Annotated in this window: 57 protein-coding genes (1 of these 57 running past the window's edge); 27 read left to right on the top strand and 30 right to left on the bottom strand. The window is 32.8% G+C overall.

Annotated features, from left to right (window positions below; translation table 11 throughout):
* Both ITJ86_RS15265 and ITJ86_RS15260 read left to right on the top strand, forming a co-directional pair.
* Positions 1-1,361: the 3' portion of a DUF1800 domain-containing protein gene (locus ITJ86_RS15265; protein WP_195872521.1), read on the top strand. Its footprint begins 1 nt before the window's first position; 1,361 of the gene's 1,362 nt are visible here — the last part of the coding sequence; its start codon straddles the left edge of the window (only 2 of its three bases are visible, at positions 1-2); it ends in the stop codon at positions 1,359-1,361.
* 2 nt (positions 1,362-1,363) lie between these two features.
* Entirely contained in the window at positions 1,364-2,551 is a 1,188-nt protein-coding gene (locus tag ITJ86_RS15260; RefSeq protein ID WP_195872520.1) for a DUF1501 domain-containing protein, read from the top strand.
* Between the two features lie 279 nt (positions 2,552-2,830).
* On the opposite strand, the gene ITJ86_RS15255 is transcribed toward ITJ86_RS15260, so the two are convergent.
* The 5 genes from ITJ86_RS15255 to ITJ86_RS15235 all read right to left on the bottom strand — a co-directional run bounded on the left by ITJ86_RS15255 (position 2,831) and on the right by ITJ86_RS15235 (position 6,846).
* Entirely contained in the window at positions 2,831-3,265 is a 435-nt protein-coding gene (locus ITJ86_RS15255; RefSeq protein ID WP_195872519.1) for a lipocalin-like domain-containing protein, read from the bottom strand.
* A 253-nt stretch (positions 3,266-3,518) separates the two neighbouring features.
* Positions 3,519-4,652, bottom strand: coding sequence for an ATP-binding protein (locus ITJ86_RS15250; RefSeq protein WP_195872518.1), 1,134 nt, complete (start codon positions 4,650-4,652; stop codon positions 3,519-3,521).
* A gap of 40 nt (positions 4,653-4,692) precedes the next feature.
* Positions 4,693-5,082, bottom strand: a complete 390-nt coding sequence (locus ITJ86_RS15245; protein WP_195872517.1) for a four helix bundle protein — start codon at positions 5,080-5,082, stop codon at positions 4,693-4,695.
* Between the two features lie 58 nt (positions 5,083-5,140).
* A complete protein-coding gene (locus tag ITJ86_RS15240) occupies positions 5,141-5,893 on the bottom strand; it encodes an SDR family NAD(P)-dependent oxidoreductase (protein ID WP_195872516.1) in 753 nt (250 codons plus the stop codon).
* Positions 5,894-5,982: 89 nt separating this feature from the next.
* Positions 5,983-6,846 (bottom strand): aldo/keto reductase, encoded by an 864-nt coding sequence (locus tag ITJ86_RS15235; RefSeq protein WP_317190640.1) that lies wholly within the window; start codon positions 6,844-6,846, stop codon positions 5,983-5,985.
* A gap of 104 nt (positions 6,847-6,950) precedes the next feature.
* Here ITJ86_RS15235 and ITJ86_RS15230 point away from each other — a divergent pair, with 104 nt between their 5' ends.
* The 14 genes from ITJ86_RS15230 to ITJ86_RS15165 all read left to right on the top strand — a co-directional run bounded on the left by ITJ86_RS15230 (position 6,951) and on the right by ITJ86_RS15165 (position 21,064).
* Entirely contained in the window at positions 6,951-7,520 is a 570-nt protein-coding gene (locus ITJ86_RS15230) for a DUF4382 domain-containing protein (protein ID WP_195872515.1), read from the top strand.
* Positions 7,521-7,713: 193 nt separating this feature from the next.
* The gene (locus ITJ86_RS15225) at positions 7,714-8,715 is read left to right on the top strand and encodes an AAA family ATPase (protein WP_195872514.1); all 1,002 of its coding nucleotides are present in this window, start codon (positions 7,714-7,716) and stop codon (positions 8,713-8,715) included.
* Between the two features lie 99 nt (positions 8,716-8,814).
* The gene (locus tag ITJ86_RS15220) at positions 8,815-9,678 is read left to right on the top strand and encodes a DUF58 domain-containing protein (RefSeq protein WP_195872513.1); all 864 of its coding nucleotides are present in this window, start codon (positions 8,815-8,817) and stop codon (positions 9,676-9,678) included.
* A 105-nt stretch (positions 9,679-9,783) separates the two neighbouring features.
* Positions 9,784-11,484 (top strand): hypothetical protein, encoded by a 1,701-nt coding sequence (locus ITJ86_RS15215; RefSeq protein ID WP_317190639.1) that lies wholly within the window; start codon positions 9,784-9,786, stop codon positions 11,482-11,484.
* On the top strand, positions 11,484-12,488 hold the full coding sequence (locus tag ITJ86_RS15210) for a vWA domain-containing protein (protein ID WP_195872512.1): 1,005 nt from the start codon (positions 11,484-11,486) through the stop codon (positions 12,486-12,488). Before ITJ86_RS15215 ends, ITJ86_RS15210 begins: the two co-directional genes overlap by 1 nt.
* Positions 12,481-13,518 (top strand): vWA domain-containing protein, encoded by a 1,038-nt coding sequence (locus ITJ86_RS15205; protein WP_195872511.1) that lies wholly within the window; start codon positions 12,481-12,483, stop codon positions 13,516-13,518. The genes ITJ86_RS15210 and ITJ86_RS15205 overlap by 8 nt, the downstream gene beginning before the upstream one ends.
* Positions 13,519-13,588: 70 nt before the next feature.
* Positions 13,589-14,443, top strand: coding sequence for a tetratricopeptide repeat protein (locus ITJ86_RS15200; protein ID WP_195872510.1), 855 nt, complete (start codon positions 13,589-13,591; stop codon positions 14,441-14,443).
* Between the two features lie 19 nt (positions 14,444-14,462).
* Complete coding sequence (locus tag ITJ86_RS15195) at positions 14,463-14,978, top strand: BatD family protein (protein WP_195872509.1); 516 nt, start codon at positions 14,463-14,465, stop codon at positions 14,976-14,978.
* Between the two features lie 23 nt (positions 14,979-15,001).
* Positions 15,002-16,771: a BatD family protein gene (locus tag ITJ86_RS15190; RefSeq protein ID WP_195872508.1), complete on the top strand. Its 1,770-nt coding sequence runs from the start codon at positions 15,002-15,004 to the stop codon at positions 16,769-16,771.
* Position 16,772: 1 nt separating this feature from the next.
* The gene (locus tag ITJ86_RS15185; protein WP_195872507.1) at positions 16,773-17,531 is read left to right on the top strand and encodes a tetratricopeptide repeat protein; all 759 of its coding nucleotides are present in this window, start codon (positions 16,773-16,775) and stop codon (positions 17,529-17,531) included.
* A gap of 48 nt (positions 17,532-17,579) precedes the next feature.
* Positions 17,580-17,873, top strand: a complete 294-nt coding sequence (locus tag ITJ86_RS15180; RefSeq protein ID WP_225035389.1) for a hypothetical protein — start codon at positions 17,580-17,582, stop codon at positions 17,871-17,873.
* Between the two features lie 89 nt (positions 17,874-17,962).
* Positions 17,963-19,555 (top strand): SulP family inorganic anion transporter, encoded by a 1,593-nt coding sequence (locus ITJ86_RS15175; RefSeq protein ID WP_195872506.1) that lies wholly within the window; start codon positions 17,963-17,965, stop codon positions 19,553-19,555.
* Between the two features lie 51 nt (positions 19,556-19,606).
* Entirely contained in the window at positions 19,607-20,263 is a 657-nt protein-coding gene (locus tag ITJ86_RS15170; protein ID WP_317190638.1) for a carbonic anhydrase family protein, read from the top strand.
* Between the two features lie 174 nt (positions 20,264-20,437).
* Positions 20,438-21,064: a carbonic anhydrase gene (locus ITJ86_RS15165; RefSeq protein WP_195872504.1), complete on the top strand. Its 627-nt coding sequence runs from the start codon at positions 20,438-20,440 to the stop codon at positions 21,062-21,064.
* Positions 21,065-21,094: 30 nt separating this feature from the next.
* Here the strand turns inward: ITJ86_RS15165 and ITJ86_RS15160 are convergent, their stop codons facing one another.
* Positions 21,095-21,616 carry a CvpA family protein gene (locus tag ITJ86_RS15160; RefSeq protein WP_195872503.1) on the bottom strand — a complete coding sequence of 174 codons (522 nt, stop codon included), beginning with the start codon at positions 21,614-21,616 and terminating at the stop codon, positions 21,095-21,097.
* A 217-nt stretch (positions 21,617-21,833) separates the two neighbouring features.
* On the opposite strand from ITJ86_RS15160, the gene ITJ86_RS15155 reads away from it, so the two are divergent.
* The 5 genes from ITJ86_RS15155 to ITJ86_RS15135 all read left to right on the top strand — a co-directional run bounded on the left by ITJ86_RS15155 (position 21,834) and on the right by ITJ86_RS15135 (position 24,571).
* A complete protein-coding gene (locus ITJ86_RS15155) occupies positions 21,834-22,190 on the top strand; it encodes a hypothetical protein (RefSeq protein ID WP_195872502.1) in 357 nt (118 codons plus the stop codon).
* Positions 22,191-22,243: 53 nt separating this feature from the next.
* Positions 22,244-22,678 (top strand): lipocalin-like domain-containing protein, encoded by a 435-nt coding sequence (locus ITJ86_RS15150; RefSeq protein ID WP_195872501.1) that lies wholly within the window; start codon positions 22,244-22,246, stop codon positions 22,676-22,678.
* A 91-nt stretch (positions 22,679-22,769) separates the two neighbouring features.
* Entirely contained in the window at positions 22,770-23,789 is a 1,020-nt protein-coding gene (gene pheS, locus ITJ86_RS15145) for a phenylalanine--tRNA ligase subunit alpha (protein WP_195872500.1), read from the top strand.
* 99 nt (positions 23,790-23,888) lie between these two features.
* Positions 23,889-24,095, top strand: coding sequence for a GIY-YIG nuclease family protein (locus ITJ86_RS15140; RefSeq protein WP_317190641.1), 207 nt, complete (start codon positions 23,889-23,891; stop codon positions 24,093-24,095).
* An 80-nt stretch (positions 24,096-24,175) separates the two neighbouring features.
* On the top strand, positions 24,176-24,571 hold the full coding sequence (locus ITJ86_RS15135; RefSeq protein ID WP_195872499.1) for a hypothetical protein: 396 nt from the start codon (positions 24,176-24,178) through the stop codon (positions 24,569-24,571).
* Between the two features lie 40 nt (positions 24,572-24,611).
* Here the strand turns inward: ITJ86_RS15135 and ITJ86_RS15130 are convergent, their stop codons facing one another.
* A complete protein-coding gene (locus ITJ86_RS15130; protein WP_195872498.1) occupies positions 24,612-25,613 on the bottom strand; it encodes an NAD(P)H-dependent glycerol-3-phosphate dehydrogenase in 1,002 nt (333 codons plus the stop codon).
* 221 nt (positions 25,614-25,834) lie between these two features.
* Here ITJ86_RS15130 and ITJ86_RS15125 point away from each other — a divergent pair, with 221 nt between their 5' ends.
* A complete protein-coding gene (locus ITJ86_RS15125) occupies positions 25,835-26,779 on the top strand; it encodes a nicotinic acid mononucleotide adenyltransferase (protein ID WP_195872497.1) in 945 nt (314 codons plus the stop codon).
* 100 nt (positions 26,780-26,879) lie between these two features.
* On the opposite strand, the gene ITJ86_RS15120 is transcribed toward ITJ86_RS15125, so the two are convergent.
* From ITJ86_RS15120 to mfd, 5 genes are read right to left on the bottom strand one after another with little or no spacing between them, the layout of a single operon-like run.
* Positions 26,880-27,476 (bottom strand): hypothetical protein, encoded by a 597-nt coding sequence (locus ITJ86_RS15120; RefSeq protein ID WP_195872496.1) that lies wholly within the window; start codon positions 27,474-27,476, stop codon positions 26,880-26,882.
* 7 nt (positions 27,477-27,483) lie between these two features.
* A complete protein-coding gene (locus ITJ86_RS15115) occupies positions 27,484-28,788 on the bottom strand; it encodes a TlpA family protein disulfide reductase (RefSeq protein ID WP_195872495.1) in 1,305 nt (434 codons plus the stop codon).
* A gap of 50 nt (positions 28,789-28,838) precedes the next feature.
* The gene (locus ITJ86_RS15110) at positions 28,839-29,573 is read right to left on the bottom strand and encodes a hypothetical protein (RefSeq protein WP_195872494.1); all 735 of its coding nucleotides are present in this window, start codon (positions 29,571-29,573) and stop codon (positions 28,839-28,841) included.
* 38 nt (positions 29,574-29,611) lie between these two features.
* Positions 29,612-30,475, bottom strand: a complete 864-nt coding sequence (locus ITJ86_RS15105; RefSeq protein WP_195872493.1) for a DMT family transporter — start codon at positions 30,473-30,475, stop codon at positions 29,612-29,614.
* Positions 30,468-33,803 carry a transcription-repair coupling factor gene (mfd, locus tag ITJ86_RS15100; protein ID WP_195872492.1) on the bottom strand — a complete coding sequence of 1,112 codons (3,336 nt, stop codon included), beginning with the start codon at positions 33,801-33,803 and terminating at the stop codon, positions 30,468-30,470. The genes ITJ86_RS15105 and mfd overlap by 8 nt, the downstream gene beginning before the upstream one ends.
* Positions 33,804-34,053: 250 nt before the next feature.
* On the opposite strand from mfd, the gene ITJ86_RS15095 reads away from it, so the two are divergent.
* On the top strand, positions 34,054-34,485 hold the full coding sequence (locus ITJ86_RS15095; protein WP_195872491.1) for a tellurite resistance TerB family protein: 432 nt from the start codon (positions 34,054-34,056) through the stop codon (positions 34,483-34,485).
* A gap of 89 nt (positions 34,486-34,574) precedes the next feature.
* Here ITJ86_RS15095 and fbp read toward each other — a convergent pair whose 3' ends face one another.
* Positions 34,575-35,582, bottom strand: coding sequence for a class 1 fructose-bisphosphatase (gene fbp, locus ITJ86_RS15090; protein ID WP_195872490.1), 1,008 nt, complete (start codon positions 35,580-35,582; stop codon positions 34,575-34,577).
* A gap of 125 nt (positions 35,583-35,707) precedes the next feature.
* On the opposite strand from fbp, the gene ITJ86_RS15085 reads away from it, so the two are divergent.
* The 4 genes from ITJ86_RS15085 to ITJ86_RS15070 are packed head-to-tail and all read left to right on the top strand — an operon-like array spanning position 35,708 to position 40,290.
* Positions 35,708-36,184, top strand: a complete 477-nt coding sequence (locus ITJ86_RS15085) for a GNAT family N-acetyltransferase (RefSeq protein ID WP_195872489.1) — start codon at positions 35,708-35,710, stop codon at positions 36,182-36,184.
* Positions 36,184-37,434 (top strand): aspartate kinase, encoded by a 1,251-nt coding sequence (locus ITJ86_RS15080; protein ID WP_195872488.1) that lies wholly within the window; start codon positions 36,184-36,186, stop codon positions 37,432-37,434. The genes ITJ86_RS15085 and ITJ86_RS15080 overlap by 1 nt, the downstream gene beginning before the upstream one ends.
* 20 nt (positions 37,435-37,454) lie before the next feature.
* A complete protein-coding gene (locus tag ITJ86_RS15075) occupies positions 37,455-39,287 on the top strand; it encodes a GNAT family N-acyltransferase (RefSeq protein ID WP_195872487.1) in 1,833 nt (610 codons plus the stop codon).
* Complete coding sequence (locus tag ITJ86_RS15070) at positions 39,274-40,290, top strand: carboxypeptidase-like regulatory domain-containing protein (protein ID WP_195872486.1); 1,017 nt, start codon at positions 39,274-39,276, stop codon at positions 40,288-40,290. Before ITJ86_RS15075 ends, ITJ86_RS15070 begins: the two co-directional genes overlap by 14 nt.
* A 39-nt stretch (positions 40,291-40,329) precedes the next feature.
* Here the strand turns inward: ITJ86_RS15070 and ITJ86_RS15065 are convergent, their stop codons facing one another.
* The 17 genes from ITJ86_RS15065 to ITJ86_RS14985 all read right to left on the bottom strand — a co-directional run bounded on the left by ITJ86_RS15065 (position 40,330) and on the right by ITJ86_RS14985 (position 57,339).
* On the bottom strand, positions 40,330-40,788 hold the full coding sequence (locus tag ITJ86_RS15065; RefSeq protein ID WP_195872485.1) for a YtxH domain-containing protein: 459 nt from the start codon (positions 40,786-40,788) through the stop codon (positions 40,330-40,332).
* An 87-nt stretch (positions 40,789-40,875) separates the two neighbouring features.
* A complete protein-coding gene (locus ITJ86_RS15060; RefSeq protein WP_230080324.1) occupies positions 40,876-41,640 on the bottom strand; it encodes a sulfite exporter TauE/SafE family protein in 765 nt (254 codons plus the stop codon).
* Positions 41,641-41,661: 21 nt separating this feature from the next.
* Complete coding sequence (locus tag ITJ86_RS15055) at positions 41,662-42,048, bottom strand: VOC family protein (RefSeq protein WP_195872484.1); 387 nt, start codon at positions 42,046-42,048, stop codon at positions 41,662-41,664.
* A gap of 62 nt (positions 42,049-42,110) precedes the next feature.
* Positions 42,111-42,569 carry a DUF1801 domain-containing protein gene (locus ITJ86_RS15050; protein WP_195872483.1) on the bottom strand — a complete coding sequence of 153 codons (459 nt, stop codon included), beginning with the start codon at positions 42,567-42,569 and terminating at the stop codon, positions 42,111-42,113.
* Positions 42,570-42,598: 29 nt separating this feature from the next.
* The gene (locus ITJ86_RS15045; protein ID WP_195872482.1) at positions 42,599-43,537 is read right to left on the bottom strand and encodes a 2-hydroxyacid dehydrogenase; all 939 of its coding nucleotides are present in this window, start codon (positions 43,535-43,537) and stop codon (positions 42,599-42,601) included.
* 321 nt (positions 43,538-43,858) lie between these two features.
* Positions 43,859-45,232, bottom strand: coding sequence for a magnesium transporter (gene mgtE / locus ITJ86_RS15040; protein ID WP_195872481.1), 1,374 nt, complete (start codon positions 45,230-45,232; stop codon positions 43,859-43,861).
* Positions 45,233-45,294: 62 nt separating this feature from the next.
* Positions 45,295-46,071 (bottom strand): 16S rRNA (adenine(1518)-N(6)/adenine(1519)-N(6))-dimethyltransferase RsmA, encoded by a 777-nt coding sequence (gene rsmA, locus ITJ86_RS15035; protein WP_195872480.1) that lies wholly within the window; start codon positions 46,069-46,071, stop codon positions 45,295-45,297.
* Positions 46,072-46,357: 286 nt separating this feature from the next.
* Complete coding sequence (locus ITJ86_RS15030) at positions 46,358-46,678, bottom strand: DUF4286 family protein (protein ID WP_195872479.1); 321 nt, start codon at positions 46,676-46,678, stop codon at positions 46,358-46,360.
* Positions 46,679-46,754: 76 nt separating this feature from the next.
* The gene (locus ITJ86_RS15025) at positions 46,755-48,539 is read right to left on the bottom strand and encodes a tetratricopeptide repeat protein (RefSeq protein WP_195872478.1); all 1,785 of its coding nucleotides are present in this window, start codon (positions 48,537-48,539) and stop codon (positions 46,755-46,757) included.
* Between the two features lie 447 nt (positions 48,540-48,986).
* On the bottom strand, positions 48,987-50,258 hold the full coding sequence (gene serS, locus ITJ86_RS15020) for a serine--tRNA ligase (RefSeq protein WP_195872477.1): 1,272 nt from the start codon (positions 50,256-50,258) through the stop codon (positions 48,987-48,989).
* Between the two features lie 150 nt (positions 50,259-50,408).
* Entirely contained in the window at positions 50,409-51,728 is a 1,320-nt protein-coding gene (locus ITJ86_RS15015; protein WP_195872476.1) for an HTTM domain-containing protein, read from the bottom strand.
* A complete protein-coding gene (locus tag ITJ86_RS15010) occupies positions 51,721-52,629 on the bottom strand; it encodes a bifunctional riboflavin kinase/FAD synthetase (protein WP_195872475.1) in 909 nt (302 codons plus the stop codon). Before ITJ86_RS15010 ends, ITJ86_RS15015 begins: the two co-directional genes overlap by 8 nt.
* Positions 52,630-52,685: 56 nt before the next feature.
* On the bottom strand, positions 52,686-53,318 hold the full coding sequence (gene pth / locus ITJ86_RS15005; RefSeq protein WP_195872474.1) for an aminoacyl-tRNA hydrolase: 633 nt from the start codon (positions 53,316-53,318) through the stop codon (positions 52,686-52,688).
* Positions 53,319-53,435: 117 nt separating this feature from the next.
* The gene (locus tag ITJ86_RS15000) at positions 53,436-56,150 is read right to left on the bottom strand and encodes a carboxypeptidase-like regulatory domain-containing protein (protein ID WP_230080323.1); all 2,715 of its coding nucleotides are present in this window, start codon (positions 56,148-56,150) and stop codon (positions 53,436-53,438) included.
* 7 nt (positions 56,151-56,157) lie between these two features.
* Positions 56,158-56,370, bottom strand: coding sequence for a hypothetical protein (locus ITJ86_RS14995; RefSeq protein WP_195872473.1), 213 nt, complete (start codon positions 56,368-56,370; stop codon positions 56,158-56,160).
* Position 56,371: 1 nt separating this feature from the next.
* The gene (locus ITJ86_RS14990; protein WP_195872472.1) at positions 56,372-57,082 is read right to left on the bottom strand and encodes a GLPGLI family protein; all 711 of its coding nucleotides are present in this window, start codon (positions 57,080-57,082) and stop codon (positions 56,372-56,374) included.
* Positions 57,083-57,111: 29 nt separating this feature from the next.
* On the bottom strand, positions 57,112-57,339 hold the full coding sequence (locus tag ITJ86_RS14985) for a hypothetical protein (RefSeq protein ID WP_195872471.1): 228 nt from the start codon (positions 57,337-57,339) through the stop codon (positions 57,112-57,114).
* Positions 57,340-57,671 lie beyond the last annotated feature (332 nt).

The raw sequence follows: 57,671 nt of genomic DNA, 5'->3' as shown, positions 1-57,671 counted from the left end.
TGACACAGCAAGAACTTCAGCATTTATATTGGCGCGCTGGTTTCGGAATTAATCCGAATAGACAGACCTCTATGCCTAAAAACAGAGCACAAGTAGTTGAAGATTTGTTTGTCGATTCTCAAGCTTATACACCTATTGACATTGATTTATCCTATTTGCATGGTATTAAGCCCATTGATTTAAAAACCTTTCCAGAATTAGCAGAAGAAATTCGCAAAAAAGGAGTAAAGAAAATTTTAGAGCTCAATGGTGCTTGGGTAAAACGATTAATGAATCCAAATGAATTACTCCGAGAACGGATGACGTTGCTTTGGGCCAACCATTTTGTATGCAGAGAGCGAAATCCTTTGTACGTCCAACAATACAATAATACGCTTCGATACTTTGCCTTAGGAGATTTTAAAGCTTTTGTAAAAGCCATTTCTAAAGAAGCAGCAATGCTGAGGTATTTAAACGGAAAACAAAATAGGAAAAATAGACCTAACGAAAATTTTGCACGCGAGTTAATGGAGCTGTTTACACTTGGAGAAGGTGAATATTCTGAAAAAGATATTAAAGAAAGTGCACGGGCTTTTACAGGATATAGTCACGATTTTGAAGGCAATTTTATTTTTAGAAAGTTGCAACATGACTATGAATCAAAATTATTTTTTAACAGGATAGGAAAACATGATGGTGACGATATTATAGATATCATATTAGCAGAAAAGCAATGTGCACAGTTTATTTCAGATAAAATCTACCGCTATTTTGTAAACCCAAAACCAAATAAAAAACATATCGACGCTATGACTGAGGTGTTTTTTAAAGATTATAATATTGAAAACTTAATGCGTTTTGTGTTTCTTTCTGATTGGTTTTATGATGAGGAAAATATTGGTACAAAAATAAAATCGCCTATAGATTATGTGGTTGGCATGGCAAAAACCGTTCCTGTGACATTTGAAAAGGAAAAGGATCTACTTAAAATTCAAAAACTCTTAGGTCAAACCTTATTAGATCCTCCAAATGTAGCTGGTTGGAAAGGTGATAAAGCATGGATTGATGCCAATACCATAATGATTCGCTTAAAATTGCCTTCTGTAGTATTGAATAGTGGGTTTATCGCATTTGATGAAAAGGATGAATTTAGGAAGCAATTCTTCAAGAATACTAAGAGAAAACGACCGTTTAAAACGGTTCCGAAATGGGATGTTTTTGAAGAGCATTTTAAATTGACCAAAACAGAACAACTTCAAGACCATATCATCCAAGGGAAGATTAATAAAGGCACTTTAGATTATTTAAAAATACTTAATAAATCTTCAAAACAAGCGTATTGTATTCAGCTCATGTCAATACCAGAATATCAAATGTGTTAATTATGGACAGACGAAAATTTATTAAAAATTCAGCCTTAGCAAGCAGCTTGTTTTTTGTTCCAAATTTTGTGAAAACGTTTGAGACTGTCGCATCAGAACGCTTGGGTTATAAACGCTTAGTTATTGTGCAATTGGCTGGTGGAAATGATGGCTTAAATACTATAATTCCACATAATAACGATTTATATTACAATGCAAGACCGCGATTAGCAATTTCGAAAGACCTTATAAAACTGACTGACGATTTGGGTTTTCATCCTAGTTTAAGCCCGTTAAGACCATTGTTTGATAATGGCGAATTATCTATCATTAATAACGTTGGTTATCCAAATCCGGTTCGTTCACATTTTAGATCTATGGATATTTGGCAAACTGCAAGTGGATCGGACGAATATTTGCAAAGTGGTTGGATAGGTCGTTATTTAGATCAGTATGGCAAACAACCCTACAATGCTATGGAAATGGATGAGCAACTTAGTTTAGCGATGAAGGGCGAACACCTTAATGGCATTGCAACTAACGATTATAAAGTACTTTACAACACGGCAAAAGATCCTTATTTTAAAAATGTCATTAACCACTATAATGACGCTCATTTAAGTGAGCATAATTTGGGCTATTTGTACCAAACAATGATTGAAGCCAAATCGTCTGCTAATTATATTTTTGAAAACACCAAGGTAAAGCCATCGCATAAAATATATCCTCAAAATAAATTTGCAAAACAACTTAAAAATGTTGCCCAATTCATTAATTCCGGATTAGACACTAAGGTGTTTTATACCTCTTTAAGTGGATTTGATACGCATGCGAACCAAATAAACAAACAAGCGCGATTATTAACGCACTATTCAGAGAGTGTATCGGCTTTTGTGCAAGATTTAAAACAAAACGACACTTTTAAAGATACGCTGATTTTAACCTTTTCGGAATTTGGAAGACGTGTAAAACAAAACGCAGCAAACGGAACAGATCATGGTTCTGCTAATAATGTTTTTGTTATTGGGAAAAACTTGAAGACAGCCGGATTTTATAATAAACTTGCCAGTTTGAGTGATTTAGATGCGAATGGTGATTTAAAATACAGTATAGATTTTAGATCCGTTTATGCTACAATTCTTTCGCAATGGATGGAGGTGTCTGCTGAAGGTATTATCCCTAACCAACAAAAACTATTAGATTTTATTTAAAAGCATAAAAAAAACCTTGTTCCAATTTTTAGCACATGGCTTTAGAGAAACAAGGTTTGGTAATTGATTAATAGCACTACAAATATGGTTAATATTTTGCTCGATTTACAATATATATGATGAATGGTCGAAAAAAATGTATAATCAGTAGCAATTATTATGTGTTATCGATAAAGTGTGTTAAAATACGGATGAAAATCTAATATTATCGATTAAATAATAATTTAAAATATAATAATGCTTAATCTGCTTTTTCAATTGGATTCATAGTATAACTGCCTATCTCTTAAAATGCAATATGGTATCTTCACCAGCCAAAACAAGACTATTACTTGTTACAGAAATTATTTCTAATTGCTGTGTGTAGTCGTTGTCATCCACTACTGTCATGTACTGATTGTTTTCATCTATTTCATAGGTTAAATTATTAACATTCATCAATTGACATTCGTCGTTGTAAAGGTTAAAAGATTTTACTTCTATGGTCCCGTCATCAAAGATATGAAGCGAGTTGTTTTGTTTACAGTCACTAAGTATCACTTCGGCTGGTGGTGTTGCGTTCGGATCCTCCATTTTGTAATAATACCATTTTTGTATTATAAGTTCTGTTACTGTAGGCTCATTAATGCTGTCATCATCACTTGAGCACGCTGCTAACGGCACAATTAAAAGTGCTACTAAAACTAATTTGTAATTTTTGAAGAGTGATTTCATTTTTTTTTGTTTTTAAGTTTATATAATATTATTTGAACAAGTCAACACATGTTCGTTTCTTAAAAAAACCAAAAGAATATTAGTGCTAAAAGCGTAATCAAAGCTTACTTAACAAAATGAATAATTAAGCATTGCCGTTTGGTAGGAAATTAGCATTGATAGTTTTGGTTTCTAAAGTCAAACTTAGTAAATGATTGATACTTAGGAGTAAGATATGTGTGAAGGTGCTATTTTTTTGTATAAATAGCGCTATTTAATTGTATTTGACTTTTCTAAGAATTCGTATAGTTTCTTTGTAAGAGTTATATAAATTAATTCCGTGTTTTTTTATATAAGGTTTTGCTTGCTCCAGTTGCGGTAAGGCATCATCAAATCCATTAAGAAAACAAATAAGGTAACTTGCGGCCAAATTTTTAAGATCCTCAAGTTCAATTTGAGATAGTTTACGTTTGTTTTTAAGTTTTTCTAAAATAGCGTTATTGGTGTTGTATATGTGGTGCAATACTTTTTTGTCGAACTGAGGTGGTTCAAAAATGAGGTTGGCTTCGATAGTGTAATTAGCACTATCGTTAAACCGTATCATTTTTTCTTCGAGTTTGTAGTATTTATAAGAATTATATAATCCAAGTCTTACATACTCAATTATTTTAAAGGAGTCTTCTGTATAGGAAATGGCTACGTCATCTAAAGCGGAATAAAATAAGAGAACCTGTTCGTTTATGAGTTTTATATCTACTCTAGAAAAGAAGACTTTATCTTTAACTTGTTTTTTGGCACCCGACCAACATAAAACAAAGTATTCTTTAAAAACTTTGTACTGTGGATTAAAGTCTTGTCGTTTATTCATAAAATCGAAAACACCATCTAAAGTCAATTCAATATTATTTTGGGCATGGTTTTCTATGGCAGCAACAATTTTAGAATTGACGTCTTTTATTTCAATATCAAACACTTTAGGCATACTTATACTGCCATCTCTAAAAAACACGGATCCACCGTAATATTTCCAAATATTTTTCTTGAGTGATGTTATACTATCAATAGGTCTTATGGTAACTAAACCTACAACTTTATGTTCTGGTAAATGCGGAAATGGGATGTTTTCATATTGTATTATTGGAGGGTTTTGAAGGTAGGCATTTATAAGGTTCTGAATTTTACTATCATCAAAAAAATCGACACCTACAATAGTGTTGTCTTTGTCTTCTGCACCAATAACGATGTATGAATTATTTTTAGGGTTGCTATTGGATAGTGCGCAGATATGTTTTAGAAACTTAGCTTTCCCTTCTTTTTGACTAATATTGATTTTTCGTTTTTTGTCATAAAAGCTGTTCTCATCATTGTGAGCAAGTAAATTTTTTATGAGTAGTCTTTTGTTAATCAAGGCCTATTGGCTATTAATTATTGTTATTATTTATTAGGACTTAATCGAACTTAGGCCCTTTTCGATTAGATTTTTTTAAATAATTCATAAATTTTGAAAGCTGCTCAATTAGGTTGTCGGCTTTTGAATTAAGCTCTGTGTATAATTTGACAGAAATATGATTTCTGTTTTTTGCACGCAATAATTGTGATTTGGTTTCTGCACAAGAACCTCGTGAGAAACTTAAAAACATAATAAATTCTTTATTTCCACCTCTACCAAATCCTTCAGCGATATTATCCATAATTGAACCAGAAGAACCATTAATTTGCTCTCTCAATTTATAGTCTTTTTGTAAAGGTGTATTTGTAATGATATCCCAAATATCATCACAAAATACTGTAGCATTTTTGTAAACTTCTAAATCTTCAAATGAACGATAATGTGCCATGGTGTAGCAATAAAAAATAATTAATGAGAATAAATAATATTTAACAGCAGTAAAGAAACTATAAAGATTTCTTTACTGTTGTTGAATTAGCCTGAGCTGTACAAAACATCAATACATCTGCAATATTCACATGAGCAGGTCGAGACACGGCAAAATAAATGACCTCCGCAACATCTTCCGCTTGCAACGCTTTATAACCTTTATAGACATTATCTGCTGCTGCATCTCCTTTAAATCTTACCTCGGAAAATTCAGTTTCTACCAAACCAGGATTTATAGCGCCCACTTTAATTCCGAAGGGATTTAAATCAATGCGCATGCCTTCTGTAATGGCTAAAACGGCATGTTTACTGCCGCAATAGACGTTTCCATTGGGATAAACTTCTTTTCCTGCAGAAGAGCCAATATTAATTATTTGTCCAGATTTGCGCTCTGTCATTCCGGGAATAATGGCTTTACTCACATAGAGCAACCCTTTTACATTAATATCCATCATGGCATCCCAATCGTCTAAACTTCCATTTTGAATTGGGTCTAAACCATGTGCATTTCCAGCATTATTAATGAGAATGTCGATGTTCTGAAATTCTTTTGGCAAGGAAGCAATAGCTTTAAATGTTTGATCTCTATCGCGTACATCAAAATTTAAGGTGTAAACGTCAGTCACTTCAGATAACGCATGTTGTACACTATCTAAGCGTTCTTGCCTGCGTCCACATAATACTAAGTTAATGCCGTGTTTTGCAAATTCGTGAGCAGTCGCTCTGCCAATGCCACTTGTTGCGCCTGTGATTAGGGCTGTTTTTTTCATACGTCTGTCATTCCTGCGAGGCAGGAATCTAATTTTGGTTGAATGTTATGTTTTTAAAATCATGAGAGTTCTACGTTCGGAAGAATCAGTTAAGGTACCGTACAGCCCTGCGCAGCTTCCAAGATCAAAAACCAATCTTCAAGCTCCAAATTAATTTTTGTTGCCTCAACGGCAAGTTTTAATCGCTCTTTGGTGGTTGTTCCTACAACCGGATGAATTTGAGATGGATGTTTCATAATCCAAGCCAATAACAATTGGTCTTTTGTGGCATTATATTTATCCGTCAATGCGCCAAGCTGTTTGTGTACGCGTCTAGTTTGTTGATTATCGTCTTTAAATACGGAACCTAAAGGTGACCAAGCCATTGGTTTAATACCGCAAGTTTGCATGTAATCTAAGGTGCCATTGTGCATTGCTGAATGTTCGGTTAGCGAAAATTCTATCTGATTAACATCAATATCCACTCGTAAGCCAATCATTTCCATTTGCGATGGTGTAAAATTAGATACGCCAAAATCTCTAATCTTACCGTCTTTTTTTAGAATCGTAATCGCTTCAGCAATCTCTTCAGCAACCATTAATGGACTCGGTCTATGTAATAACAAGACATCTAAATATTCGGTTTCGAAATGTTTTAGCGATTCTTCAACAGACCAAATAATATAATCCTTATTGTAGTCATAGTGTTTAACGGTATTGTTTCGGCCGCCAAATTGTTCTTGAATACCACATTTTGATATCAATTGAATGTCTTCACGTTTAATATCTGAGTCTTTAAATGCCTTACCAAAGTCGGTTTCCGTGGTATAAGCACCGTAAATATCGGCATGGTCAAAAGTGGTAATGTGATTAGAAATGCAGAAGTTTATTAAAGATTGCATTTCTTTTTTTGAGAGTTGTTTTCCCCAGCTTCCCCAGGTCATAGTACCTGCAATTAATCGAGAATATTTCACTTTATTTTCAGTTTATATGGATTTTTTTGCAATTCATGCATAAAAATAGTCAAAACATAACGATTACGGTATCATTGAACTGTATTTATTCAACAACCCAAATCATGAAGCATTTACACATTTTAAAAATAGTTACTTTCGCATGTATTGTCTTACTGTGCACTACTAGCTGTTCAAAAGAAGAGTTAAATAACGATGAACATTTGGCAGGAGTTTCAGTGAGTCTAAAAAGCGCGACAAAGAATCTCAATCCCGTTTTCTTAGATATTGAAGCTATTGAAGTGAGAGTAAAAGAAGATGTAGATGTGCCAAGTGCATGGGTGAGCTTAGATCTTATGGATGCTGGTATTCATAACGTCAGTGGTTTAAATAATGATTCTGAGTTGCTTTTAGTAGATCATTTTGAGATAAAACCAGTGCATATTTTTGAAATTAGACTTGTTCTTGGTGACAATAATTTTATGGATATAAATGAAGTTTTAGTTAGTTTAGATATTAAAGAAAAAGGAAATGCAACTCCTTCTAACTTAGTGACATCAGAATTAGAAAGAAATCACCTTTACGATATAAGTATAAACCTAGATATCGATGAATCTATATGGTTTGATGATAATGAAAGCATGATGATTTTAAACCCAAAAATATATACAGAAATAAGACAATTTGAATATTAGTTATCCTAATCCATGATTAATACATATAAAAAGAGTAATACTTCGGTGTTACTCTTTCTTTTTTTTAACCAATTGTTAACAGCAACTAAGAAAAAAATTTAACACTTTGCATCCTCTAAAAATTACGAAACCATTTGTTGGAGTTATTTCAGAAATGGTATATAATATAGTTTTGATCTTAAATCCTTAAATAATGGAAGAAACGAGTACAGTTGATATTAAATCAATTAATGAAAAGATAGAAAAAGAAAGTGCATTTGTAGATTTACTAACCTTTGAAATGAATAAGGTAATTGTAGGACAAAAGCATATGGTAGAGCGGTTACTCATCGGTTTATTAGGTCAAGGTCATATTTTATTAGAAGGTGTTCCCGGTTTAGCAAAAACATTGGCAATTAATACGCTTTCTAAAGCAATTGATGCAACATTTAGTAGAATTCAGTTTACACCAGATTTATTACCTGCAGATGTGGTTGGTACATTAATTTTTAATATGAAGGAGAATGACTTCACTATTAAAAAAGGTCCAATCTTCGCCAATTTTGTTTTAGCAGATGAGATTAACAGAGCACCTGCAAAAGTGCAATCGGCTTTACTTGAAGCTATGCAAGAAAAACAAGTTACTATTGGCGACGAAACCTTTGGTTTAGTTAAACCATTCTTAGTGATGGCAACTATGAATCCGGTTGAACAAGAAGGAACATATCCTTTGCCAGAAGCGCAAGTGGATCGTTTTATGCTAAAAACAGTAATAGATTATCCAACCATAGATGATGAGCAACAAATAGTAAGAGCTAACTTAAAAGGCGCTTACGAAAAAGTAAATCCTGTGGTGTCTATCGCTCAGATTCTAAGTGCTCAAAATGCCGTTAGAGAGGTTTATATGGATGAGAAAATTGAAAAATATATCCTCGATATTATTTTCGCTACACGTTATCCTGAAAAATATAAACTAGGAGATTTAAAACCATTAATTTCTTTTGGAGCGTCTCCTCGTGGTAGTATTAATTTAGCGACTGCTGCTAAATGTTATGCCTTTATTAAACGAAGAGGTTATGTTATTCCAGAAGATGTACGTGCAATAGTGCATGATGTCTTACGTCACAGAATTGGAATCACCTACGAAGCTGAAGCAGAAAATATCACTTCTGAGGATATTATCAATAAGATTGTAAACGAGATCGAAGTACCATAAATAGTGGTCAGTAAATCAGTATTCAGTTGGCAGTGGCTAACTCTAATGCTGATTTATATGTAACTGCTAACTGAAGACTGCTCACTGCAAACTGAAAAAATGGATACTAAAGAACTTCTAAAAAAAGTACGAAAAATAGAGATTAAGACACGGCGATTGTCTGATCATATATTTGGAGGAGAATACCATTCTACCTTTAAGGGTCGTGGTATGACGTTTTCTGAAGTGCGCCAATATCAGTTTGGTGATGATGTAAGAAATATAGATTGGAATGTTACGGCAAGAACCAATGAACCTCACATAAAAGTTTTTGAAGAAGAACGAGAGCTTACCATGATGCTTATGGTAGATGTGTCTGGTAGTGAGTTGTTTGGAACACAGAATCAGTTTAAAGATGAAATCGTTACAGAAATCGCAGCAACCTTAGCGTTTTCGGCCACTCAGAATAACGATAAAATAGGACTCATTTTATTTTCAGATCAAATAGAACTTTATATTCCGCCTAAGAAAGGGCGCTCGCATGTCCTTAGAATTATTAGAGAGCTGCTAGAGTTTCAACCAAAAAGTAAACAAACAAACGTTGCGGAAGCGTTTAAGTTTTTGTCTAATGTAATGAAAAAGAAAGCGATTGTTTTTGTAATGTCAGATTTTGTGGCAGACGATTACAAGCAAAATCTAAAAATAGCAGCAGGCAGACACGATATTACAGGTATAAGAATTTACGATAAACACGAAGCTGAAATTCCAAACATAGGCATGGTGCAAATGGAAGATGAAGAAACGGGAGAAGTGATGTTAGTAAACACAGCATCTAAAAAAGTAAGACTTAATTATAGCAAATTTTATAACGAAAAAGTAAGCTACTATAAAGACAGTTTTGCAAAATCTGGAGCCGGAACTATAGATTGTAGAGTAGATGAAAGCTATGTAAAGAAGCTCTTAGGCTATTTTAAAAGAAGATGACGATAAGCTCAAAGCTAGAAGTGTGAAGCATGAAGGAGTATAAAGTGAAAAGTATAAAGTAAGAAACGCAAAGTGAAAAGTTTAAAATATATAAGTAACATATTAGTGAAAAATAAGAACGTATCTGTCTTCCATCCTCGGTCTTCAGTCTTCGGTCTATTTTCTATTTTCTTATTTCTTATTTCTTTTTCCGCTTCTGCCCAAGTTTCAACAGAAATAGATACCACTAAAATTAGAGTTGGTGAACAAATCAACTATAAAATTAATGTCGAAGCAGATTCGTTAGCGTTAGTTGTATTTCCAGAAGGTCAAACCTTTATGCCTTTAGAAAATGTTGAAGCCTTAAAAATAGATACAACAAAACTTGAAGCAAATTTCCGATTATCAAGAATTTATAAACTAACACAATTCGATTCTGGAGCATACACTATTCCAAGACAAAAAATTATAATTGGTGAGCAACCGTTTTTTACAGATTCTTTAAGCGTTGAAGTAAGCACTGTTGAGGTTGATACCACAAAACAGAAACTCTACGATATTAAACCTATCATCGAAGTAGAAGAACCCGGAAGTGATTGGTGGAAATGGGTTTTAATAGCCTTATTAGCCATTGCGTTGGTAGCTTTTTTACTGTATTGGTTTATTTGGAGAACTAAACCATTAACAGAGGAAGAGGAAATCGCTTTGTTACCACCTTACGATCGTGCAAAATTGGCATTACAGAAATTAGATGAAAGTCAGTTGTTAATACGTTCAGAAGTCAAAGAGTATTATTCAGAATTGACCTTTATTATTAGAAAATATTTAGATGAAAAAGTCTATGATCGTGCATTAGAAAGTACAACATCAGAACTTGTTTCAAGGTTAAATTTATTGAAAGAAGGCAATCAAATTCCGCTGTCAAAAGAAACAATTCAGCATATTGAATCTATTTTAAAACGTGCCGATTTGGTAAAGTTTGCGAAGTCTGCACCAGATACAGCACTTGCAGAAATGGATAAGTCTACAATAGATAAAGCCATTGATCATGTTAAAGTAAGCTTACCAGAACCTTCTGAAGAAGAAAAATTATTAGACCAAAAATATAAAGAAGCACAAGAGCGTAAAAAGAAGCGCAGAAAAATCTGGATTACCGTTGGTATTTCATTATTTCTAATCATCGCAACTTTTGTCGGTTTTGGTATAAAATATGGATTCGGATACGTAAAAGACACCATAATTGGTCATGAAAGTAAAGAGCTTTTAGAAGGCAAATGGGTTAAAAGTGCTTATGGTTTTCCACCCGTTTGGATTGAGACACCTAAAGTTTTAAAACGTGTAGACCCTCAACTTCCGGAAGAAGCACAAGGGAAACTCAATATGACTACTTTTGCCTATGGAACCATGTTCGATGCCTTTAGTGTGGTTATAAATACAACGACGGTAAACGAGCCAAAACAAGCACAACAAGCGCAACAAGGACAGAATACAGATGAGCCAACTTTTGATTTGTTAGAAGTGTCTAAAGAAACCATAAAAAGTTTTGAAGAAGAAGGAGCTTCCAATATTGTCGTTAAGACCGATAAATTTATTACACCTAATAATGCCGAAGGGCTAAAAACATTTGGCACCGCAGATTTTAAAGCGCCAGGAACAGATAATGTTATAAATGCAGAGTATACTTTATTATGTTTTGCTAATGAAAACGTTTTACAACAGATTATAATTACATGGTCTAAAGACGATGATTATGCAGATGAAATGATTGAAAGGATAACAGACTCTATAGAATTGAAAGCTGAAGAGACTGAAGAAGAGAAAGAATAATGTTAGAGAATATAGAATTTTTAAATAAAGAGTTTTTCTGGGTATTGCTGCTTTTACCAATAGCCATAGTTTGGTATGTTTTAAAACATAGCAAGCAGACTGCTGAATTAAAAATGTCGAGTATTAAAGGATTTAAAGGGGCATCGACATTTTGGTCTAAATTTAAACACCTTCTTTTTGCATTGCGATTAATTGCCTTAGCACTTTTAATCACGGCATTAGCAAGACCAAGAACTGTAGATGTATCTACAAAAACAAAAACCACTAGCGGAATTGATATTGTGATGGCCATTGACGTATCGGCAAGTATGTTGGCAAAAGATTTACGTCCTAATCGATTAGATGCATTAAAAGAAGTCGCTGCAGATTTTATTGATGGTCGCCCAAATGATAGAATCGGTTTAGTAGAGTATGCTGGTGAAGCTTATACTAAAACACCTATAACAAGTGATAAATCTATTGTAAAACGATCGTTGAGAGATATTAATTACAATTCTATTATTGAAGGTGGAACAGCCATTGGTATGGGTTTAGCCACGTCTGTTAATCGATTAAAAGACAGTAGAGCTAAGAGTAAGGTTATTATTTTACTTACAGATGGTGTTAATAATTCAGGATTTATAGACCCAAAAATTGCGAGCGAATTGGCGGTTGAATATGGTATTAAAGTGTATACCATTGGTTTAGGAACAAATGGCATGGCATTGTCGCCAATTGGTTTTAATTCTAATGGAACCTTTAGATATGGAAGAATGCAAGTGGAAATTGATGAAGCCTTATTAAAAGAAATTGCAGAAGAAACAGGAGGAGAGTATTTTAGAGCAACAAATAATGATAAGTTAGCACAAATCTATGACGAAATCAATAAGCTTGAAAAAACGGAAATAGAAGAAACAAAATATTATAATTACGATGAAAAATACAGGCCATTAGTGCTATTGGCAGGATTATTATTATTGATAGAATTAATATTGCGACACACAAAATTTAGAAGCTTTGTTTAGACTCGATGAAAGTATATGGTTTTGGACGTTACTGGTAATTCCGGTAATCATTTTACTGTTTGTAGCGCTGCAACTGTGGAGACGTTCTGCACAGAAAAAATTTGCAGACTCTGCGTTGTTAAAGCGTTTAAGTCCTAATCAATCACTATTTAAAAGTGTATTAAAAGTATTAGTGCTTTGCACAGCTTTTGCGTGTTTGTCGTTGGCATTGGTTAACCCAAAAATTGGTACCAAATTAGAAACCGTTCGTAGTGAAGGCGTAGATGTTGTCTTTGCGGTAGATGTTTCTAAAAGTATGTTAGCCGAAGATATTGCGCCAAACCGATTAGATAAATCGAAACAGTTAGTTACACAAATTGTAAATAGTTTGGTGAGCGACCGTGTTGGGATTATTGCGTATGCTGGTAAAGCATTTCCGCAATTGCCAATTACAACAGATCATGCTTCTGCAAAAATGTTTTTGCAAAATATGAATACTGATATGATGTCTTCGCAAGGCACAGCCATCAGTGAAGCCATTCAGCTGTCTAAAACCTATTTTGATAACGAAGATCAAGCCAATCGTGTGTTAATCATTATTTCAGATGGTGAAGATCATGATGGAGAAGCTTTAAATGTAGCAGAAGAAGCGGCAGAGCAAGGGATAAGAATATTAACCGTTGGTGTAGGTGATGTCAAAGGAGGTCCAATCCCTATAAAACGTAATGGAGTTGTTCTCAACTACAAAAAGGATAACCAAGGTGAAACGGTAATTACACGTTTAGACGAAACTACTTTAAAAGAGATTGCTTCAGAAGCCAACGGAGTTTATATCAATGGAAAAAATACAGCAGATGTTGTAAATACTATAAAAGATGAATTAGATAAAATGGATAAGCAAGAATTTGAATCGAAGCAAATCGCAGATTTTAAAGATCAATTTCAGTGGTTTTTGGCATTCGGAATTCTACTATTATTCATAGATATCTTCTTTTTAGAACGGAAAACAGCTTGGTTAAAGAAACTTAACCTGTTTAATGAGAATTTTTAAATTTTCTTTAACGCTAAGTCTGATAGGGCTTTAGTAATTTAGAGGTCGTTTTCATAATTAACACACACCTATGAAGTTTTATATTTTACTCATAACATGTTTAGTTGGAAGTTTTGGGTTTTCTCAAGACCTCAGTAAGGAGCAATTAAAAGCCGACAAAAACGCGACAAATTTAGTTTATAAAGCGAATGAATTGGTCAGTGAAGACAATTTCGTTGGGGCTGAAATGGAATATAGAAAAGCCATTTCTGAAGCACCAACCAAAGCTACAGGAGCTTATAATTTAGCACATACTTATTATAAAAAAGGAAGCTTTAATGAAGCCTTATACAGAAGCCAAGAAGCAGCAAATAATGCCACTACAAAAGATGAAAAGCATAGAGCATTTCATAATATTGGTAATATCTTAATGCAAAATGAGCAATGTAAAGAAGCCGTTGAAGCTTATAAGAATGCATTGAGAAACAATCCGTTTGATGAAGAATCGCGTTATAATTTTGCCTTAGCAAAAGAATGTGCCGACCAACAACAGCAAGATGGTGGAGGTGAAGATAATAAAGAAGACGAAAACAAAGATAACGAACAGAACAAGGAAGACGAGCAAAAGAAGGACGACGAAAACAAGGACGAAAACGAAAATAAAGACGACCAAGATAAGAAGGACGAAGGCGATCAGGATAAAAAAGATGGTGACCAGGATAAGGATGAAGACGGAAAGCCAAAAGACGACAAAAAGGACGATGGAAAAGGTAAGGAAGACAACAAGGACAACAACCAACAGCCTAAGCCAAAACCAGGTCAAATGTCGCCTCAGCAGATAAAGAATATTTTAGAAGCGATGCAAAATCAGGAACAAAAGGTGCAAGAAAAAATGAATGCTGAGAAACAAAAAGGCGCTAAAGTAAAAACGGATAAGGATTGGTAAACGCTTAAAGTCATTACATATGAATTTATTAAAAAACGGATTTATAATTTTCTTAATGCTTGTAATGAGCATGACTTTTGCGCAAACTAAACCTGTTACAAATTCAAGTACGGAGAATGTATTAATTTCTAAGTTCGATCAAGGTGTTCATGTGGTAGCAGAAGCTTCTAATTCTACTATAAAACTCAAAGACAGCTTAAGTATAAGTTTTAAACTGTACGTATCTCATGATATAGGTATTTCTAATTATGAAGAGCAAAACGACTTAACAACAGAAGATTTTGAAGTTGAAAATATTAAGCTTTCTAATTTTAATGTAGAAAATGAGATTTTAAATAAGGAAAAGTACCGACTCGTGGTGTTTAAGACCTCTGTACTAAAGCCAAAACAGAAAGGCACATTTGTTTTAGAGGGCTTAAATTTAAATGTTACTGCTAACATTCCTTCAACAGAAAATGATGAGTTTGGCAGATTTATTATGGAAAAAGTAAATAGAACAATTAAAACAAATAATGTTGTAATTAATGTTATCTAACGTTTAGGTAATAGCCTCAAAAAATGAATTTAATTAAAAACATATCAATATTATTTCTAATACTTGCTACAAGTATTGCTACTGCACAGGTAAAATTTGAAGCAAAAGTGAGCAAGAAGAAGTTAGGAATTAACGAGCGTTTGCGCATCGATTTTGAAATGAACCAAGATGGAGACAATTTTGTGCCACCTAGTTTCTCAGATTTTGATGTTGTTGGCGGACCAAATACTTCCGTAAGTCATCAGTACGTAAACGGTAAACGTTCTTTTAAAAAAACATATAGTTATTTTTTAGCACCAAAAAAACGTGGAAACTTTACTATAAAGCAGGCAACCATTGAGATAGAAGGTGACACATATAAAACATTTCCTATTACGGTTAATGTCACTGCAGCAGTAAGCAAACCTAACGGAAAAGCAGCGGCCTCAGATGTTGCTGCTGAAAATATACACTTAGTCGCAGAGGTGTCTAAGTCTAATCCGTATTTAAATGAAGCTATAACTGTAGTTTATAAATTATATGTTTCAAAACATACAGGTGTAAATAGTTGGAGAGAAAAAGATATTCCAAGATATAACGACTTCTGGAGTCAAAATATTGAAATTAAAGGTTTTCCTGTTCACGTTGGAGAGTATAAAGGAGAAGAGTATAGATATGTAATTCTAAGAAAGACGGTACTTTATCCTCAAAAAATCGGAGCTCTAAAATTAGAGCCTTTAGTAATGGATGTTACTGTAGAAGTACCATCAGAACGTACGGATATTTTTGGTAGATCATTATTAACTCGAGTGCCTAGAGTAGTTACAGCGGGTAGTAGAACAATTAATGTTAAGGCATTGCCAGAAGAAGGGAAACCATCAGACTTTAAAGGAGCCGTTGGGAATTATGATTTTAAAGTATCAACGACCAAATCACAGTTGAATGCTACAGAATCGCTTCAAGCAAAAATAGAAGTTTCAGGTAAAGGGAATTTAAAACTGTTTGAATTGCCAAAACTTACCGTTCCAAGTTCATTAGAAGTTTACGAACCAGAACACCAAGAAAATATTCGTACCAATATCACTGGTATGCAAGGTAAAATTTCGGATACGTACACTATTGTACCACAGTATAAAGGGAAGTATCCTGTACCCAATATATCATTTTCTTATTTTGATTTAGCGACCGAAAGCTATAAGCGTATTACTTCAGATGACATTGTTATAGATGTTTTAGAAGGGCCAACAGCAGCTGTAACTAATGAAGAAGCTACGACGGCAGATACTAAACAGACTGTTAATACTAATACCAATACATTTGCATTTATAAAAACCAATTCTAATTGGTTAAGCATACAGTCGGAGCCCTTTTTTAAGTCTACCGGGTTTTGGTCCTTGTTATTAGTCCCATTTTTAGCGATTCCGTTAGCTATTGTGGTAAGGCGTAAAAAAGATGCACGCGATGCAGATGTACAAGGAAATCGTATTAGAAAAGCCGACAGATTGGCTAAAAAATATTTAAGTGAAGCTAAAAAAGCGATGGGACAAAAAGAATCGTTTTATTTAGCCTTAGAAAAAGCACTTCATAATTATTTAAAAGCAAAATTAAATATTGAAACGAGCGATTTTAATAAAGAAAAAATTGAAAGCTTATTATCAGAACGAAAAGTTGAAAAAGAGGTTGTTTCAGATTTTATTTCAATATTAGAAAATTGTGAATTGGCACGTTACACACCTATTGCGCAAGTTACTATGCAGAATGATTATGATAAAGCAGCAAAGACAATTTCATTAATAGATAAACAACTTAGATAATATGAGAGCGATTACCTTCTTACTGTTCTGTTGTTTTAGCCTTTTTGGTTTTGCGCAAAACGATAAAATATTTAGTGAAGCCAATACCTTATATAACGATGGTAAATTTGCTGAAGCTATTGATAAATATGAATCTATTTTAGGTTCAAAAGAACATTCGGCAGAATTATATTACAACTTAGGAAATGCCAATTATAAACTCAATAATATTGCACCAAGTATATATTATTTTGAAAAAGCTCTGCTATTAGATCCTAACGACGAAGACATTAAAAATAATTTGGCATTTGCACAAAATATGACGATTGATGCCATTGATAAAGTGCCAGATGTTGGTTTTTCAAGAATTATAAATAATGTCGTTAACACTTTTAATACAGATACTTGGGCTAAGATTGCAATAGGAGGTGTGCTATTGTTTGTCATTATATTTTTGGCTTATCACTTTTCATATTCCAGTTCTAAAAAACGAATTGCTTTTGTAACGAGTATTGTAAGTTTATTTGTGGGTTGTATTTCTATAATTATGGCATTTCAAAAGGAGGGTTTAAATAAAAAAGACAATCCTGCTATTATTTTTGCACAAGAAAGTAGAGTGAAATCTGACCCTAATCCTACTAGTGAAGAGGTTTTTAGACTGCATGAAGGCACTAAGGTTCAGGTTATAAAGGCGTATGAGGACTGGAACGAAATTAAACTTTCCGATAATTCTACAGGTTGGATTCCTGCTAAAGACATCAAATTATTGAAAACTTTTTAGAACTTATTTAACAGTTCGCTAACATCAAACGTATTATATTTGCGGCTTATGTTTCAGAAATACATATATCAATCCGCTGTATTTTTTGCCATTGTATTAATGGCACTCATTTCTGCACCTACTATTATTGTGTCGTTTGATGACACAACAGATGTCACTTCATTTTATAGTATTGTAGAAGAGGAAGAAAATCATAATGTAAAATTGGTTTTTAAAAATACTGACCAAGAATCTAATACATTATTTGATGATTGTTCAAATACACATGGTGTAGGATATATGTATAAACAGTATCCAAAACCACATCTCAATTTAATATCTCCACCACCCGATTTTATTTAATATTTTATTCGTTAGACATTTATTGTCCCCAAAAAAAATATTAAAATAACTATTGAAGTCTATTCAATAGCATAAAATCTTTATATCAAATGTTTAAAACATTAAAAAGCGACTTGCCTGCAAGTGTCGTTGTATTTTTCGTTGCATTACCTTTATGTTTAGGTATTGCCTTAGCCAGTGGAGCACCTCTTTTCTCTGGTTTAATTGCTGGAATTATTGGAGGAATTGTAGTCGGAGCCTTAAGTGGTTCTAAAATCGGAGTTAGTGGACCTGCAGCAGGTTTAGCAGCTATAGTTTTAACAGCCATTGGTACTTTAGGTGGCTACGAAAACTTTTTAGTCGCTGTTGTATTAGGTGGAGTTATTCAGTTAATTTTTGGTGTTTTAAAAGCTGGTATTATTGGATATTATTTCCCTTCTTCTGTGATTAAAGGTATGCTTACCGGAATTGGAATTATCATTATTTTAAAGCAAATCCCTAACTTTTTCGGTTATGATGAAAATTCTGCTTGGGATTTAGAGTTTTTTGAAATAGATGGTGGTAATACCTTTTCAGAATTAATTGCGATATTTGGTAATATTCAACCTGGTGCAGCCTTAATAGGAGTTATAAGTTTGTTACTGTTAATTCTTTGGGATAAAGTATTTAGCAAAAAAGGAAAGTTTTTTGAAATTATTCAAGGCCCTTTTGTAGTTGTCGTTTTAGGTATTATATTTTTTACCATAACTCAAAATAACGATGTATTAGCTATAGGTTCTGCTCACATGGTTAGTGTTCCAATTCCTGAAGATTTAGATTCATTTATCGGTCAGTTTAGTTTTCCTAATTTTTCGGCAATTACTAATCCAGAAGTTTGGATTGTTGCCTTTACTATTGCCCTAGTCGCTAGTTTAGAGACTTTGTTATGTGTAGAAGCATCAGATAAAATAGATCCAGATAAAAACGTAACTCCAACAAATAGAGAGTTGTTAGCTCAAGGTACTGGTAATGTTTTATCAGGTTTAGTTGGAGGTTTACCAATTACACAAGTAATTGTAAGAAGTTCTGCCAATATTCAATCTGGTGGTAAAACAAAGTTGTCAACCATATTACACGGATTTTTACTTTTAATCTCGGTAATTTTAATTCCTACGTTACTTAATAAAATTCCGTTATCAGTGTTAGCAGCAATTTTATTGATAGTAGGTTACAAGTTAGCTAAACCATCATTATTTAAGAAAATGTACGGATTAGGATGGAAACAATCTATCCCATTTTTTGTAACCGTAATAGGAATCGTTTTTACAGATTTATTAGTAGGTATCGGGTTAGGTTTACTAGTTGGTATCGTTGTAATACTATTAAAAAGTTATCAAAATTCTCATTTTCTTCATATTGAAGATAAAAGTAACGGAAAATCAAAATTTAAGATGGTGTTAGCTGAAGAAGTAACCTTCTTTAACAAAGGTGCTATCTTAAAAGAATTAGATAAGTTACCAAGAGATTCTTATTTAGAATTTGACGTAACTAAAACAAGATTTCTAGATTATGATATAATTGAAATTCTCGAAGATTTTGCTTTTAAAGCAAAAGAAAAAAATATTGATATTAAGTTAATATCTAAACGTGGAATTGTTGAAAATCCTCCAAGTTTTATTGAGTTTTTTCAATTGAGGCCAAAATCTAAAATCAGTTTAAGTTAATTCATTTAGAAAAGTCAAAACTATTAATTTAACGCAGTAACATTGGTCTCAGTGACCTCTAAGAATAAAAAGAAAAACATGAAAGCACATACAAGAGAAACCCAATCAACAATGACACCAGAAAAGTCATTACAATATTTAAAAGAAGGAAATGTAAGATTTCAAAATAACTTAAAAGCAAATAGAAATTTATTAGAGCAGGTAAATGACACCAGTGAAGGACAATTTCCTTTTGCAACAATTTTGAGTTGTATAGACTCTAGAGTATCAGCCGAATTGGTTTTTGACCAAGGTTTAGGTGATATTTTTAGTGTACGTATTGCAGGGAACTTTGTAAATGAAGATATTTTAGGTAGCATGGAATTTGCATCTAAACTTGCGGGCACAAAGCTTATTGTGGTATTAGGCCACACAAGTTGTGGTGCCATTAAAGGAGCTTGCGACAATGCTAAATTAGGCAATTTAACGAAGCTTATTGAGAAAATTACTCCAGCTGTTGACGCTGTTAAAGAACCTAAAGATCCAGAGTTAAGAACTTCTAAGAATTTAGAATTTGTAGATAATGTATCTCACATGAATGTCGATTTAACTATCGATAGAATTCATGCAGAAAGTCCCGTACTTTCTGAAATGGAAAAAAACGGTGAGATAAAAATTATCGGAGCTATGTACGATGTTAATTCAGGAGCAGTCACTTTTTTTGAATAACTAAATTCAAAAAAAACGATTAGAAAAACAGCATTGACAGTAGCGTTAATGCTGTTTTTTTTTATCGTTGAAATAAAACTATTGTCATATGAATGTTAGAAGTAACCATTAAAGGCTGTATTTTCATTAAATTTGAAGAAAGTATAGTTTCTATTAACGCCCTCATACAATATTATGGACTTGAATAATGTATTTAAAAACAATGAAAAATGGATTAAGAATAAACTTGCTACTGATTCAAATTACTTTGAAGAATTAGGTAAAGGACAAAATCCAGATTTATTATTTATAGGCTGTTCAGACAGTCGTGTTACTGCAGAAGATTTAATGGGATTAGGTCCTGGTGAAGTTTTTGTACATAGAAATATTGCTAATATGGTGGTTGGTACAGATGCAAACGGCATGTCAGTTGTTAACTATGCTGTAACGCACTTAGAAGTAAAGCACGTTGTTGTTTGTGGTCATTTTGCCTGTGGAGGTGTAAAGGCAGCCATGCAATCTGCTGATTTGGGTGTGTTAAATGGATGGTTAAGAAACATTAGAGATGTGTATAGAATGCATCGCGAGGAACTCAACGCTATTGAATATGAAGATAAAAAATACGACCGATTAGTAGAGTTAAATGTACAAGAGCAATGTGTTAATTTAATTAAAACAGCAGCAGTACAAAAGGCATATAGAGATAGAGGATTAAAAGTGCACGGTTGGGTGTTTGATGTTCACACCGGAAAGCTTATCGATTTAAAAATTAATTTTGAAAAATATCTCAAAGATATTATGGAAATCTATCACTTAGATTAATAGGAAAGCCACCCGAAAGCGTGGCTTTTTTTATGCTTCTTCATCTACTTCTTCAAGGTTTTCTTCAGACTCACTTTTTATAATTGAAGGAAAAATTATGGGAGCTAAAGCCTTTACAGGGTCGTACAGCATACTATTTTCTATATCTTCTTGTTCCATAAATGGAAGCGTATTATTCATTTTATGAAAAACACCTAGTAGTACACTCAGAATCATTCCAATTTTAAGGGCACCAAAAACACCACCTGCTAGTTTATTAACAATACCTAAAGCTGCGAAATTAGCGAGTTTGGTTAAGGCTTTACCAGCTAAGCCAATGGCTAAAACAATCACTACAAAAGTGATGGCAAAGGCTACGATATTCATGGTTTTTTCGTTCCAATCAACATTTGGTTCTAAAATGCCAGCAGCAAATCCACTAAAGTGAATGGCTCCCCAAACCCCTAACACTAAAGCTAATAACGACGCGACCTCTACAAACAATCCTTTGAATAAGCCACGTATAAATCCAAACAATAAAAGGGCAGCTAAAATAATGTCAATAATACTCATACAACTAGCGGTTTAAACAAAAGTACATGAATTTTACCATTTTAATATAATAACGGAAATCATAAGGCTTTAGTTTATTAACTTTGATGACTTTAAAGAACTCGAACTCGAACTCGAACTCGAACTCGAACTCGAACTCGAACTCGAATTTGAAACTTTAAACGAATTAAAAGAAGTATAATATTTAAAGAGATTCCCGATAATATGGGAAGTGAGCATGGCAAGAGACGAACAATTAAAAGAACGATGGGACTTGGTAGTAGAAAAACTCTCTAACCAATTTGCAGATGGCGACCAATTAGATCTCGATTCTATAATATACCTTATCGGTGTACAAGAGCTAGGTCAGTTACATCGCGAATATAAAAAAGACCACAAATTAGATTTAATGCATATTGCAATTTGTAAGGTGTTAGAACCTTATGGATTTTATGAATTTGACTATGTAGATGAAGAGGGTTGGCCACACTACAAAGTACTAGCGCAGTTACCACATCTAAAAGCTGGTGAGCAAAGTGTACTGATGAAAGAGGCGATTGTTAATTATTTTGTTGAATCGGATTACATTACCTAAACTAATTACTTTGAGTTGTATTAAAAATGTTAATTAAAAAAATAGAGTTAACTATGAAAAAAGTATTTTTACTATTAAGTGTTTTTGCACTTGTATTTGCTTCATGTAGCAGTAATAACGATGATGATGCTTCAATAGATCCTATCGTTGGAACATGGAAATATCATAAATATTTCGAAAATGGAGTTGAACAAACTGTTACTGATTGTGAAAAAGAAGAAACTTTAATTTTTAATTCAGATGGAACATTTGAGTATATCTATTTTGATGAAGATATGGATGGTAATTGCTTATTAGATGAATCTATTTCATCAACATGGTCAAATGATGGAGATGGATTTTATACGCAATATATTGAAAATGATGTTGCTACAAAAGAAATAATTTTTGAAAACAATACGTTTTATTTTGAAGATTTTTACGATAATGAAACACCTGATGATACCTCAGATGACATGACGTTTAAAGACGTTTTTATCAAACAATAATCAGTTTTTATAAAATAGATAAAAACGCCTTCATATTGGAGGCGTTTTTTTTGTATAAAATCATTAAATTTGCCCTCTACTTTTAGAAACCATGATAGACAAGATAAAAGAACTTATAGCAGAAGCAGAAGCTTTTAAAGCACAATCAAAAGAAGAGGTTGAAGCCTTTAGAATTAAATATTTAGGTTCAAAAGGGCATTTAAAAGCGTTTTATGGCGAATTAAAAAATGTAGCGAACGATCAGAAAAGAGAATTCGGACAAATAATTAATGAGCTTAAAAACACAGCCGAAACTAAAGTAAATGATTTAAAAGAAGCTTTAGAAAATCAGGAAGAAGAAAAAGGTATCTATGGTGATTTATCGCGTCCAGGCGAACCGATTGCTATTGGTGCGCGTCATCCGATATCTATTGTTAAAAATGAGATTATCGATATCTTTTCACGTATTGGTTTTAACGTTAGCGAAGGTCCAGAAATTGAGGATGATTGGCATAACTTTACAGCGTTGAATTTGCCAGAATACCATCCGGCAAGAGATATGCAGGATACGTTCTTTATTCAAACTGATCCAGATATTTTATTACGTACGCATACCAGTTCTGTACAAGTGCGTTATATGGAGAATAACCAACCACCAATTCGTACAATTTCACCAGGTCGCGTATATAGAAATGAGGCGATTTCTGCTCGTTCACATTGTTTTTTCCACCAAGTAGAAGGCTTGTATATTGATAAAGATGTGAGTTTTGCCGATTTAAAACAAACACTTCAATATTTTACAACCGAAATGTTTGGGAAATCTAAGATTAGATTGCGCCCTTCATACTTTCCGTTTACTGAACCAAGTGCTGAGGTCGATGTATATTGGGGATTAGAAACCGAAACCGATTACAAAATAACCAAAGGAACAGGTTGGTTAGAAATAATGGGTTGCGGAATGGTAGATCCAAATGTATTGGAGAATTGCGGAATCGATTCTAAAGAATATTCAGGTTTTGCTTTTGGTATGGGAATAGACCGTATTGCAATGTTATTAAACCAGATTGGTGATATTAGGTTATTGAGTGAGAATGATGTGAGGTTTTTAGAGCAGTTTAAGAGTGCATTGTAATTGTTTTGTCATTTCGAGCTTGCCGAGAAATCTCATAGATTTTAAAAAATATGTCAAAGATAAATGCTGATCATAACTATTTCGTCTATATAATAACCAATAAAAACAAAACCGTACTTTAGCGTTACCAATAATTTAGTTGATAGACTATACTACCACAATAATCCTGAAGCACATTCCAAATCTTTCTCTCATAAATATAAATGCAAATATCTTATCTATTATGAACATTTCACAGATGTAGAAACAGCAATTAATAGAGAAAAACAACTTAAAAAGTGGAATAGAGCGAAAAAGAATTCTTAATTAACCTTCAAAATCCGAATTGGAATTTTCTTAATGATAAAATTTGAGATTTCTCGGCAAGCTCGAAATGACAATATTAAATGAAGAAAGACATTAATATACCAGAAGTAAAAGACGTACACGTTGCTGTAGTGCAAGAACAACATATAGAATACAAAACTCTAGACTGGAACGCCTATATCATTAACAACAGTGACCAAGATTTAGAAACCGTTCTAATTGTTTCTAGAGGTTATAATGACAAGAAACTTACACCAGTAATGCGACACACTATTGCAAAACTACCAGCAAGAAGTTACGCAAAAATTGAATACTTACAGGAAAAAGTATTAGAACTCAATAACGAGTTTAAAATCACGTTTTTTGAAGGCAACCAAATGTTTGATAAAACATACTTGTTTAGAAAAAACACAATAAACGAAAAAGCTTTGCAGACCGTTCCATTGATGCAGTTGCGTGGTATTTTGGTAAAATAGTGTCTAATTATAAGCGAATGCTTTTAGCTAATGGCCATAATCAATCCAACTTGTCCGTCAATTTAGTAAACACCTTTTTAGGATTCTTATTCTCATACAAAATTTCGTAAACAGCATTAATTATAGGAAGTTTTGTCTTTTTATTATTCTTTTCGTTTAGTAAATACGCGCTTTTAGTAGCATAATAGCCTTCAGCCACCATATTCATTTCCATCTGTGCAGATTTTACGGTGTAGCCTTTACCAATCATGTTTCCAAACATACGGTTTCGAGAAAAAATGGAATAACCAGTTACTAATAAATCACCCAAATAAGCCGAATTATTAATGTTTCGCTTCATCTTATGCATCTTTTTGATAAAGCGTTTCATTTCTCTAATCCCATTACTCATTAAGACACTTTGAAAATTATCGCCATAACCTAAACCATGAGCTATTCCGGCAGCAATAGCATAAATATTTTTCAGCATTACAGCATATTCTACACCAATAATGTCATCGCTAATTTTTGTTTTTATATAATCGCTAGATAAGCTATCTGCAATAGCCTGAGCTTTTTTAGAATCGTCGCATGCAATAGTAAGATACGATAAACGCTCTAAAGCAACTTCTTCTGCATGGCATGGACCAGCAATAGCAGCGATGTTTCCGAATGGAATGTTGTATTCATCGTGAAAATGCTCACCTACTAATTTTCCGGTTTCTGGCATAATACCTTTTACTGCAGACACGATAGTTTTTTCACTAATGTCTGTAGTAAGTTTTTGTAGTTCACCATGTATAAAAGCAGAGGGAATAACAAAAATGAGTACATCTGCCCAATCTGCAATTTCATTAATATCGTTACTGAGTTTTAATTGTTCTGTTTTAAATTCAACCGAACTTAAATAACTCGGATTATGTTGTTCTTTTAAAAGGTGCTCTTTGGTATAAACGCTACGCATGTACCAACCAATTTCATCTAAATTTTCGGATAGCATTTTAACAATGGCAGTGGCCCAACTTCCTGCGCCAAAAACAGCATATTTTGTAGTATTACTCATAGTGATTATGTCTATTTACTAAATCAAAAATAAGGAAACTTTTAATGATAGACTAATGTTAAGTGAAGCTTAAAACCCTTAAGAACTTCGCAAAGGCGAGAAGCCGCAAAGATTAATATGTGCAACTTTACGCCTTTGCATCTTTGCGAGAAAAAAAGTGAAAAATATTTTTGGCACACGTTTTGAAACTATTCATAATATAACCTTAAAACCGTTAGATTATGAAGACTATAAAACTACTATTAGGATTTGCATTTATTGCAACATTATTTACCTCTTGTTATGTAGAGGAAACACATTATATAGAGGAACCAACAATTTCGTTAAATCAGTTGTTGAATTCTTATGATTTATGGTATGTTGATATCAATTCTACCCAAGGTTATGGAGAAACCCCATTTTTGCAGATTGCGTTTACCGTGTCTTTTAATAATGGTCGTTTATATGCGAATAATAACTTGGTTGGCTTTGGAAATCAGGGTAATGGTTATGGCGTTGAAATAGGTTATTACGATGCTTATGATATGATTTTGGATGTCAATCACATTATCGATGGTTTTGATAGTTTTGATGTGTACCAAGTAGATAATAATACCATTGAATTATACAATCCGTATAATGACACGTCTTATTTCTTAGATGGTTACCAGAAATCTAACTTTGATTATGATTATATCTTCTATGATAACATTCATTATTTTTTACAAGAATATGAAGCTTGGGGAAAAACATATACTAGTAATTACGGAGCTTTAAACGATTTTGATAATGAAAATTATTTACAATTCTTATCTGGTGGAAATGATGCCACGTTTAGAAGCTCTCAGGATCAAAATGTGTACAATACAAATAACATTTATTGGGATTATACTGGCGATTATGGTATTGGAGATGTCTCTGGAAATAACTACTCAAAAACATTAACATTAGATTATGATTTCTTTGACAATGAATACTTCGAATTAAACGTTATTAATGATAGTACAATAGAGTTGTACCATGCGAACTCTGGAACAGTGTATGAATTTACAGGCCATGGATATATACAGTATTACAGAAGTACGAATGAAGAAGGAAAGTCTACTGCCGAAGTTGATAGATCTAAAAAGCGTAAGCAAAAAACTAAGAAAGTAGAAAATACAAGGACGAATACACGAAACATTTAAGTAAAACAATTATACAAATGAAACTAAATTTTGGTTGGTTATTTAGTTTCAAAACGCTCAGATAAAACACTTGTTTTACTGAGCGTTTTTCTTTTTAGCGTTAATTATCATCCGACTTATTTTTCCATTTTATAAGTCTATAAATTACGTTATCGTCGGTGCCGTAACGTCGAAAAGAACCCGTTACATCATCGACAAAACCATTAAGAATGCGATCACTGATTTTTTCAATAAATAAGAAGTTGATTACATCTTTAAAAATAGTAAAAGGAGTTAATAGAAACCCTTTGGCAGACCACCAGCCAGCAAAGAAAGTCATTACAATTGCATTTAGTTTTTCTTGTTTTCCACAAGGTTTACAAAGAATCTGTTCATTTCTAGAGGTACTCATTCCAATTAGAAAAGATTTCACAGTATGCGTTTCAAAACCATAAAGTTTACGTTTTTCTGAACATTTTACACACCGCTGATTTTGGATTTTACGAATAAGACTTTGTCGCTCTAAACCAGTAAAGGATTGCGTTTCTGAGTCTACCCAACTAATAAGACTTCGGTTTAATTGTCGTCTTATAATTTCATCTTTTAGGACTGTAAGAATCTCTTTTCGTAGACCTTTAGATTCGTTTCTTGCGATTTTTTCAATTTTCGCATCAGGAAAACGTTTGTAGTTTTCTCTTACTTCTTCAACGCTATACATGCGGAGATTACAAATCCTTCAATAAAACTTCTAACTCTTCAAAACCTTGAGGTTTCGATGTAAAGATTTTATCAGAATTCAATAAAAAATACATTGGTGTAGCTGAAATACCGTAGGTTTCCACAATAGGGTTTTCCCATTTTTCTAAGCCTATTTGGTGAATAAAATCAGGATAGTTTTCTTTTTCTTTTTCCCAATTTCTCGTGTTGTCTTCTAAGCCGAAAGCAACAACTTTTAGGTTGGGTTTATTTGCTACCATAGCTTTCACTTTTGGCAATTCACTTAGACAATGACTACAGCTACTACTCCAAAAGATAAGCAAGTAGTTTTCTGCACCTTCTAATTGGTGTAAGCTTGTTTTTTGGTCATCTTTTAAGTTGATTTCAAAATTTGGTGCTTTAGATCCAATTGAGGTGTTTTTAAAAGAAGTCAACATGTTTTCCAATACCTTATTGTTTGAGGCTTTTGCTAACTCTAATAAATGACTGTCAGTAATATAATTGGCTATATTATAATTTTCTACCGTTACAAAACGATGCCATAGTGTTTCTAAGAGACTTGTTTTAATTCGTAAATCGTCATTGCTAATGGCAGCTGCAACATCATCAATATGCTGTTTGTAGGTGTCTTCACTAGGATTGGCAACCATATTAAAAACATACGCAGAAACGCGATCTACTAGGTAAGATGAACTTTGTAACAGATTATCACTAAAATTTACCTGACTTAAATAATGCTGTTTAAGGTTATTTGAATACGTACTAATGTCTTCATATTGTGTTGGAATATAAGGTCTATTGGCTTTAATAAAACTAAAAACTAGCTTGTCCTTAGCTAACTCTTCATAAGCCGTTTGTGTGTCTTTTAAGGTTTTGAAAATAGCTGTAAAACCTTTCTTGTCATTATTTTCTTTAGAGTAATAATTACTAATGGTTTGGTTCACCATATCAATACTTTTTAGGTAAGATGCCCAAAGTTTATTTTCTTCAGATTGTGTGAATTCTATACCTTTTTCAAAGCTAAAATCAAAGGCTACTGTTTCTTTTCCGTCGTAAATAAAATCGAAATTATTTTCCTCTGGTGGAGTGGCATATACAATTTTATAGATACCAGGAGTAACGGATTCATCTAACGGAATTTCAAAACTTCCTAAACTATCTAATTGTCCTCGGTTAACATAATGAGCGCTTTCTGGTGTTGCTTTATATAAAAATGCATAAGTAAAATCTTCTGCAGGAGAAAAGGTGCCTTTTACGCTTTGGGCATTTATTAGTATAGGTAAAGACAAAAATAGAATTAGTAATTTTTTCATATTATTTATATGCTTTTTTAATATCAAAATTGTGATTTATCCTGTTGAGCTTAGTTTTGTTTTAATTGAATATTACCTAAATCGGATACTTCTGGTAAGTTGGTGATATCTTTTTTAGATATACTATATGATCCATTATAATTCTCATCATAAGTGATTTTATATTTTTTTATTGAATAGGATAAACCAACATCAAGAAAATTAGTCTTATTTGAACTTATAGTATGTGAAGCTGAGCTATAATTACTCAAAACAATACCATCGCTTATGTCTTCATTGAGCTCAGCATACTCAATATGATCTGGTTTTACTCCTCCAATGGTTTCAGAAATACCGCCATTCTCATCTTCTGTTTTATTAGATTCATTGACTATCATTTGTTCGAGTATAAGATACTGTTCACCTTCAAATTCTGTTTGTCTTAACCATAAACCTTCCTCTATTGGTAATTCCTTAAGAACATCTACTTCAATAACGTTTGTTGTATATTTTTTACCATTTAATTCAAAATTTAATGGTCCAATTTTGTACGTTTTTGCTTTGTTAAAAATTATAACTCTATTTATTCCACTAGAATGAAATCCATATATTGACTGAGAACCAGTGAATTCAATTTGGTCATCTATTTCGCCTTGTATATAGTCGTCTAAAAACTTGTCCTCAATTGATAATATTATTTTTTGCCCAACTCTAGGTTGTGGATTGTCAATCTTTATTTCCAACTTTTCTTGTGCAAACACGTTCATAATGCTGAAAACAAATACTAGTAGGATGAATTTTTTCATAAGTCTTTGTTTTTTTATTAGTAACAAAAAATAGGCCATCATTTAGATTTAGACCTTACACTTTCAATAATTACGGTTGCTAATACTAAACCACCACCAATAAAAGTATTTGTTGAAGGTAGCTCATTTAAAAAAATGAACGCAATAATAATTCCAAAAATTGGCTGTGTACTACCAATAATACTTGCTGTACTGGCTTTAAAGTACTTTAAACTATTTACAAACATCGTATGACCAATAGCGGTAGTTACGATGGCTAGTAAAAGAACATATGGATATTGGGTTGTAATATTAGAGCTGTCCATAACATATAAAACAGGAGCTAAGACAACAGTTAGAATAAGCACTTGGTAAAACATTAGCATAGTGCCATTATATTTATTTATATGACCTTTTAATATTAGAATTCTTAAGGCATAACATATAGCCGAAAGCACACCAAAAAGAACACCTTGTAACTGACTACTTTCTAAACTAAACTCTGGAGCTAAAATATAAATACCAAGAAGTACCATTATACCCAAAACAATATGAATAGGATCTAACTTTGTTTTTGAAAAGAAAGGTTCTAAAAGTGCAATTATAATTGGGAATGTAAATAATGAAATCATTCCAATAGCGACATTTGAAAGCTTTAAGGCATAGAAATAAGTGATCCAATGGCCTCCCATTAAAAGTGCTGCGATAAAAAAAGTGAGGCGGTCTTTTTTGTTTTTAACCTTTAAATCAATGCCTTTATAAATACAAAAAACGAATAAAAGTACTGCAGCCAAAATTGAGCGCCACCAAATAATTATAGGTGTTGGTAAATCTATAAACTTTCCCAAAGGTCCAGAAGTACTAAGACATATCGTTGCGACTATGAGCAGAAAGAGGTGGTTTAAATGACTTTTTTCATTCATTTATCTTAGATAATGCGGTTAATGCTTGTTTGGTAGATTTAATATTCTCGAAAGATAGCAATAAGCGCAGCCCTTTTCGGGTTTGTTTTTCTTTCATTTTACATTTACCAGCATTCATTTGTACAAATTGTAACACTTTGGTAAATGCATCACTTTGGTAAAATCCACTTTGTTGATCTTGCACAAAATAACCAATCATTTTACCTTGTTTCATAATCAGTTTTTCTATGCCCATTTTAGTCGCAATCCATTTGAGACGCACACTATCTAATAAGTCTGAAACTTGTGTTGGTAATTCACCAAAACGGTCAATAATTTCAGTTTCGAATGTAGCGAGTTCTTCTTCAGTTTTAATGGCGTTTAATTTGGTATAAAGATTTAAACGCTCGGTAATGTTATTGATATAATCGTCTGGAAATAACAATTCGAAATCCGTATCAATGGTCATGTCCTTAACATATTGTTTCGGTTTACCATCATCTTTATATAAATCTGAAAATTCGGTTTCTTTTAATTCGTCAATAGCTTCATTTAAGATTTTCTGATAAGTATCAAACCCAATATCATTAATAAATCCGCTTTGTTCGCCACCCAATAAATCACCAGCACCTCTGATTTCTAAATCCTTCATGGCAATATTAAATCCGCTACCTAATTCTGTAAATTGCTCTAATGCCGAAATTCGTTTTCTGGCATCAGTCGTCATGGCAGAATATTCTGGTGTAATAAAATAACAAAAGGCTTTTTTGTTACTACGACCAACACGTCCACGCATTTGGTGCAAATCACTCAATCCAAAATTATTAGCATTATTAATAAAAATAGTATTGGCATTTGGCACGTCTAAGCCACTTTCTATAATGGTTGTACTGACCAAAACATCAAACTCACCATTCATAAAAGCCAGCATTAAACTTTCGAGTTTTTTACCATCCATCTGTCCATGACCAATTCCGATTTTAGCATCTGGCACTAAACGTTGAATCATACCAGCAACTTCCTTAATGTTTTCAATTCTATTATGAATAAAAAACACTTGGCCACCACGTTGAATTTCATAACTCACGGCATCTCTAATGGTTTCCTCACCAAAACGAATCACATGGCTTTCAATTGGATATCGATTTGGCGGAGCGGTATTAATAACTGATAAATCTCGTGCCGCCATTAGACTAAACTGAAGTGTTCTTGGGATTGGAGTTGCCGTTAACGTTAATACATCAACATTTTCCTTTATGGTCTTTAATTTCTCTTTTACAGCAACACCGAATTTTTGTTCTTCATCAACAATCAGCAAGCCTAAATCTTTGAACTTAACGTTTTTATTAGCCAACTGATGTGTACCAATTATAATATCTACGCTTCCTTTTTCTAAGCCTTCTAAAGTTTCACGTTTTTCTTTGGCTGTTCTAAAACGATTGACATAATCTACAGTCACGGGAAAATCCTTCAAACGTTCTTTAAATGTTCGGGAGTGTTGATACGCCAAAATGGTGGTTGGTACTAAAACAGCAACTTGTTTTCCATTATCAACAGCTTTAAAAGCGGCTCTTATGGCAACTTCAGTTTTACCAAAACCAACATCTCCACAAATAAGACGATCCATTGGTCGCTCACTTTCCATATCTGCTTTTATGTCTGCAGTGGATGAAATTTGATCTGGTGTATCTTCATAAATAAAAGACGCTTCAAGCTCTAACTGCATGTGACTGTCTGGAGCATACTGAAATCCTTTTTTCAACTTTCGCTTAGCATAAAGTTTTATAAGGTTGAAGGCAATTTCCTTAACCTTAGATTTGGTTTTTTGTTTTAAGGTTTTCCAAGCTTTGCTGCCCAGTTTATACACTGTTGGTGGTTTACCATCTTTACCATTAAACTTGGTAATTTTATGCAAAGAGTGAATGCTGAGGTATAAAATATCGCGTTCACCATAAACCAGTTTTATCGCTTCTTGTTTTTTACCTTCAACATCAATTTTTTGAAGCCCTCCAAACTTTCCAATACCATGATCGATGTGCGTGACATAATCTCCAATCTCGAGATTGGTTAATTCTTTTAAGGTGATGGCTTGCTTTTTTGCGTAGCCATTCTTAAGATGGAATTTATGGTAACGATCAAATATTTGATGGTCTGTGTAAACAGCTAAGTTGTGTTCAGTGTCTATAAAACCTTGATATAAAGACAACACAATAGTTTTATAATGTACCGTTTGTTCTGCGTCATCAAAAATATCATGAAACCGTTTTGCTTGTTGCTCACTTACACAAGCAATATAATTTGTTATTCCGTTGCTGTGGTTATCATTTAAGTTTTCAATTAACAGATTAAACTGCTTATTAAAAGCGGGTTGTGGCTTTGTGTAAAATGCAATAAGTTGTTCGGCGAAAAAGGCTTCAGATCCAAATTCTACTAAAGCATAATCTAAAAACTGTCGTTTTAAGACTTCTGAATTACAGAATAATTCTTTTGGTTCTGCATGCTTTACATCACTAGATAAACTATTAAAAGTGTCTTCAGCTTTATTGAAAAAATCATCAATTCTAGAAAATGTAAGTGATGCATTTTTAGAAAAAATAATCGTTTTATTAGAAATGTATTTTAGAAAACTTTCACGTTGTTCAGCAATTAATTTATTAGCCACATTTGGAATGATGCTGACTTTTTTTATGCGCTCTGTAGACAGTTGTGTTTCTACGTCAAAGGTTCTTATGCTATCAACTTCGTCTCCAAAAAACTCTATTCGGTAAGGCTCATCATGTGAAAATGAAAACACATCTACGATACCTCCTCTAACTGAGAAATCACCTGGTTCTGTAACAAAATCGACACGTTTAAATTTGTATTCAAACAAAACTTCGTTTACAAAATCGATACTTAAATCGTTTCCAACGGAAATTTTTAAAGTGTTCTTTTCAAGTTCCTTTTTAGTAACTACTTTTTCAAAAAGTGCATCAGGATACGTAACAATTATACACGGTTTTTTACGGGAATTAATCCGATTTAAAACTTCGGCACGTAAAAGGACATTAGCATTGTTGGTTTCTTCAATTTGGTAAGGTCTGCGATAACTTCCTGGATAGAATAACACATCTTTAGTATTGATGAGTTGTTCTAAATCGTTAAGGTAAAAAGCAGCTTCTTCTTTATCATCAAAAATCAATAAAAATGGTTGCTCGGCTGTTTTAAAAGCTTCGGAAATTGTGATAGATAACGATGAACCAACAAGACCTTTTAAATGTACTTTTGCTTGGTTTTGGGCAATAGTAGTTTGCAGATTTTGCAGTTGCAAAGTCTGTGCGAATGTTTGGGCAATAGATACTTTACTCAAGTTTCTTTTGTTTGAAGATGTAAAAATACATGATTTTATTTATTTGTTTCTTCAAAAATAAAATCAAATAATATTTATGCACTAACGAAGCGGTTCTTAAAGTGTCTCTAAATTTTGTGTTTTTTATCCCTCAAAAAGAAGAAGCGTCTGAAAACATATAAAATTTTTGAAGTGTTGCGTGCTGATAAATTCTATTAAAGAGTATATATTTGTTAAGAATTAATAATTAGATTTTAAATAAAATAGATATATGTCATTTTCAGATTTATTCGATAGCGGATTTAAAAAACGTAATGAAGATCATTTTGCTTCAATTGTAAGGGTTGCTATGAGTGATGGTGTAATTACAGATAAAGAGAGAGCTTTCTTAGATCGTTTAGCAACACGTTTAAGTATTTCAGATCTCGATTATAAGAAAATTTTAGAAGATTATAATACGCATCCTATAAATGCTCCGCATTCTTACGATCAACGTTTAGAACGTTTGTATGATTTAGCACGAATGGTTTGGGCTGATGATATTGAAGGGCCTAATCAGCATTGGTTATTGGAGAAACTTTGTGTAGGAATAGGGTTTCACTCTAAAAATGTTAAATATATTGCCGATAAAGCATTAGCATTAGCTTACGATAAGGTTGATCTCGATGATTTTAAGGACGGTATAAAATCTATGAACGAATAAAACAGTTCAATTAGAAAGAAAAAAGCGACTATAATTTAACTCTAAGTGGTTAAAGTATAGTCGCTTTTTAGTTTTAAAACGTAAGTTTTTTATTCCGCATTGCGCATAAACTCTTCTGCTTTTTCTACCATATTTTTACTACCACAAATAAAAGATACACGCTCGTGTAGTGCTGTAGGTTGAATGTCCATTATTCTTGCAAACCCATCACTGGCCTTTCCTTTGGCTTGTTCTGCAATAAATGCCATAGGGTTACACTCATAAAGTAAACGTAGTTTACCATTAGGATTTTTAGAGCTTTTAGGATACATATAAATACCACCTTTAATCATGTTTCTATGAAAGTCAGAAACTAAAGATCCAATATATCTACTTGTGTACGGTCTGTCTTCACCATCTTCTTGGCAGTACTTTATATACTTTTTAATTCCCACAGGGAAATCTGAATAATAACCTTCATTTACAGAATAAATATGACCATCTTCAGGGAATTCCATATTTGGATGCGATAAATAATACGACCCAATAGCAGGATTAAGAGTAAACCCATTAACACCATGTCCTGTAGTATAAACTAACATGGTAGACGTACCATAAACCACATAACCAGCAGCGACTTGTGCACTACCTTTTTGTAAAAAATCGTCTAAAGTTACAGGTGTTCCTAATGGAGTAACGCGTCTATATATAGAAAATATAGTTCCTACAGATACATTTACATCAATATTAGACGATCCATCAAGCGGATCAATTAAAACGACATATTTATTTTGATTATTCTCATCTTGGCTATTAATAGCAATGAAATCATCTTCTTCTTCGCTAGCAATACCACAAACTATGTTTCTTTTTGTTAGTGTTTGTATAAATTTTTCATTGGCATAAACATCGAGCTTTTGCTGATCTTCACCTTGAATATTAGTATCACCAGCATTACCAATGATATCTACCAAACCAGCTTTATTAACTTCGTGATTAACCACCTTTGCCGCTAAACGAATAGAGTTAAGAAGCCGAGAAAGCTCCCCAGAAGTGTATTTAAAGGAGGTTTGATTTTCAATTATAAATTCACCTAAGGTTTGTTTTCTTTTTGACATGAAGTAATATATTGTTTAGTAGCACACAAATATCGTACTTTTTAACAAACTATAACGTTTTCGTACTTTAAAAAAATTATTTTGTAATGTGAGTTTAGTTACCTTTGATTTTTTAATTTGTAAAAATGAACCAACCTAGATTAGCACGTATCGAAGATATGCCAAGAGTTTTAGAACTCATTCAAGAACTGGCAACGTTTGAAAAAGAAGAAGACGCGGTAGAAATTTCAAAATCAGATTTAGAAAATGATGGTTTTGGAGACCAACCAAAATTTATTTGTTTTGTATCTGAAATTGAAAATACCATTGAAGGTATTGCTTTGGTTTACCCAAGATACTCGACATGGAAAGGCGAAATACTACATTTAGAAGATCTTATTGTTAGCGAAAAATGTAGAGGCAAAGGTATAGGATCTCTGCTTTTAGATACCGTTGTGAAATATGGTGAAGAGCTAGGAGTAAAACGAATAAGTTGGGAGGTTTTAGATTGGAACGAACCAGCTATAACGTTCTACGAAAGTAAAGGCGCAGATGTGAAACGCGATTGGAATGTTGTACATCTAGACGAAAAAGGAATTAAGAATTATTTAACCCAATTATAATGCGCATATTTAAGTTTGGTGGTGCATCAGTAAAAGATGCAAATGGTGTAAAAAATTTAGCAAAAGTTTTAAAAACTACTGGTTTTGACAACACGTTAGTTGTGGTTTCTGCAATGGGAAAAACAACTAATAGAATGGAGTTAGTTATCAAGAATTATTTTGAAAACAAACCCGAATTACCAAGTTCAATTCACGAGGTTGTTAAATGCCACGATGATATTTTAGTAGATTTATTTGAGAATAAGCGTCACCAAGTATTTACAGATGTAAAGACCCTTTTTGACGAATTAAATGCCTTTTTTAAAAGCAATAAATCTCCAAATTATAATTATGTGTACGATCAAGTAATTGGTTATGGTGAATTAATTTCGACCACAATTATTAGTCATTATCTAAATGAAATAGGCCTAAAAAATAATTGGGTGGATGTGAGAGAATTCATAAAAACAGACAGTTATTATAGACGCTCTAATGTAAATTGGGAAAAAACACAAGAGAATATTTCAGCGCACTTAAATCCTAATATTTTAAATATTACTCAAGGATTTTTAGGTAGTGATGCCAATAATTTTACCACGACTTTAGGACGCGAAGGAAGTGATTATACGGCAGCGATTTTTGCTTATTGTTTAAACGCGAATAGTGTAACCATTTGGAAAGATGTTCCTGGTGTTTTAAATGCAGATCCTCGCTATTTTGAAAATGCACAATTATTACATCAAATATCCTATAGAGAAGCTATTGAGTTGGCTTTTTACGGAGCTTCAGTAATTCACCCAAAAACGCTTCAACCTTTACAGAGAAAAGAAATTCCGTTGTATGTAAAATCGTTTTTAAATCCTGAAGGTGATGGCACTTGCGTAAGTAAAGGGAAAGCCTTAGTGCCAGAGATTCCGTGTTTTATTGTAAAGAAAAATCAGACGTTAATTTCTCTGTCGTCCTTAGATTTTTCATACATTATGGAAGAAAATATCAGTGAAATATTTAGTTTATTACACTTGTATAAAATGAAGGTTGATGTAATTCAGAATTCTGCGATTAGCTTTTCTGTTTGTATTGATAATTTATATGATAATTTAGAAAAACTGCTACAACATTTAAAGGCTAAATTTAAGGTTGTTTGTCATAATAATGTAAGTCTTTATACGATTAGACATTATAATGACGTTGTTGTAAAAGAGCTTGAAAAAGATAAAACAGTTTTACTTAAGCAGTTAGCTCAAGGAACCGTACAGGTTGTTACTAAATAAATAGTTGTTACATTTGTTTTATGGGGAAATCATCTGATACCGGTTTAGTTACCGCAAAGGAAGTTGCAAAAGCAATTCATGCTGACAAGTATGGATTTTTGGGAACTTTTTCTGGTTGGGTATTGATGAAAGTACTTAAAATATCGACCTTAAATAAAGTTTATAACCGAAATAAGCACCTCAATAAACTAGAGTTTTTAGATGGTATTTTAGACGAATTTCAAATTAAGTTCGAAATTCCTGAAGCAGACATGAAGCGTCTGCCCAAAGAAGGACCATATATCACCATTTCTAATCATCCGCTTGGTGGTATTGATGGTATTTTGCTGTTAAAATTAATGTTAGAGCAACGAAGCGATTTCAAAATAATCGCTAATTTTCTATTACATAGAATAGAACCTTTAAAACCATATATAATGCCAGTGAATCCTTTTGAAGACCGAAAGGATGCTAAAAGTAGTATTGCAGGTTTTAAAAATGCCATTATGCATTTGCGCGAAGGACATCCATTAGGTGTGTTTCCTGCTGGTGAAGTTTCTACCTATAGAGATGGAAAATTAGTTGTAGATAAACAGTGGGAAGAGGCTGCTATGAAGCTTATTCAAAAGGCAGAAGTTCCTATCGTTCCTATTTATTTTCATGCTAAAAACAGTCGTTTATTTTACAGGCTGTCTAAGTTGAGTGACACACTACGAACGGCAAAATTACCGTCTGAATTATTAACCCAAAAACGTCGAGTAATAAAGGTAAGAGTGGGTAGACCGATTTCTATTAAAGATCAGAAAGAACATCCAAATCTTCCAGAATTTTCAGAATTCTTAAGGCGAAAAACCTATATGTTATCTAAAACTTTTGAAGATAAACCTAAGATTTTAGATAATATTCAATCGCAATTAAAAGTGGCTAAAATGCCCAAACGAATTGAGACACCTGTTGCACCAAAATTAATGATTGCTGAGGTTGATAAACTTAGAGTTGAAGACGGCAGGCTTTTAATGAGTAAAAATTACGAAGTGTTTTTTGCGTCGCCGAAAGATATTCCAAATATTTTAAAGGAAATAGGCCGACTTAGGGAAATTACATTTAGAGAAGTTGGAGAAGGTACTAATGAATCTACGGATTTAGATAAATTTGATACGTATTATCACCATATGTTTTTGTGGGACAACGAACAAAATGTCATTGCAGGAGCTTACCGAATGGGTTTAGGTTCTAAGATTTTTGAACGTTTCGGTATCGATGGTTTTTATTTGCAAGATTTGTTTCGTTTTGAACCAGAATTGCATAAAATGATGAGTCAATCCATAGAAATGGGAAGGGCTTTTATTATAAAAAACTACCAGCAAAAACCAATGCCTTTATTTTTACTTTGGAAAGGGATTGTACATATTACATTGCGTTACCCTGAACACAAATATTTAATAGGAGGCGTGAGTATAAGTAATCAGTTTTCAAATTTCTCTAAAAGTTTGATGATTGAGTTTATGAAATCGCATTATTATGATCCTTATGTAGCGCAGTATGTACGTCCTAAAAAAGAGTTTAAGGTTAAACTCCAAGATGCAGATAAGGAGTTTGTTTTTGATGAAACAGAAGCCGATTTAAATAAATTTGATAAGATTATAGATGAGGTAGAACCAGGAGCTTTACGTTTACCTGTGTTACTCAAAAAGTACATTAAACAAAACGCTAGACTTGTAGCTTTTAACGTAGATCCTATGTTTAATAATGCCGTGGATGGTTTAATGTATATTAAAATTGCCGACTTACCAGAAAGTACCGTTAGACCTGTGATGGAAGAATTTCAGGCCGAATTAGAACGTAAGTTTACAGATAATAATGAGGATAAGTAAGCTTGGTGTTGCATTCTTTTTATTCCCAATAATTTGTATTTCACAAACTTTAACTGGTCGTGTTATAGATAAAATTACACAACAGCCAATTGAGACCGCTTCTGTATATTTTAATAATACTACAATTGGTACCACTACAAATGCTAATGGCGAGTTTTCAATTGACTACTCAGACGCTGTTCAATCTACTTTAGTGATTTCTTATTTAGGATTTGAAAAGGTCTTGATTTCTGATTATAGAAGTCAAAATAATATCAACGTAGAACTTGTTGAAGCAGATAATACTTTAGATGAAGTTCATATAGCATATGACGACGGTTTAACAAGACGACAGAAATTGAGATTGTTTAGAAAAGAATTCTTAGGAACTTCTAAGTTTGGGAAATCGTGTAAAATATTAAATGAAGATGATTTAGTATTAAAATATGACAAACACAATAAGGCGTTATATGCCAGCTCAAAAGTGCCACTTCAAATTTTAAATAAAGCCTTAGAGTATGAAATTACCTATGATTTAATGGAATTTGAAACCAACTTTGGATATGCTAATCTTAGCGAAATGCGATTTTCGGTTAATTCTGTAACGTTCTATGGTACGTCCTTCTACAATGATTTATATACTACAAAAAAGAAAACCTTAAAACATAGAGATAAAGCTTATAAAGGATCTGTTCAACACTTTTTAAGGTCGCTTTACAATAAAAACTTGAGAACAGAAGGGTATTGGATATACCATGATAAATTTAGGATAGAAGAGTGGGAATATTTTTTGGTGGAAGCTTTAGAGAATGAAGATTTTAAGAAAGTAACTCTAAAAGAAAATGTCTCTATCCTATTTGAGAAAAATGATCAATCTAAAATTCACTTAGAAGTACCCGAATTTTATGTTGATTCTTATGGTAATTTTACACCTGTTGTAGGAGTTTATTTTAGTGGTGTTATGGGAAATCAGAGAATTGGTGATACCTTGCCTTTAGCTTTTGGTTTAACTGGAAAAGAGTAAATAAAAAACCCAGAATTAACATTCTGGGTTTTTAATATTTTATAAACCTTTAAACCATTCTTGATATTGTTTACCAAGTAAAAAGGTCGGTTTCATCTCACCACCTAATGCAGAGATTAAACTCATTATCCAAGCAATTAATAGAACTATCCAGGCTACTAAGTTTACAATAGGAATCCAAGATGAAACAACACCTAATAAAATTAAACCTAAATTTTGTCTAATGTAAAAAGAGCCAAATTCGGTTTTATTACTACTATTCATAACAATAGCAATAATCCATCCGATAAAAGTAATATGGGCAATAATTGCAACATTTTTACCATCACTGAACACTTCTTTTGCATCGTTGCTAAAATCATCAGCCGCTTTTTTTGCATCATCTGAAAATTCACTAGTTTTCTGGCTTATTTTATCGCCTGCTTTTTTAGCGCCATCTTTAGCATCGTCTAACATATCGTTAAGATCGTTGCCTAAATCTTTATTGTCTTCTGACATATTTTTTTGTTTTAAGTTAAACCATAAAGTTAATGAAATATTATGAATCAACTTAAATAATATATGTTATCAAAGGGTAATCTTTTTTTACCTAAATAACATAATTAGGCCTCCAATAGCGGAAACGATTATAATAAATCGTCTGTAATTTACATTTGAAATGAGTTTTACAATGTTTGCGCCCAATATAAACCCTAAAATAACCGCAGGAATTAACACGGAGTTTAAAACTAATGTGTCTATCGTAACGGTTTCCCAAACAAAGACATGAAAGGGAAGCTTAATCATATTGATAATAAAAAATAACCATGCCGCTGTTCCTATAAATTCATTTTTAGGATAACGCATGGTTAAAAAATAAATATTAGAAACCGGACCAGCTAAATTACCTATCATAGTAGTGAAACCTGTTAATAAACCAATACCAGTTGAAAACAACTTGTTACGCGGTATATACGTAGATTTTCGCTTTTCTAAGTAAATCATAATACCCACTGAAACAAGTATTATAATCGCCATTAATTTTTTAAAAACGATTTCAGAAATATCATTTCCAACCCAAACTCCAATTAAAACACCGACTATAATCCATGGAATTAGTTTTTTGATAACCACCCAATCTGCATGTCTGTTGTAATAAATAACAGCTAATATATCTGCACAAATTAACATAGGAAGAAGAATGCCTGTAGATGCTTTTTCTCCAAAAACAAAGGCAAGTATCACAATAAGAATGATACCTACACCTTTAATTCCTGATTTGGATAAACCCAATAAAAAAACTGCAAATCCAATGGCCATCCATTGAAACGCAGTTAAATTATAAGCGTGTAGAATTTCTAAATAAGACAATGATATGTGTTTAAATGGAATTTATAAAAAGGCCTTATCCACGGGTTCCCAAAGTTCAATTTTGTTACCGTCGTTATCTAGAATCCAGCCGAATTTACCATATTCGTATTCTTCCATATCACCAACAATGGTGACACCTTCGTCTTTTAACGTTGCTAATAATTCTTTTAAATTTTCAACCCTATAATTAAACATAAAGTCTTTTTTAGACGGTTCAAAGTGTTTGGTGTCTTCAGTAAACGGACTCCATTGAGTAGAACAGTCGTTTCCTTCTTTATCTTTCCACCAAAAGGTACAGCCATAATCGTCTGTGTTAAACCCTAAATGTTTTTTATACCAATCTTTAGCAGCTTTTGGATCTTTAGTTTTAAAAAATAAACCTCCAATTCCTGTGACGCGTTTTTTCATTTTATTCTGAATTTATTTTAAGATCTCATTGGTTGAAACCCTAAATGTTATAATTTTTTAATCTACTTTTTCTTTATGGCAGACTCGTATATGTCTATCCACTCGTTACACGTCATCTTTTTAGTCAGTTCGCCAATTAATTCAAACGGAATGTCGTCTATCTTTTTAAATCTAACACAGCTTTTTCCCATGTCTAATTTTCGTTTGCAATGTTTTGGATACGCGTTAACAAACCAATCGTGTAGTTCTGGTTGCGCATAAATGCCACTATGATATAAGTTTATTGAGTTTTTTTGTGAAGCAAAACTCATAAATGGTAATGGCGTTTTTGGGTCGCAATGATAACCATCTGGATAAACGGAATGTGGCACATAATAACTTATCATATTATATAGAATGCCTTCTTCAAAACCATTTGGTAAATTATCAGTTATAACTTTCCTTAACGTTTTTAAAGCATTTTGGCGTTCTTCAGGTACTTGACTAATATAATCTTCTGGTGATGTAGCGTTGTATGTCATGTTTAAAAAGGTATGGTTAATATTGTAAGTTAACTAAACTTTGCTTTAATCTTATCGACGATTGTTTGCGAGAGTTTAATGTTGCTTTCAATCGTCCAACCTGCCACATGTGGTGAGAGCAACACATTTTTTGATGCTATTAAATATTGAAAGGCTTCTGGCATATCATTAGAAGTGAATAAATTTTCGAAAGACGATTTTTCATACTCTAAAACATCTAATCCTGCTCCCAGAATTTTACCAGATTTTAAGGCGTTAACTAAATCTTGAGTAACTACACTTTTACCGCGAGCTGTATTAATGAGCCAAAAAGGCTTTTTAAAACCTTTTATAAAATCAGAATTTATCATGTTTAAAGTTAGCTCTGTTTGTGGTATATGAAGACTTAGCACATCAGCTTTTGCTTTTAATTCTTCGAGAATAACTTGTTTGGCATTGGCATCTTCAACATTGGTTTTTATATCATAACACAAAACATCTACATCAAAGCCTTTTAATTTTTTGGCAAATGCTTTTCCCATATTACCATAACCAATGAGGCCAACAGTTTTTCCGTCTAATTCTAATCCTCTGTTATCTTCTCGCAACCATTTTCCGTGTCTCACTTCTTTGTCCGCTTTATTTAGGTTATTAAAAAGTGATAACAACATCCCTAAGGCGTGTTCTCCAACAGCATTTCGGTTACCTTCTGGTGCAGAAATAAGATATATGCCTTTATCTTCGGCATAATTGCAGTCTATATTTTCTAATCCAGCACCAACACGTCCTATAAATTTTAGGTTTGTGGCTGCATCTAAAAATTGCTTGTCTATGGTGAATCGGCTTCTAATTATAAGACCATCATAATCTGCGATTTTTGCTTCAACCTCAGATTTTGAAGACGTGTAATCTTCGTGATTGGTAAATCCTAAGGCGTTGAGTTGATTTAAAAGTAATGGATGATTAGAATCTAGGTGTAATATTTTCATGGTAATGCCTGCGAGAGTGGGAATCTATTTAAGCGTTAAATAATAACTTTTTAGTTTTTCAGATCTTCTAGATTTTTTAAAACCTAGTAGGTCTTATAATATGATGAAGTAAAGTTACAAAGATTTACAACGCGATTTACGATAGTTTACTTTTAAAATAGAGTAACATGGTGACTGCGTTAGGGATGGAACGGCATGTTTGAGCTCTTTTGCTTTTTTTGCAAAAAGCGAGTAGTGACAGCCCGACTCTACGTAGCTTTTCTAGTTGATGAAAGTGATTACAATAGCTACATAGCGAAGTAGAGTAACGCCCAAAAAATATTAAATACCTAACATCATTTTCGCGATTAAGAAATAGATTAAAATCCCGAAAACGTCATTGCTTGTGGTGATAAATGGTCCTGTGGCAACTGCTGGATCAATGCCTCTTTTGTCTAAAAAAATAGGAATAAATGTCCCAATAATTGCAGCCATTACAATCACAGCAACTAAAGCGATACTGATGGTTATGGATACAATGTATGGTGTTCCAAAAATAAAATGTGTAATAAGAATGGCAATTAGTGAAATAGCAATACCATTGACTAATCCTAATAAAAACTCTTTGAATAATCGTTTTAGAATTTTACCATCGATTGTGCCATTGGCAATACCTTGAACCACAATAGCAGAGGATTGTACTCCTACATTTCCGGCTGTTGCTTGAATTAAAGGTACAAAACTGAGCAACACTATAAAATTGCCCATATTATCATTAAACTGCTCTATAATACTGGCAGCTCCTAAACCTCCAAACATACCAATAAACAACCAAGGTAAACGTGCTTTGGTGAGTTTAAAAATACTATCATCGGCCTCGACATCTTGCGAAATACCAGCGGCTAATTGGTAATCTTTATCGGCTTCTTCTCGTATAACGTCTACAATATCATCAATGGTAATTCTACCGACTAATGTTTGGCTGTCATTTACAACAGGAATTGCTTCTAAATCGTATTTTGCCATTATTTTTGCGACATCTACCACATCATCGTTAACATGAACCCAATCCACATTTTCTTTAGCGATAGACGCAATTTTTTGATCGCTTTTGGATGTAATTAAATCTTTTAAAGACAATCTACCTATCAGTTTATCTTGTTTATCTACAACGTAAACCGAATGTACTCTTGTAACATCTTTAGCTTGCCCTCTAATTCTGCGTAAACAACCAGCAACTGTCCAAGTTTCGTAAACTTTTACAAGCTCTTTTGCCATGAGTCCACCAGCTGTGTCTTCATCGTAAGCTAAAAGTTCTTGAATTTCTTCTCTGTGTTCGTCGTCTGCAATCTGCGAGATAACTTCGGCTCGCCTGCCTTCCGGAAGTTCAGCAATCATATCTGCCGCATCATCGGTATCTAATTCTTCAACCTCTTCGGCAATTTCTTTATTGGATAGACTTCTAAGTATTTTTTCTCGGATATCCTCATCGAGTTCCATCAGGATTTCTGAAGTGGTTTCAGAATCGAGAAGTTTTATAACATAAACAGCATCATCATTGGTTAATTCATCTAAAATTTCGGCAATATCTGCGTGGTGATACTCATTTAATAAGGCTGTTAAGTCTTTGTCGTTTCCGTCTTCGACAAGGATTTCTACCTTTTCAATAAGCTCATCAGTTAACTGAAATTGTATGTTATCTTGGATGTCTTCCACTTGATTTTTAATACGCTTATTTTAATTCACCTCGACTGCACTCAGTGTGACAGCAAAGATCATTAGTTTTCGTCATTTTCTATTAGCGACGTTAGCTCTATAAACTGCGAAACACTCAGTTGCTCTGGTCGTTGCCCAAATATAGTATTTGCTTTTAAATTATCCGACAGATTGAATGTTTTTAAACTGTTACGAAGTGTTTTTCTACGTTGCTGAAAACCTGTTTTTACGACTTTAAAGAATAATTTTTCGTCGCAAGGCAAGGTGAAATTTTCTTTTCGTTTTAATAAAAGCACACCTGAATCTACTTTTGGTGGTGGATTAAATACGCTTGGTGGTACTGTAAATAAGTATTCTGCATCGTAAAATGCTTGGGTTAGTACAGATAAAATACCGTAAACTTTTGAGCCTTCTTTAGAACAGATTCTTAAGGCGACTTCTTTTTGAAACATACCAGAAAATTCTGGAATTTGATGTCTCATTTCTAGAGTTTTAAAAAGAATTTGTGACGAAATATTATATGGAAAATTACCAATAATAGCGAAAGGTTTATCCTTAAATACAAGATTTAAATCGTATTTTAAGAAGTCTTTTTCTATAATTCTATCTGCAAGATGTAAATAGTTATTTTTTAGGTAATCTACAGATTCTGTGTCTATTTCTATGACGTGTGTTATGGTGTCTTTTTTGAGAAGATATTTGGTAAGCACTCCCATTCCTGGCCCAATTTCTAAGACGTCGTTGTAGCCTTCTAAAGATAAGCTATCTGCAATATCTTGTGCAATGGATTCGTCTTCTAAGAAGTGTTGTCCTAGGTGTTTTTTTGCTTTTACTGTCATTTGTTTTTTTTCTCGCAAAGGCACAAAGGCGCAACGCAATTATTTTGTAAAGATACGGTTTACTTGGGTTTTTTGTAATGAATGGCGCTGAGTGTTATTATACAATGATTTTCAGAGTTGTAATAAGATTGTTTTTTCTCGCAAAGGCGCAGAGACGCAAAGCGTTTTTACATAAAAAATAATGCTATGTTTAAAGAATCAAAAAGCTATAAGCTTAATACAACCATGAGATTTCAAATAAAGTTGAGCTTTTTTCTTTGCGACTTGGCGTCTTTGCCCGAAAATATTATTCAAAACTAACCGAATACTCATCAACAACTTCTAACTCTGTTCTAAACGACAAGACTTTATCTCCAAAACGTTGTAAGCCAACTTGTTTTAAACGCTCGGCATGTTCAGCATAATATGAGTTTAGAGCTTCTCTAGAATGCGCTCTGAATTGAATAGAGTAGGTGTCTGCTTCGTCATCCTCTACCAAAACTTTGGTGAGTTTAGCTTCTTTGAACTTACCTGTTGCTAAGACTTGTGGAATGTGCTCTTTTATCCATTCTAACCATTCATTATGGATACTTTTATCTATATTAAGAGTAACGTTGTATATAATCATATGAGTTCAAAATTCAATTTTAACGTGTTAAATTCCAAAATGTTGCTGTTGGAATTGAGCGTTTGGGTTTTGTTATTTAGTTAATACTATCTCCTCTAAGCATTCTAAACTTTTTTCGCGCTTCAATAAAATAAATACTGTCTTGGTGATCAAATATTATTTTTTCGTAGAGTAGTTTAGCTTCTTCGGGTTTAGCCAAATAGTTGTTGTAAAGTTCTGCTAAATAGTAAAGCGTGTCATCTATTAAGATGTCTTCACTATAATCTTTAATAATGTCTAGGTAGTTAGCTTCTGCTTTAACGTATTGCTTTTTTTTCTCGTAGAGTTTTGCTTGTTGAAACAAAGCCTGATCTGTGATGCTTTCACCTTTATGTTCTTCTAAAATTCGGTCTAAAAGTGAAATAGCTTCTTCAGTTTTATTCTGAAACGCGAATAAGTCTGCCTTTGCGTAATGCTTTAATGCTGTTTGCGTGCTGTCTTCGTGTTTATTGTCCGAAATCAACAACTTTAAGTCTAGAGCATCATTTGCAATTAATTGAGATGTAGAAGATTTTAGGATGTTAAGCTGCGATTCTGCCCATTCAAAATCACCTTTGTAATAACTTGTTTTTGCCACTTTAAATCGTGCTTCTTGAGCAATAATGCTATTTTTAAGGTTAGCCTGAATTTGAGAATAGAAAATTAAGGCTTCATTAAATTTTTCTTGAAGTACTAAAATATCAGCTAATAGTAATTTTACATTCGCTTCTTGAAATTTAGAAAGCTGTAAGCTTAAACTTTGCTTTAAGAACGTTGTGGCTGTTTCTGTGTCTTTTTGGTTAAAGGCTAAAAATTTACCATAGGCTAATTGTAAGGATAAAGTAAGCTTAGATTTTCCAAACTCATTCAGCAAGCTGTTGTATTTTTTATCAATTTGCTGTAGCGTTTTAGCATCGGCATTTTTAGTGTCTATTTCTAAAATGTATTGGTGTGCCGTTAATGCTGTACTTCGATCTTGTGTAACCTCGAGTATATAATTGAAAATTGATTTTGCTGTGTCATCATCGTTGTCTTGTTGTGCTGTAACAGCTAATTCTATGAGACGATCTAAACTTTCAGGGTTACGCTTGTAAAGTGCTTTTTCTTGAATAAACGATTTGTTGTATGCTTTTTCTTGAACGTATAACCAACTCAACATATCATACCAGTACGTTTCCGGATTTTGTTGAATTTTTTTTAGAAGTAATCGTCGTAAATAGGTGTTGTTTATATTGTCTTTATCTTCGGAAACAAAGTCACTAATGAAACGTTTAATGTTATTGAGATAATTAGGTTTATACGCAATGTAATCTATATAGTTTAAGAACATTTTTTCGATATCACCTTGATCTCCATAAATGCGCGCTAACTGAATACTGAAGTTTTTTTCTGGTGATAAGACTTTACCTTTTTCATATAATCGAATGGCTTGTTCTGACAGTGAATAATCTTCAAACTTTTTAGCGATAATATAAATAAAGTTGGGCTTATGGTCTACAAAAGCTATCGCTTCATCATAAAGTTTATTGGCAGTAGCAATACTATCTTTAAGTTGAAAGTTATAACCCAAAGCCACTGTAAATTCTGGACTTCTATTTATAGATAAACGTTGTTTCAAAAGAGCTTCAGCATCGTCATATTGTTCTAATTGTTGGTAGATATCTACAAGCTTAAGAATATAGTTGTAACTGTGTGGCTTTTCCCTCAGTAAATTTTTATAGATTAATTCTGCTTTTTTGAATTCTGCTTTTTTGTAATAACTATCCGCTTGTGCTTCACTATTTTGGGCAAAACCAGAATAACTGAAGACTAGAATAATTATTATGAAAAAACGCTGTTGCATGTTTGTATTTTAGTACCGCTAAAAGTCACTGTAAGTGTAAATATAACAAATGCTTCAAGTAGATGTTGTGAAAAAAAGTATAAAAAAATGCCTAAACTTATGTTTAGGCATTTTACTAGTAAAATAAATGTGCTATTAACCATTATTTTTGTAAAATATGATTCAATTATCTTGACTAGGTTCGTTTTATATATTACTAATTAACAACATCAATTATAATGTTGAAAATTACCAAAAAGTATAGAATATCTGGTTCGCTAAAACAAAACCTTGCTTACCATAGCAATCAAAGAAACGAGTAATACGATTCGTTTTATATTCTTCATAATTAAGCTCTTTTAATCTGGGAAACCTAAATTTCTAAAAACTTTATAAATAAAGCGAGGAAATACCTTTATAATCGTTAAAATGCATTAAAATTTAACATTTAGAGTAGGGTATATGGTTTTAAGAAATCATATCAAAGCCGGTATACGGCACTAAAACGTCAGGTATTTTTATACCATTTTCGGTTTGATAGTTTTCTAAAATTCCGGCTAAAATCCTTGGTAAGGCTAAAGAACTACCATTTAACGTGTGGCATAATTCGTTTTTACCTTCAGAATTTTTAAAACGTAATTTTAAACGATTGGCTTGGAACGTTTCAAAGTTAGAAACAGACGATACTTCTAACCAACGGTCTTGTGCCGTTGAAAACACTTCAAAATCGTAAGTTAAAGCAGAGGTAAATCCTAAATCGCCTCCACATAATCTTAAAATTCTATATGGTAATTTTAAGTCTTGTAAAATGCCTTTTACATGATTGACCATACTGTCTAATGCGTCATAAGAATTATCTGGATGTTCAACTCTTAGGATTTCAACCTTATCAAACTGATGTAATCTGTTTAATCCTCTAACGTGCGCACCATAACTACCCGCTTCACGTCTAAAACATGGTGTATAACCTGTGATGGTAATAGGAAGATCGCTCTCGTTTAAAAGGGTGTCTCTAAATATATTGGTTGCAGGCACTTCTGCGGTTGGAATTAAGTATAAATTATCTCCTGTAACGTGGTACATTTGCCCTTCTTTGTCTGGCAATTGTCCAGTTCCAAAACCAGACGCTTCATTCACCAAATGTGGTACTTGGTATTCGGTGTAACCAGCTTCGGTATTTTTGTCTAAGAAATAAGCAATAAGGGCACGTTGTAATCTTGCACCTTTACCTATATAAACAGGAAAACCAGCACCTGTAATTTTGTTTCCTAATTCAAAATCGATGATGTTATATTTTTTAGCGAGTTCCCAATGTGGTAAGGCACCTTCATATAAACTAGGCACATCTCCATCTCTAAAGGTTTCCTCGTTGTCTTCATCCGTATTTCCTGCAGGAACAATAGGGTTTGGTACATTAGGGATTTTATATAAAAGCTCAGCAAGTGCCTCAATTTTAGCATTGAGTTCTTGTTCTAAAGTTTTAGTAACGTCCTTTAATTGTGTTGTTTTCTCCTTTAGAATATTTGCTTTTTGGGTTTCGCCAGACTTGTATAAATTTCCAATCTCTTTAGATAAGCTGTTAGATTCTGCTTTCGTGGTATCTAATTTGGTCTGAATTGCTTTTCGGTCTTCATCGAAAGCAATAGCCTCGTTAATCATCTCTGTAGCATCAATATTTCGTTTTGCTAAACGTGCAATAATGTCTTCTTTGTTCTCTTGTATAAAAGCAACTTGTAACATATCTATTAATTTTGGTTTATGCCAATTGGCATGGGGAAATAAGCCACAAAAGTAACAAGAAAATGACCAGATAAAAATAAAAAGTGTCTATTTTATAGTGTGAAATAAGATTTTCTGATTTAAGGATAGTTATACTTTTGTAATAAGAAATTACTTTTCGTTTTCTTCAGAAGGTAAAATCCAATCGTGATGCTTAAAATGTTGCCATGTTTCATTGGCAATATCAATTTTTGGATCTATAAGTTGTTTGGTGGCTTTTCCATTAACACTTACAAACGCATTGACATAGACTTTTACAGGAATTCCTTTTTTAGCAAAGTCTTGTTTAAGATGTTGTGCAAACTGCCAAATAATATCGGGCTTAGATCTTGCGCCTCGTTGTTGCTTTTTGGTTAAATAATCATCTAATTTAATAGGAATTATATCTTCAGTTTTTGCATTAACAACTTTGTAAAAGGTGCGTCCGCTTTTAGCTCTCAACATCATTCTCCACGATAAACGATGACCTTCTTCGGTCCATAATACATCATCCGTAAAAAAGTGATGACGTAACGGTAAGGCAATTTGAATTATAAAATAAATTGAAAATAAAGAGATTAAAACTGTATTGTATTTTGGAATGATAATGTCATCAGCATCATAATACTCCTTTTGCTTTAAGAATATGTTTTTTATGGTTTTAGGTTCAAAAAAGAACAAGCTAAACGCTAAAGACATATATGGGAAAATGCCAATATGAAAAATAAATGAATTAAACAGATGAAAGAAAATAGAGGCAAAGAAAGCGTACTTCCGAGTTTTTTTGAATAGTAATAATGGAATTATTAAGCCATCAAATAAAATGCCTCCATATGCCAAAATATAATGTACTGTTTTTTGCTGTAAAAGGTCACCAACCACATAGAAATCGGCTTTGCTTCGCATGAGTATTTTCATTACAGAACCGTCTAACCAATCCGGATAAAATTTAGCTGCCGATGCGTAGGTGTATAGAATAAATAATTGAAGTACAAAAACCCATTTACACCAACTTGGCATTGAAATACGTTTTAGTGAAGGGTTCAGTTTAACATCTAAAGAAGCATACCGATTGGCTGGTAGAAACACCATTAAAAAACTTAACAACATCAACAAATAATAATGATTGTTATAAGACGATTTTTGCATGAGGTAGGTTGTTGTCCACATTAAAGCAAACATAAGCATGCTTAACCTGTATTTGTAGCCCAACATTATACATAAGCCAAAAATTCCCATTACGGCATAATAGACATACATCCAATCACCAGGAAGTGGTTGTAACCACTCAAAACCAATAAATGAAAAGGTGAATTCTGGTTCTATTAAAGTTCGTCTAATCCAGCCTGTAAAAATGGCTCCAACAGCTTCTAAAAAACACAACAATCCAAAAATGATTCTGAAAACTATGAGTCCAGAGTTGTCTATATGTTTAAATAGAAACTTATGCATTTAAGGTGTTTATATAGCTTGATGCATTCGCCATATCTTTTTTAAGTTGAATTTTTAAAGCTTCGAGATTCTCATATTTTTGTTCGCTGCGAAGACGCTTAAGAAACTCAATTTTTAGTTCAGCATTATAAATATCTTGGCTAAAGTCGAAAAAATGCACTTCAATAGAACGTGTTTTGCCATCAACCGTTGGATTGCTGCCAATATTCATCATTCCGAAGACGGTTTTGTTTTCAATCTTAGATTTTACCACATAAACACCATCACTAGGAATAAGCTTATAAGTTGCCGTGACATTAATATTTGCGGTTGGGAAATCAATCGTTCTTCCCAATTCTTTGCCCTTAACAACTGTACCAGTTATAAAGAAATTGTAACCTAAATACGAATTTGCTAAATCTACTTCTCCTTGGTTTAAAGCTGTTCTTATTTTAGTAGAACTCACTGTAACATCTTTTAGGTCTTGTGCAGAAATTTCTTCAACATCAAAATCATAACGCTCAGCAAAGGCTTTAAGGTCGTTTATGTTGGCACTTCTGTTTTTGCCAAAATGGTGGTCGTAACCAATAACAATATGTTTGGTGTGTAACTCATCAACTAAAATCTGTTTCACGTAATCATGAGCAGAAAGATTAGCGAAGGCTTTGGTGAATTTTTTTACAACAACCTCCTTTATACCGTGTGATTTTAGTAATTCTATACGCTCGTCAATGGTATTTAACAACCGAATAGAGTCGTCTTTTTGAAGCACCATTCTTGGATGTGGAAACAAGGTTAAAACCACAGGAATATAGCCTTGTTTTTTAGCAAGAGCTACGACCTGTTTCAGGATTTTTTGATGTCCAATATGTACACCGTCGAAGGTGCCAATGGTTGTTACTTTTGCTGATTTTGAATTCAAATTTAAACGGTATTGCTATTTTTAACTTAGAACTATACTGAAAACAAAGCTAAATCTTATTTTCCATTAAATTGGTTCATCGTAGTATTTACTCCGGCTAAAGCGAAAGATTTTACCAATTCTGCCGAAATTTTCAAACGTTCTTTAAGTTGTGTGTTTTCTTCGTCTGTCCATTCGCCTAGAACATAATCGACTTGTCTGCCTTTGCTAAACTCATCACTGATGCCAAATCTAAAGCGGTTATATTTTACAGTCTGTAATTTATCTTGCGTGTCTTTTAAGCCATTGTGTCCTCCGTCGCTGCCTTTGGTTTTTAATCTTAGCGATCCAAACGGAAGGTTTAAATCATCAGTAACCACAAGTAGGTTTTCTATAGGGATTTTTTCTTTCTTTAGCCAGTATTTTATAGATTTTCCGCTGAGGTTCATAAACGTACTTGGCTTTAAAAGGATAAGTGATCTTCCTTTGATTTTCAAGGTAGAAACATCACCAAGTTTTACGGTTTCAAAAGTAATGTCATTCGTTTCAGCTAAATAATCTAGAATTTTAAAGCCAATATTATGTCTAGTGTTAGCATATTTTTCGCCTATGTTTCCTAAGCCAACGATTAAGAATTTTTTCATTTTGTCTTCTTCTGTAAGTTTCGGTTTAGCACTAAAACCGAACCATTTTTTTATAAAACTATACATAATGTATTTCTAGTTTGTGCAAAAGTAAAAAGAAGTTGACTAAAAACTAATTATATCGTTATGGTCTTTGGTTTGTGGGTTTAGTTTTTGAAGCTGTTTTGAAGATTTCGAACATACTTACAACTTATAGCTTACCTTAAACATTACAATTCTAGGCAAAATAAATGTTCTACTATCGCTAATCACAAAAGCGTTAAAGGAATTTTGTTGTTTAAAACGCGTATCAAAAAGGTTAGTGGCATTTACCTCAAATCCCCAAGGACTATCTTCTTTTTGGTAGAATAACGACGCATTTGCAGTATCAAAAGTGGTTTTAGTATCTAGACTTTTATTATTGTAATTATTATAGGTGTAATCTGCTTTAAAGATAAAATCCTTTAAAAAATCGTATTCCAAAATAACTTCTAATTGGTCATTTTCAAATTTAGAGACGTTATTTAAGGCTTTATAGTTATTAAAATCTTTGGTATAATTAATTTCAAAGTTAGGATGATTTTTAAATGAAGTTTCCGCGCCAATCGTTGAAGCAATAGATTTTGAAACATTAAGATTTGTTTCATTATTCAAAATTTGATAGAAATCATTATAACTAAAACGACTACTCAGATTATAACGGATTTTATTGATTTTTTTTGAAACGCGTCCACTAAGCATCCAATTATGTTCTGGTTGGTCAAACATTATGGCTGTATTAAAAGATTCAATACCATTAAGCTCTGAAACCGTTTTTATACTTTTTACACGCTTGTTAAAACTGGTATTGAAGTTGAGGTTTAAGTTTTTAAACAAACTAAACTTATAATAACTCAAGGTTGCGGAATGGTATAATTGGTTTTCTAACTGATTGTTGCCTTTGTAAACACTATTAAAATTAGAAAGTATAAAGTTGTTTGCCAATTGATTAATGCCAGGAAAACGCGCATTCAGTTTGTATTTAAAATTCAGTTTTTCACTGTTATTAAATTCCACTTTGGTGGTGAATTGCGGTAATAACAAATTTTTAGAAAACGTTTCAGAATCCTCAAACTGTTGTGTCCGCCATAAATAACCATGATAAAATACAGCAGGTTTAAACGTAGCGATACCAATTTGAAATTTATATTCCAAGCCCAAATACGAATCTATATAGCTATAACCAAAATCATTACCAAAACCAGCAGAACTAAAATTATTGATACGACCATAATTAAGCAATTGTAGATCTTCATTATAGAAATCATTAAAAGATGTGTTAATGCCAACACTAGTATAAAGGTGGTTAAAATTATTAATTACCCAATAATCTTTTATAATGGCATTAAAATTATGCGAAGCTGATTTTTTAGTTTGAAGAATATTATACACATCAGCATCTTCCAAAGGAATTAAACCTTGTAAAATTTGCTGATTAGTGAGCCACTCTGTAATCGGTTTATCATTCTGAAAATTATAAGTGGCTTCTAAAGTAGCTGTATGCGCTTTAGATAATTTACGACTGTAAGTAATGTTTTGTTTTAGATTAAGTGCCGTAACATCGGTTAATGTCGTAATGCTATTGTTTTGGTCTGGGTTAATTGTATTTACAAAACCATGACTATCATTATTAGTTACTTTTACAAAAGCATTATAAGCAAAATCTTCTTTGTAGCTTGGGTCGTAGTCCACGGTAACTTTACCTACGGTAAAAAAGTTATTAATAGTATTAGTAACCGTTCTGTTTTCCGTAAAAGGGTCTGCAATATTTTGGTAAGCGTTCAACGTATTGCTTGCAGTTTGGGTTTTTGAGTTAGAGCTAATTAAATAGCCACTAATATCTGTATGTTTAGAAACGGATTGCCTAATATTTAAAGCACCAAACTGATTAATATTAGCTGTAAAATCTTGGTTGTTGAGGTATTGGGCAAAATCGCTATTAAACAAACTAAAATAACTACCAACATCATCCAAGAGTTTTCCAAAACCACCTTCAAATTCTAAGTAATCGCTAAAACTAAAACTTTTAATGCCTTGGTTGTTAAGGTCACCAATAAAGTTAACGTTGGTTCTTGGGCTGTAGTAAAATAAATTAGGATGTAACAGGTAACGCTTTTTAATACCTGCACCCACCTCTATATCGCCAAAAACAAACTTCTTTTTATCTTCTTTTAACAAGATATTCATAGCCATATCCTCAGAGTCTTGCAAACCTTTAAGCATAGCAACCTCATTGTAATTATCTAACACTTCAACTTTCTCAACGGCATCTGCTGGTATATTATTTACAGCTAGTTTGCTATTACCTGTAAAAAAGGTTTTGTTTTCTACTAAGACTTTAGTTACTTTTTTACCATTAACCATCACGTTACCTTCTCTATCCACTTCTACTCCAGGTAATTTTTTAAGAGCATCGCGTAGTTTGCGTTCCTCACCTGTTACAAACTTTGTAACATCGTAAGTTATGGTGTCTTCTTTAACGGTAATTGGAGGTGTGTATTTTATGTTTACCTCATCTAATTGGTCTGGGTTTTCTTTGAGGATAAAGTTTTTAGTGAGGTCTTGGTCTGTTGTGGTTATAGTAACTTTTTGTGGCTTGTAACCCAAATAGCTTACCGTGAGTTCGTAGGTTTGGTTTTTTGCAAGGCCTAGTTTGTATGTCCCATCGTTTTCCGTAATGGCGAATTTCACGTCTTGGTCATCTGCTTGAGGTATTGCTAAGATATTTGCGTATGGTAAAGGATTATGCAGAGTGTCTTTAACATTGCCGATAAACGTAACTTGTTGAGAGTAGCTACAGAAAAAAAAACTCCCTATTAATAATATTGATATAAGAGAGTTTTTTTTAATAGATGAAAATTTACTGTTACTAATAATCAATTTAATATTAAAAATACATACAATCAAGGTATGCTATTTGCGAAACAGCAAAGGCGGTTTCTATATCTACCTCACTATTTATTGCGTTGTCATAAATAGTTAGAGCTAGTAAAGAACAAGCTTTTTTTAAGCTTTCAGGTTTCTTAGGTTCAGAGTATTGCATGCTTGTAAATAAGAAAAATGCAGATAAGACAATTAGTGTTTTTTTTAAGGTTTTCATATTACTCAAATTTAAATTCTTTAATTTTTTGTTTAACATATTTGTTATAATCACTCCTGTTAATTTTGATTCCATTTTTTGGTATTTTAATTTCTGATTTATCGAACTCTAGTTTTTGCAACGAATAGATTAAATTATTCTCTTTTAATTCTAAAATAATACCTGGCAATCCTGAATAACCTTTAGGTCCATGAGAAAGAGGTATTAGATATGTAAACCAAGCAAAAACTTTTTTACCTTTTGGATTAAGGTATGTAGTTTCAATTTCTAATTCTGCTTTATAACATAAATATTCCCCAATTAATTTAGTTTCTTTGGTTATTTTCCAGTCATAGGTTAATGAATCTGTTATGATAAAATCATCTCCTAAAAAGTTTTTTCTTGTTTTTGAGAGTTGAATATTTAAATCAGTAAAAACTTCAACATCTCCAGCTATTTTTAATGCGGCCTTAAAGTAGGTGTCACTTTCTTTATCTGAAATCATTGATTTATCTAAATAATATAAAGATTTAGAATTATTAAAGTCTAAGTTAAAATTAAACTCTCTTAATGCTTCTACTGATTTTTCAAGAAATTTAGATGCAGAAGTTTCTTTTTTGGTTTCAGTATAATTAAATGTAACACTATAAACCAATCTACCTGATTTTATAGAATTTTGCGAATGACAATTCCCTATAAAAAGGGTGAAAACTATTATGTGGATTAATTTCATATTAGTATACAATCAGTTGTTTTAATCATTTAAAATTGCACTGCATTACATTCGTCTAGATATCTTGCTCCAGCTTCAATTGCCATTTCTCTATCGTCGAAAGTTCGTATGTATGCGTGATACAATCTTATTGCGTCACAAAAACATTCACCATTCGATTCATTAGAATCAATGTTGCATGGTTCACAATATTCGGAAGTCTTATTGCTTACTGCCATTACGTTTATTGGACTTCCAATAAACATTACCACAGCCATTAGGCTAAATATTCTTTTCTTCATAATTTAAGATTTTAAACCCATCACATTTTTTAAGATAGGTTGATTAATAACTATTGTCTCCCTAAAACTTAGGGAATAGAAGTCTTATAATTAGAAGTCATTTGTTTTCTCATTAAGGGAATGAGAAGTAGAAGTCACTTGTTTAGAAGTCTTTTTTTTGCGCTATTAGTTTTAATTCTCAGGGATAAAATATAAAAAAGCTTGCACAAGCTATAATGTTAACATTTTTGTCGTCCACATTCTTAAGAGCGACTTCTTACATTACTCTATAAAAATGCTTTCAACATTGTAAATCTAAAAAAAAAAAA

Origin of the sequence: Winogradskyella marina (genome assembly GCF_015645385.1) — a bacterium.
Classification (GTDB): domain Bacteria; phylum Bacteroidota; class Bacteroidia; order Flavobacteriales; family Flavobacteriaceae; genus Winogradskyella; species Winogradskyella marina.
Note: the sequence above shows the minus strand (reverse complement) of the source record. Positions and strands in the feature narration are given on the sequence as shown.

Coding starts and splice junctions, on each gene's coding strand:
- ITJ86_RS15045 (WP_195872482.1), bottom strand. CDS start 43,537: ATGAAAATATTACACCTAGATTCTAATCATCCATTACTTTTAAATCAA.
- ITJ86_RS15230 (WP_195872515.1), top strand. CDS start 6,951: ATGAAGCATTTACACATTTTAAAAATAGTTACTTTCGCATGTATTGTC.
- ITJ86_RS15025 (WP_195872478.1), bottom strand. CDS start 48,539: ATGCAACAGCGTTTTTTCATAATAATTATTCTAGTCTTCAGTTATTCT.
- ITJ86_RS15050 (WP_195872483.1), bottom strand. CDS start 42,569: ATGACATACAACGCTACATCACCAGAAGATTATATTAGTCAAGTACCT.
- ITJ86_RS15160 (WP_195872503.1), bottom strand. CDS start 21,616: ATGAGTATTATTGACATTATTTTAGCTGCCCTTTTATTGTTTGGATTT.
- ITJ86_RS15190 (WP_195872508.1), top strand. CDS start 15,002: ATGAATTTAATTAAAAACATATCAATATTATTTCTAATACTTGCTACA.
- fbp (WP_195872490.1), bottom strand. CDS start 35,582: ATGTCAAAAAGAAAACAAACCTTAGGTGAATTTATAATTGAAAATCAA.
- ITJ86_RS15210 (WP_195872512.1), top strand. CDS start 11,484: ATGTTAGAGAATATAGAATTTTTAAATAAAGAGTTTTTCTGGGTATTG.
- ITJ86_RS15200 (WP_195872510.1), top strand. CDS start 13,589: ATGAAGTTTTATATTTTACTCATAACATGTTTAGTTGGAAGTTTTGGG.
- ITJ86_RS15225 (WP_195872514.1), top strand. CDS start 7,714: ATGGAAGAAACGAGTACAGTTGATATTAAATCAATTAATGAAAAGATA.
- ITJ86_RS15070 (WP_195872486.1), top strand. CDS start 39,274: ATGAGGATAAGTAAGCTTGGTGTTGCATTCTTTTTATTCCCAATAATT.
- ITJ86_RS15075 (WP_195872487.1), top strand. CDS start 37,455: ATGGGGAAATCATCTGATACCGGTTTAGTTACCGCAAAGGAAGTTGCA.
- ITJ86_RS15065 (WP_195872485.1), bottom strand. CDS start 40,788: ATGTCAGAAGACAATAAAGATTTAGGCAACGATCTTAACGATATGTTA.
- ITJ86_RS15155 (WP_195872502.1), top strand. CDS start 21,834: ATGGCAAGAGACGAACAATTAAAAGAACGATGGGACTTGGTAGTAGAA.
- ITJ86_RS15135 (WP_195872499.1), top strand. CDS start 24,176: ATGAAGAAAGACATTAATATACCAGAAGTAAAAGACGTACACGTTGCT.
- ITJ86_RS14985 (WP_195872471.1), bottom strand. CDS start 57,339: ATGGCTGTGGTAATGTTTATTGGAAGTCCAATAAACGTAATGGCAGTA.
- ITJ86_RS15175 (WP_195872506.1), top strand. CDS start 17,963: ATGTTTAAAACATTAAAAAGCGACTTGCCTGCAAGTGTCGTTGTATTT.
- ITJ86_RS15240 (WP_195872516.1), bottom strand. CDS start 5,893: ATGAAAAAAACAGCCCTAATCACAGGCGCAACAAGTGGCATTGGCAGA.
- ITJ86_RS15085 (WP_195872489.1), top strand. CDS start 35,708: ATGAACCAACCTAGATTAGCACGTATCGAAGATATGCCAAGAGTTTTA.
- ITJ86_RS15080 (WP_195872488.1), top strand. CDS start 36,184: ATGCGCATATTTAAGTTTGGTGGTGCATCAGTAAAAGATGCAAATGGT.
- pheS (WP_195872500.1), top strand. CDS start 22,770: ATGATAGACAAGATAAAAGAACTTATAGCAGAAGCAGAAGCTTTTAAA.
- ITJ86_RS15150 (WP_195872501.1), top strand. CDS start 22,244: ATGAAAAAAGTATTTTTACTATTAAGTGTTTTTGCACTTGTATTTGCT.
- ITJ86_RS15220 (WP_195872513.1), top strand. CDS start 8,815: ATGGATACTAAAGAACTTCTAAAAAAAGTACGAAAAATAGAGATTAAG.
- ITJ86_RS15115 (WP_195872495.1), bottom strand. CDS start 28,788: ATGAAAAAATTACTAATTCTATTTTTGTCTTTACCTATACTAATAAAT.
- ITJ86_RS15095 (WP_195872491.1), top strand. CDS start 34,054: ATGTCATTTTCAGATTTATTCGATAGCGGATTTAAAAAACGTAATGAA.
- rsmA (WP_195872480.1), bottom strand. CDS start 46,071: ATGACAGTAAAAGCAAAAAAACACCTAGGACAACACTTCTTAGAAGAC.
- ITJ86_RS15120 (WP_195872496.1), bottom strand. CDS start 27,476: ATGTATAGCGTTGAAGAAGTAAGAGAAAACTACAAACGTTTTCCTGAT.
- pth (WP_195872474.1), bottom strand. CDS start 53,318: ATGTATAGTTTTATAAAAAAATGGTTCGGTTTTAGTGCTAAACCGAAA.
- ITJ86_RS15105 (WP_195872493.1), bottom strand. CDS start 30,475: ATGAATGAAAAAAGTCATTTAAACCACCTCTTTCTGCTCATAGTCGCA.
- serS (WP_195872477.1), bottom strand. CDS start 50,258: ATGTTACAAGTTGCTTTTATACAAGAGAACAAAGAAGACATTATTGCA.
- ITJ86_RS14990 (WP_195872472.1), bottom strand. CDS start 57,082: ATGAAATTAATCCACATAATAGTTTTCACCCTTTTTATAGGGAATTGT.
- ITJ86_RS15255 (WP_195872519.1), bottom strand. CDS start 3,265: ATGAAATCACTCTTCAAAAATTACAAATTAGTTTTAGTAGCACTTTTA.
- ITJ86_RS15055 (WP_195872484.1), bottom strand. CDS start 42,048: ATGAAAAAACGCGTCACAGGAATTGGAGGTTTATTTTTTAAAACTAAA.
- ITJ86_RS15185 (WP_195872507.1), top strand. CDS start 16,773: ATGAGAGCGATTACCTTCTTACTGTTCTGTTGTTTTAGCCTTTTTGGT.
- ITJ86_RS15130 (WP_195872498.1), bottom strand. CDS start 25,613: ATGAGTAATACTACAAAATATGCTGTTTTTGGCGCAGGAAGTTGGGCC.
- ITJ86_RS14995 (WP_195872473.1), bottom strand. CDS start 56,370: ATGAAAACCTTAAAAAAAACACTAATTGTCTTATCTGCATTTTTCTTA.
- ITJ86_RS15180 (WP_225035389.1), top strand. CDS start 17,580: ATGTTTCAGAAATACATATATCAATCCGCTGTATTTTTTGCCATTGTA.
- ITJ86_RS15030 (WP_195872479.1), bottom strand. CDS start 46,678: ATGATTATATACAACGTTACTCTTAATATAGATAAAAGTATCCATAAT.
- ITJ86_RS15195 (WP_195872509.1), top strand. CDS start 14,463: ATGAATTTATTAAAAAACGGATTTATAATTTTCTTAATGCTTGTAATG.
- ITJ86_RS15165 (WP_195872504.1), top strand. CDS start 20,438: ATGGACTTGAATAATGTATTTAAAAACAATGAAAAATGGATTAAGAAT.
- ITJ86_RS15245 (WP_195872517.1), bottom strand. CDS start 5,082: ATGGCACATTATCGTTCATTTGAAGATTTAGAAGTTTACAAAAATGCT.
- ITJ86_RS15110 (WP_195872494.1), bottom strand. CDS start 29,573: ATGAAAAAATTCATCCTACTAGTATTTGTTTTCAGCATTATGAACGTG.
- ITJ86_RS15125 (WP_195872497.1), top strand. CDS start 25,835: ATGAAGACTATAAAACTACTATTAGGATTTGCATTTATTGCAACATTA.
- ITJ86_RS15015 (WP_195872476.1), bottom strand. CDS start 51,728: ATGCATAAGTTTCTATTTAAACATATAGACAACTCTGGACTCATAGTT.
- ITJ86_RS15260 (WP_195872520.1), top strand. CDS start 1,364: ATGGACAGACGAAAATTTATTAAAAATTCAGCCTTAGCAAGCAGCTTG.